The organism is Corallincola holothuriorum (assembly GCF_003336225.1).
GTDB lineage: Bacteria > Pseudomonadota > Gammaproteobacteria > Enterobacterales > Neiellaceae > Corallincola > Corallincola holothuriorum.
Map to the genome: position 1 here is coordinate 1 of NZ_QPID01000015.1, position 51,937 is coordinate 51,937.

Genomic DNA, 51,937 nt, shown 5'->3' on the forward strand with positions numbered 1-51,937 from the left:
ATAGATAACGTTGTTCGTCCATAGCCACGGCGGTGCGGGTGTACAACAAGTTTGATAAACGAGGAACCACCCAGAGAGCGGTGGTTTTATTTGGGCGCGTTATAGGTCCTGTTATCAAAGGCGTTAGATTGCACGTGCATTAAATAAGGTATTGTCTTGAGCGAACACATTGATAAACCAAAAATACAGCGGTCTTCAAGGCGTGGAATCATAGTGTTGGGGATCTGGCTATTCCTAATATTTATATTTGGTTTTGTTATGTGCTCTTGCCCTGAGCTGCAAGCTATTGCACTTGTTGTTGCTTTATTTGCTGTATATGTAACTCGTGGATATATCCTTAAGAGCCTGTCTTTGTTAGCTCTTACAACATCAATATGGCTCACATACACACATTTTATTGCACAACAAAATCAAGAAAGAGCATTTGAAAATTTCAGAGAAAAAGAGTGCTTACAATTTAAACAACAATCTAACAAGTCACTGCAAGGGACACAGCAAGCCAACCCGGTTTCTGCTAAAAGAGCAAAAGAAGCAGAAACTCGGTTCCACTTGCTGTGCCCATGAGTGAGGCGTTATGTGTCTGTCTTTGAGGAAGCCTATGAAATATGCTCGAACAAAGAATAAGCTTCAGAGTAGGCTGCCCGTAGATAGTACCAAGATTAACTTTGGGAAAGGTGGTTTTGGCATAGCTCCCGAATTTTACTACGACCAAGAGTTTGAGTGTATCGATTGCGGAGCAAAAGAAATCTGGACTGCTCCTCAGCAGAAGTGGTGGTATGAAGAAGTTCAGGCGTATTATTGCGCCAAGGCTGTTCGATGTAAAAAGTGTCGAGCAAAAATAAAGCAGAAAAGGGATGAGCAAAAGAGACACATGGAAGAAATGGCAAAACGACCGCCTCATCCACATGCTGCTTTCTTTAGGAAAGACACATAACAAGAAAAACCATTGGGACAAGTTGTACGCGCGGCTTCGCCGCTAACTTGCTCCCTGTTTTAGGCGTTATATTTCTTGGCAATGAAACTAGGTAACACCAAAACTGAGCGAGAGTTTAGAGAGCAGATGTCAGCATCTAAAGAGGCGCTGCTGTTCGATAGATCATGTGCAAGGCTCAGGAGCGCAATTGAAGCCCATTACGCAGATTTCGAGTCAGGCTGCGTTCTTCATTGGACGGAGGAGCAGTGCGAAGACATTTTCGTATTGCTGGTCAATGGACCCAAGCTAATGTCGGTTGAACTCGACAGATTCGAAGAGTCTACACCACCAGTTGTTGAGTCGATTTCTATGGCCGAGTACAGAAAGGGCCTTAAAAAAATAAACCAAATCAGGCTCGCTGTTGCTTTGGAAGTCATCAGTGAGTGATAGACGAAATATAACAAAGCAAGTCACTAACTCGTCGCTTTGCTCCTCGGGGACAACGAACACGACGCGGCGAGCCGCTGCCCGTTGCCCGTGCTTGCGGCGTTGATATGATCCCCCCTGTCAACAGGCACAAAGCTATCCCTACCGATTTTGTTTCACCGGCTTAAAGTCCCGAATGAGTCACCGTTGGCAAGTAAGTGTCGGCGGTTGACCTTGCTGATATTCGCGGGTTTGGTTATCCGCATGACTTGTTTGCGCCATTGGAGCCTTGCCTCAGTCTAGGAGCGCGAATTTGCATCGCCTAACGCCGTCGAGGGTTGCTCTCACCGCTGCCGCGGGTGGGTCTCATTCGGGGTTAACTGGTTTCCTTTTCGCTGAGTTAACGCACTTAATCAGCGACTATGGTTTTCTGTTGTGGGTCAAAGCGCTGAGCGATGTCCCAGATGTAACCGACTAATTCACGGGCCACCGCCGTGACGATTTTGTTGTATTCCTTGCCACGTGCCTTTAAGGCTTTGAAGCGACCACATAGACGCGTCTGTACTTGCCATGAACGAGTTTGCAGCAAAGGTGAGTGGTCTTGTTGTCGCTTATACAGCTCGGATGAGACTTTCGGACTGAAGCGATAGGCCCAAGCGGCTTCAATCAGGATACGCCGGGCGTGGGTGTTACCACACTTGGTAATGCCGCCCTGTTTCTGCCGTAAACCGCTGGAGTGCTCCGAAGGCGTTAAACCGACAAAGTTCATCAGCGAGCGGGGCCGCTCAAAACGGCGCATATCGCCGAGCTCAGCGACCAGCGTAATGGCCGACAAGAAACGGATCCCCCTTAATACCGTTAAGCGCTGCACCAATGGATACCAACACCAGGACTCAGCAATAGACTGCAACTCTAATTCAATGCGCTGTAGACGTTCATACCGCTCAGAGACGGTATTGATGTAATGCTGATAAGTCAGCTTCTTGGCAGGCGCAAGAAAATGAATATCCGCCAGATGACGTTTGTAAGCATCATTCCAATTCTGCCTGCCAGAGCAGGGATGCCCATTGCGTAACAAAAACGACTTTAAGCGCTGACGGGCTTGGCGCAGGTCACAGGATCAAGGACACCCACCCGACATTGACATCTCTAGGTTCGTTTTCTACGCTGTTTGAGTGATAAATAAGCAAGGAAGCTGTTATGACTCGCCCCCGCTCAGAGCTGGTTTCACCCGCTGATACGCCTTACTACCATTGTGTTTGCCGCTGCGTTCGCCGTGCTTTCTTGTGCGGTGAAGATAGATTTACCAATACCGACTACAGTCACCGTAAACAATGGGTGCTTGAGCGTTTAGCCCTGTTAGATGAAGTTTTTACCATTGAGCTTTGCGCTTATGCGGTGATGTCCAATCACTACCACCTGGTGGTACATCTCAACCCCAAGAGGGCTGAAAGTCTGAGTGATACTGAAGTAGCTGAGCGCTGGGCCAAATTGTTTACCTGGCCAATAATGGTCGGGCGTTACCTGGCGGGAAAACTCACCACAGATGTGGAAAAGCAGGTTGCTATGGACATCATTCAACAATGGCGTGAACGCTTATCTGATATCTCTTGGTATATGCGTTGCTTAAACGAACATATCGCCCGTAAAGCCAATGAAGAGGACAGATGTAAAGGCAGGTTCTGGGAAGGCAGGTTCAAATCGCAAGCGATCCTTGATGAAGCTGGACTGTTGGCTTGTATGACCTATGTGGATTTGAATCCACTCAGAGCGGGTATTGTGGATACACCCGAGCAATCCGTTGATGTATCCATCCATCAACGCCTAAAGCAATATCAACAAAGTACTGAGAAGCAGACACCACCAGAATCGACCGATAAGAAAAACAGCGACACACCTAAAACCCCCTTACTGCAAGCTTTCTTTGGCAATCACCACCAAGACAAGTCTGAAGGCATTCCTTTTAGCTTTGCTGATTACCTTGAACTGGTTGATTGGACGGGCAGGGCACAACGAAAAGCCAAGCGCGGCAGTATCCCGAAAGACACACCACCTATTCTTGGGCGCTTAGGCTTAGACGCGGAGACTTTTATCACCGCCATTCAAAAACAAAACCTGTCGCGAGGTACTGTGATTGGCCATCCCGCCAGCAGAAAGCGCTACGCTCAATCCAATGCGAGAAGCCGAGTGTATGGCCCTGCGCTAGCTCCACCGACAGGCTGGGCCGAAACGTAGCATCCCCACCCAATACACTACTTTTTATTCTCTCAAGGGAAGAGGCTGGTGTGCCTTAATTTCAGTGGATCAGCTTTACGGCGCGAAATCATGCCCTAAGACAGTCAAAAATCTTGTTGTTCGTTATCTGACTATTAAATCCATCTTGTTCAATGGCGATTATTTATAGTCATCTAAAGATGGCTGTCTATCTAACCATCTAAAGATGGCAGTCCATCTAACAGTCGATCTAACAGTCATAATCGACGTTTAAGCATCATCATGTGCTGGAAAACACATTGCATGCGTTAAGTAAGTTGAAAGCACTGCTTCGGGTTGAATTGCTCGGGCATTGTGCTTTGCTCACTGTGGCGGGTTCGCTTCGCTGTTGATGTCATCTATTTAGGAGCACAAGAGGTTGTTATGGCGCAAATTTGGCTCCGAGACGTCTTGCCGTCTGATATGGATACGTTATTTGAACAACAGAATGAACCGAAAGCCTGCGAAGTGGCCCAGTTTGTTCCGCGAAGCCGTGAGGCGTTTTTATCTCATTGGCAAAGTAACGTGTTATCGAATACGTGTGCCACAGTGAAAACCGTTATGGTACTAGATGCAACGGATGTGGCGAGGGGAGATAAGGGAAGCGTGGCGGGCAGTGTCGTGTGTTGGTTGCAGCAGGAACAGTGGAAAATAGGCTATTGGTTGGGCTGTGATTTTTGGCAGCGAGGAATAGCGACACAGGCGCTGTCGCTGTTCCTAGATGTCGTGATTGAGAGACCCTTGTATGCCAATGTGACAAAAAGCAATATTGGTTCGTTACGGGTGTTGGCAAAGAATGGTTTTATAGTTGAACGGGAACAGCGCTTTTTCTGTCCCAGGTTAAATCAGCAGATAGAAGAGCTGGTGTTATGTTTGCCTGCTACCGGTTCCGCGTGAATAGTGTCCCCCGCGAGAGAGCGTCGCACTCTGTGTGAGCCAATTCTAGCAATGACCATACCTTATAAAAGAACACAGCCTAATAAGGCGCGGCGACTAAATAGAACAGACAGTCACTTTGCGCTATGCGGATATTGGTGGTGATCATAAACAGCTTTAGTGGCTGTTTAGGCGTTAATTCACCTGCTCGGTTTTCAAAATAATCGTTGGTTAAGTCGATGCCCTGACCGTCGAGCACTTTGATGGCTCTGGTATCATTTCCTTGTAGCCAAGCTAAACATGTGCCGGGCAGTACACGACCAAAGTTGTGATGTTCGATATTGCCCGGAAGCGTAATATCCGCGCCACTGACAGCCTGTTCAGCGACTGCCAAGCTCATTTGTGGGGTGATGATGACACGGCATGGATGATGCAACAGTTCCACATCCCAGTCTTGACGGCTGTACTCCCTCACATTGGCTGCGCAAATAAACTTCTCTAATCCTTCTAATGCCACTTGGCGAGACTCGGGATCGATGGCTCCGCCACATTCAATGGTGACGATGGGCATCTGAGTGGAAGTTTTCTCCATTAACGCACCCAGCCTGACGTCGGTGACGATCATACGTTGGCAAAATAGAGAGGCGATGGCTTGGTGTATGGCGCAATCTTCGACCGACACGGCAAATGCCGGTCCTGAGCCCGAGGTGTTGTGTAGATCGACGACCGCTTCGGGTTGTAACTCTGTAAGTGCCTGCCAGATCTCGCTTGCTAGCTGACCTGGAAAATCGTCGGTGGGCCCGTTAAAACAGCGATTAAGATCGCGGTGCTGAGGCAAATGGCGGTGGCTAAAGTAAGGCCGGGTTAGCGCCGTATTGACGACGGCGATAAACAGGTGACAGGTGACAGGAGGGGATAGGACGCGCTGTAGTAATTGAAACAAAGCTTCGACGCCTGACGGTTCGTTGCCGTGCAGTAAGGTGACGACGGCGCGCGAGCGGGTGATGTCTTCGCCTTCTATGGTGAGCCATGTCGGGTCTCCGCATTGCTGGAGGAACTCGATGACGGAATGCCCTGTTTTGGCTTTATCTAAGCGTTGCCCATAGGGAATGATGTAGCGGGATAACAGCGGAGAGTATGTGTCGTTTGATGGGCGGATAGGCGCGCTCATAATTCGCTGCTCCATTGGGCTACGGGGGTGCCTATTTGTTGCTGTTCGTAATATCGCCATAGCATTTGATGTAGGGCATCGTGGCGGGAAAGGCTTTGTTCCAGCTGGCTTAATATCTTGAGTTGCCAGATGGCACCGTTTTGTTGGTGGGTTAGTCGCATCCTGATGGGATCAAGGTAGAGTGCTATTTCAGCTGTGGTGATCCCTAGAGTGGCTAATCCGCGCTCTGCAACGGGGAGCATTTTTGTCGCTAACGTTGTTAGAGGGATCTCTTGCAACTGCCCATGTGGGCCTGACGGCCATACCAGCTGTGCGTTTAACCCGTGCTGAGCGGACCGGTAAAAATTGTAGCGCGCATGCTCAAAAGGTAAGGCAACCAAGTGGTCTTCGAGCTGATCCTGCAGGCCGACCGCCATGCCGATGCAAAATGCGGCGTTGGCCATCATATCTAAGGGGGTAGGGCCCGCGGGTAGAGCCCTTAGTTCGATCCTTAGGTGGCCTTCGGCAACGGGATCGTAGACCGGACGGTTCCAATTCCAGACCGTGCCTTGGTGTAGCCGCAGGCTACTTAAAGCGGGCGTTTTACCTTGCTGGATGTCAGTCAACGGTGATTCATGGTAGTCAACCGGCATCATCACGGGGAATTGACGTGCGCTGGAGGAAAACAGTTCCAGTGGACTTTTGCGTGCCCAACCACAACCGAAACCCACACGGGCGGGTGGGCGCCAATGATTTGAATGTCTGTCTCGGTAGTCGATCGACTGTTTAAACAGCGTGATCCTGGTTTCGTGCCACAGCCGATGGCCGAGCAGAGTCGGTGAGTTGGCTGCTAAACCAAGCGCGATCGGCGTAACTAACTGTATGGCGTTGTAGTGATCGACAAACTCTTTTGGGTTTACTCTCAGATGAACCTGAAATGATGTGTTTGCACCTTCCAGAGTTAAAAAGTCGGTGTGTAATTTGAGCGGCTCTGCGCCATCGATATGGATATAAAACGGATCTTGTTTTAGTTCATCCAGTCTTTGGGAAAGCGCATGATAACGAGGTTCGTCGGTCATGTTGGCTAAGCCAAAATCGCTTTGCCTTAATGTGGGAAGAATGCCAATGGCGAGAATGCGTGTATCGGTTGGCGCAGCAATATGACGAAGTTCAGCCAGCTTTTCGTTTAGCTGACGGTGAATTGCGGTAAAAGGTGTGCCCGCAGCGGGTACCGGGGACAGATTGTATTCCAGGTTGAAGCGGTTAAGTTCTAGTGTGAGTAATGGATCGTTCGCCAGTTTTTGGAAGTGTTTGTTGAATGGTTGAGGGTGGCCGCAGTGATCGACCAAGTACAACTCAAGCTCTGCTCCCAGAGAGCAGGGGCCAACGCCGAAATCTGGTTTATCTAATAAGCATGCTAGTGCTTCAATGTCCTGTTCAAGGCATTGTGCAAAGCGCTCAAAATCAGCCGCACAGAAATGATGCTTATCAACGGCTTGTCCCATAGAGCCTGCGATAAAAAATCAAGGATAAACTCAGTGTATGTCAGCGGGCGGTGGTTGCCCGAAAGAGTGCGAAATATTTGACCCGCTTCATTTTTCGGCCTGCCGGATCGGCCTGACAAACCGTAATTAGGATGTTGAGTCCGATTTTTTTATCGGAGCAACGGTGTTTGTTTTTGCTGCGGGAGGTGCATTACGCGTCGTGCGGGGGCTTTCTTTCCCTGTGCCCGCGTCTGTATCTGCTTCTATCTCGGCTTCGGTTGGGAGCGGATGGCTACTGTGCAACTGCACTTCATTTCTATGCAGCGCGGCATAGAGCTCGTCTATGTCGGCATCCATCAACTCCCGAGACTGCCAGCTCTTGCTTGTGCCTAACCCCAACCAGGCATTGCGGTATTTGGCTTTGGCTTCATAAAGCAGACGATCGGAGAGCATGATTGCGGGCTCAATCATCGCTTCATCTGGTTCTTGTTCGGCGAGAGGGAACGGTGCAAAGCCCAGAGAGCAGGTGATGCTGATGGGCTGATTGTCAGCGACGATAAAGCTATGTCGGGCGACGACTCGGCGTATCTTTTCCGCCAGTTGTGCTGCGCCATACTCATCTATTTGCTGGGCAACCAAGAGAAACTCTTCTCCGCCCATTCGTACCAGCTGGTCACTGTCACGCAGCAGCTTAGTACAGAGGCGGCTGAACTGCACCAGTACCTCGTCTCCGGCGGAGTGGCCGTGCTTATCATTGACCTCCTTGAAAAAGTCGAGGTCAATCATAAAGAAGTAGATGTCAGCACTTGAGTAGATCGATGAGCGGCGTTGAAACCAGCGGCGGCGCATGATCGGTATCTGGATCGAGAGCCAGTGCTGCAGAAAACGGCGATTACCAAGTTTGGTTAGGGGATCGTGCTCACTCTGATCTTCATAGGCTTTGGCGAGCCGTCGGCTTTGGTAAACCAGCGCACTGATCAGGCAGAGCAAAATGCATAACACAGCGATGGTCGCTTGCAGGCTTTTCTTTTGCCAATCTTGCTGAGCAAGGGCGAGCTCTGCTTGCAGTTTGCCTGATTTAAGTTGCGCTAGTTGTTCCGATTGTACTGACAGTTGGTGTTCTGCTCTGAGTAGTTGCAAATTTGTATTCTGATTTTGTTGCGCCAGTTGGTTGGTGTAGTTATCCGCTGTCTTATGGGCAAAAAAGGCGTCTTTGAATCTGTTTTGTTGCTGATAGATATCGGTCAGGAGCTGGTAGCTTTGACTGGCTTCCTCAAGCAGCTCGAGCTGTTCTGCCAGTGCCGCTGCTGATTGTGCAAAGGTTTGGGCGGAAGTTAAACGCCCTAACAGTAAGCGGCTTCTGGCTTTTAATAGATCGGTTTTTAACTGCAGTGTCGGCGGTGCATTTTTCAGAGTGTCGTTGTTGGCGCGTTTGAGAAAACTCTCCGCTTGTTTCGGTTGGTTGCGTAGCAGCCAGCTTTCGGCAATGGCAAGTAAGGATTCAAGCTGAGCGTTGCGTTGATCCTCGGCCTGATATAGCGACAGTGCCTGACGAAAGTGTTGCTGCGCCTTTTGGTACTGTTCATGGTCGAGCGCCAGTTCACCGCTCTCCATTAACACGTTAGCAATACCGTTACTATTATTCAGCTGTTGATAACCACTCTTGGCCGAATCTAGGTGGCTTTGAGCAAGATCTTTACGTTTCAGCAGGCGTTGCAGTTTTGCCAAATTTAGATGGCTACGTGCGACAGCATCTTTCTCCTGATGACGTTGCCAAATAGCGTGGGTCTTTAACGCTGTGTCCAAAGCTTCATGGTATTTGCCTTGTGTTTGATACACCTCGGAAATATAGCCAAGCGGATAAACGGCAGCCAATTCGTTGTTTGCTTTGGCAAAACTGGCTAGTGCATTATTAAAGCGGTTTAATGCGTTGTTGAACTGCGCGTTGTCTTTGTAAATTAACCCTAAGTTCACCTCGGTGACACCGGTGCGCCAGGGATCATTCAGTTGGTAGCTATAATTGAGCGCCTTGTATAGGTTGTCGAGCGCAAGCACTGGCTCGCCAAGACTACGGTAGACACTGCCCAGGTTTGAGTGGGCACTGACCTGCCTGTCCAGATACTTATGTTGGTCGGCGATCGCCAGTGTTTTGTGAAAATAGACTTCTGCTTGCTCAAAGCGTCCTTGGCGAAAGGCCAATGCCCCTTCGAGGTTAATTGCTTCGACACGTAATCGAGGCAGGTTGTGTTGTTCAGCGACCATTAACGCTTGTTCGGTTAACAGCGCACTTCTTGGATATTGCCCCTGCAGCATATATGCCCACGCAACAGCGACTTTGACGTTGGCGGCGTCTACTGCGGACAGCGGAGTATCGAGTAGCAGGTTACCCTGTTGTATGGTCGCGGTGGGGTCGCGACGGGCTAACTCTTTTAGTTCGGTGAGGCTAATGGGCGTGCCTGTAGACATCCCCGTCACTGGCGAAGAAGACGGTTCATCCGCCAGACTGGGTTGACCCCAAAGCATAAACATCGTCAAAAGCAGTGCTAGCTTTGCCCGAGAATTCACCCTGTGCTCCCATTACGTTGGCTTGCTTCCATGCGGACGCCTCACTGTGAGTTGATCTTGTAATGTTAGCAAGATGTTGCGCTTTGTACAGGAGCTGCTTAAATACTTTCTGCGGCGGCTGAAGGGGTTACGGTGCAACCCCGCCGTTTACCTGTTCTTACCATGGTCGACGGCGTGCCTAGCGCTGTCAGATTGTTTTGCTTGGCGCTTGAGTTGTCGCCAGATAAAACGCTTGGCACTTAGGCTATCTGATTGGCTCAGGGGTAATGGCTCTGGTTCGCTCACAAGCTGGGCAACGAGTTGCTCGGCACATAGCCAGGCAGACGTTAGGCCGCGAGAGCCTAGCCCGGTCAGTGTCCACAGCATAGGTGCCCCAGGTAAAGATTGCGGGCCGTCACTGAGGGTGACTTCTGCTAATGTCGTCTGAACCGGCACCGGACCCACCAGCGGCAGATGATCAGGTGAAGCACAGCGAAAGCCGACCTTTCCCTGTTGGCTCATCGATAAGGTTTGTGTCCACGGTGCAGGCGCTAGACAGCGCTGCAGCTTGTCTAGGTTTTCTGCAGCTTCGATTGGACTTAGTTCGGTATCGAGGTTGCCCCGTTTAAAGCTCGAGCCAATACAGTGTTCACCTGCCACCGCAGGGGTCATGTAGCCTTCATAGCAAAGGACGCGCTTTAGTGGTTGCGATGTCGTGGTGGCGTGCACGTGACTGACCTGACCACGGATCGGTGTTAAGGGTAGCGAGGCTAATGGGCCTAGCTGGCTTTGATGGCCTGCACAGACAATCAATGGCGTATGGTTTAGTGCATAACTGCTGGGTTTTGCCGTATTGTCGGCAGGCAACAGGGTGAGCTGCCAGCCTTGTTCGCTTGCAGATATGTCTTCAACTCTGGCATGAACTGTTTCCAACAGGCCTGTTTGTTCCGCCCAACGGAATAGCGTCTGACAAAGTTCAGCAGGGGAGACCCAGCCTGCATTTGGATAAAACAGTGCGTCATGGGGCAGAGTTACCCCAGCTAATTCGGAGGCCTGGTTGGCGTCTACCGAGTGCATCAGTGCGGGAGGGTATAGCGCGCTGGCGAGCAGCTTTTGTTGGCGTTGTTGACTGCGCTCATTGAAAGCAAGCTGCAAGACGCCGTTGAGCTGTAAATTCAGTTCAGCACCTTGCGCCTTCGCTTGTTCGGCGAGCTGTTGGGTTTGCTGGACGGCAAACAGCGACGCAGGGGTAAAAAATTGGCTGATAGCATCGAGTTCAACATGTAGCAGTGGATAGATAGCCCCTTGACGGTTGCCCGATGCCTGCGAGCCTGGTGTTTCGTCTTGGCTGATCACTTTGCAGTTGATGCCGCGCTTGGTTAGGGAGTAAACCAGTGTCGCTGCCGCGATGCCATTACCTATGATGGTGACCGGTTGGCTGCTATTCGGTGCGGTTGAGGTCGTTATGCTGTCATCGTGAGACTGGTATTTGCCTGCCAGCATCTCCCGTTTACGGCCAAATCCTTTTACTTTCCACATCTCGAAACCGGCGGCGATCAGCGAGCGGCGTATCATGCCCGCGGCAGTAAATGTGGCGACGGTGGCATCGGGTGCCGACAGTCGAGCCATCTGCAGGAATAGTGTGGGTTGCCACATCTCTGGGTTTTTTGACGGGGCAAAACCGTCCAGGTACCAGGCGTTGACGATATGAGGGTGAGAGTTGGCGCTGGCATTGATCTGCGGTAGCCAGTCGTTAACATCACCCAGCCATAAATCCAGAGTGACGCGCCCATGGTCGAAGGTCAGGCGGTGGCAGCCAGCAACGGCTGGCGGATACTGGGTTAAAAGTGGCGCGATATAGTGTTGCAGCTGTGGCCAAACGCTGAGTGCTTTGGCTAAGTCCTCAGGCTGTAATGGATACTTTTCAAATGAGACGAAGTGCAGGCGTTGGCTGTGTGGCTTATCGTTTGCGGCGTCACGGGAGCGTTCGAATTCGCTCCAGGTGAGCAAAAAATTCAGGCCGGTGCCAAACCCCGTTTCGGCGACGACAAACAACGGGTTGTCACTGTTTTGCCAGCGTTCTGGAAGACGATTTTGCGCCATAAACACATAGGCGCTCTCCTCCAGTCCTGAGGCTCTGGAGAAGTAGACATCATCAAACTCAGTGGCCACAGGGGTGGTGGGATCAGACCAATCAAGTTGTGCATGACTGAGGTTGAACTTTTGTGCCATTGAAAAAAAGCTCCATTACGCGACAAGACGCGCTATTCTACTGCATTGTAAGTAGGAAGGTAGTGTTTGGTGCCGCTGAAAGCCGACCAGTTTGATGGTGCTTTGCGGCTATTATCCCCGGTTGGATTAAGAATCAAGGTTGTGGCAATGAAACGAGCGGTAATCACAGGTATCGGTATTGTTTCCAGTATCGGAAATAATGCAGAAGAGGTTTTGGCATCACTAAAGGCTGGACGCTCTGGTATCACTAAGGCCGAATCCTTTGCTGAAATGGGCATGCGTAGTCAGGTTTGGGGTGATGTGAAACTCGATCCCAGTGAACATATTGACCGTAAGGCGATGCGCTTTATGGGCAACGCAGCAGCGTACGCATATATTGCAATGGATCAGGCGATCGCAGATTCAGGCTTGGATGAAGCACAAGTTTCCAATCCTCGCACCGGCCTCGTGGCTGGTTCTGGCGGCGCAAGTTCCGAGAATCAGGTTGCTGCGGCTGATATTTTGCGCGAAAAAGGTGTTCGTCGTGTCGGGCCTTACATGGTACCACGTACCATGGGCAGTACGACTTCCGCTTGTTTGGCGACACCATTCAAGATCAAAGGTGTTAACTACTCGATGAGTTCAGCTTGTGCTACCTCTGCACACTGTATCGGCCACGCTTTAGAGCTTATTCAGTTGGGTAAGCAAGATGTTGTATTCGCTGGTGGTGGTGAAGAAGTTCATTGGTCTCTGGCTGTGCAGTTCGATGGCATGGGCGCGTTATCTACCAAGTACAACGATACGCCAGAATTAGCATCACGTACGTATGATACCAGCCGCGATGGTTTTGTTATCTCCGGTGGCGGCGGCATGGTTGTGGTTGAAGAACTCGAACATGCTTTGGCCCGTGGCGCAAAAATTTATGGTGAAGTTGTAGGTTATGGCGCAACCTCTGACGGCTACGATATGGTGGCTCCGTCAGGCGAGGGTGCTGTACGTTGTATGCGTCAGGCGATGGATACTGTTGATGCCCCAATCGACTATTTGAATACCCATGGCACCAGCACGCCGGTTGGTGATGTGAAAGAGCTGGGCGCGATTAAAGAAGTGTTTGGTGACAATGCGCCAGCCTTGAGTGCCAGTAAGTCTATGACTGGGCATGCTCTGGGTGCGGCGGGCGTTCATGAGGCGGTCTATTCACTATTGATGATGGACAATGGCTTTATCGCGCCATCAATCAATATTGATGAGCTTGATCCAGAAGCCGCAGGTTTACCCGTGGTGACTGAAGCCCGTGATGCTGAGCTTAAGACTGTGATGTCAAACAGCTTTGGTTTTGGCGGTACAAACGCCACCTTGGTATTCAGCAAGTACGAAGCTTAACTGCAGATTAGCTATCGCAGTATTGAAAGGGCCTAAGGGCCCTTTTTTACGTTTAGGCGGTGTATTATTTAGTTGATTTGAATATTAAAAAGCCAATTAGACTAAGCTATTGTCTAATCCCTTGCTCGCTAACTGGACAGCCTTGAAAGTGCAGATTAGAGTGCCAGCTCTCAAAGCCTATTGATGTGAGTGTGAGATGCGAATTCTTGTTGATGAAAATATGCCCTATGCGCGCCAGCTATTCAGCGAATTTGGTCAGGTTGAAGCAATCTCTGGGCGTGACCTGACGCCATCAAAATTAAAAGATGTTGATGGTTTGATGATCCGCTCCGTCACCAAGGTCAATGAAGCATTGCTAACAGAAGCCAATAAACTCTCGTTTGTTGGCTCGGCCACCATAGGTACAGATCATGTCGATAAATCATTGTTGATGAGTCGAGATATCAGTTTTGTCAACGCACCGGGCTGCAATGCGCACTCGGTGGCTGATTACCTGATTAGTGCCTTATTTGTTTTGGCGCAGCAACACCAGTTTAATCTGCGCGATAAAACGGTGGCGATTATTGGGGTTGGAAATATTGGGACTCGCGTGATCGATAAATGTGAGGCGCTTGGGATCAACTATCTGCTTTGTGATCCGTTTAAAGCCCCTGCAGATGCGTTTCGCCAATACGTGTCGTTGGAAGAGGCGGCAAGAGCAGACATTATCACGTTTCATGTGCCATTGACCCGTGATGGCCAATATCCAACCTTCCATATGGTTGATGAAGCTTTCCTATCAGCACTTAACCCTGGCACTGTGTTGGTCAATGCCAGTCGTGGCGAAGTCATTGACAATAAGGCGCTGTACCACGTGTTATCCCAAGGCAAACAACTGCCCACTGTACTCGATGTGTGGGAGAACGAACCCCATGTGATGGCAGAGCTATTGCCGTTAGTGGAGTTGGCCACAGCACATATCGCTGGTTACTCGCTGGAAGGGAAAGCGCGGGGAACAGAGATGATTTATCAAGCGTTTGCGGATCATTGTGGACGCAGAGTCAGTCAGCATCTTGAGGATTTTCTGCCACACCCAGAAATTGCCGGTTTTAATTTGGGGCAGCCACCCACACCAGAGATCGTACAACGTTTGGTTCATGCGGTTTATGATGTGCGCCGAGATGACAAGCTGTTCCGAGAGCATGCATTGGCGGGTAAGGGGTTTGATTGGTTACGGCGTTTTTATCCTGAACGCCGTGAATTATCATCGGCGGTCATCACAGGTAATCCGTCGGTAACTTCACTGCAGCTAGCGCCGCTGTATCAGTTAGGTTTCTCCCGCCCAGACTAGGGGGATATCGCGATTTTTAATGGCTGAGTTGGTAGAAAACGCAGCTTCAGTTATGTAACGCGCTTTGACTAGCAACGCGCGTAAAACGCTTCGCTTAGCTGTTTTTGCTGCCGGTCAACGTGATTGGTCAGCTAAATGCTTGACGCTCCCCACATTAATCGCCTTACTCATTGATAGATAATGGCCAAACACTATCTTATAGTCAGGCCATCTTAAGTTTTTGTTACTTTGGGATAACCTCAAGTTAACAACAAGATGTGCCGAAAGCCTTAGTATGGCCGATTACCAGATCAGGACTGTTGTATGAAATTTATGCCGCGCGTATTGCTGACTTCGCTAATGATTGGCTCAGCGTTTTCTTGTGTTTCGCTGGGATATGCCAACACACCGTCACCCGGTGCAAGCCATGACGTAGTGCAGTTGGGTGTGATTGAAGCGCCCTTGGCGACCGATAAAGACCTATATGCTCGTGTAGAGATCAAAGGTGAGGGTGGACAAAAAGCCCCTGACCAGGCGAATGCCTATGATGTTCGCTCATTCGGCCCGGTGGTACCTGATGACACCATGTGGTCCATCGCGGTCAAAATGCGTCCCGATAGCAGTGTCTCTATCTATCAGACCATGATGGCGATCTATGATGCCAACCCATCAGCTTTCGAAGATGGTGATCTGCACAGGCTAAGAAATGGCAGTGTGCTGATGGTGCCACCAATGGATCAGATCCAGCAGCTTAGCGCGGCAGACGCTCAAGCTCGCTTTAATGACTGGGCTCAACGGGGTCCGCAAGCACAATCTGAGCAGAAACAGAAAGCCAAAGAAGCGGAAAAACTTGCTGCGTTAGAAGCGGAGAAAGCCGCGGCTGCGGCGGAGAAAGAGCGCCTGAGACAAGAGAAACTTGTACTTGAGCAGCAAGTTGAAAAAATGGAAAAGGTCGAAGACCTGCGCAGTGAAACCTTATCAACAGAGTTAGCGCAAGCTGGCGGGGCGGTTGAAACCCTGCGTGCTGAGAACGCGCGTTTACGCCTGCAACTCGAAAGTGCAAACAAAGAGTTGGCACTGCTAAAAGAGCAGGTGGGCAAAGAGGAAGTGTTGCAGCAGAAGTTAGCTGACTTGTTAGAGGCGCAAAGACAAGTGGGTGAGCTGACGCAAATTGAAGATCAAAAGTTGGCTGATCAAAGTTGGGATCAGTGGTTGATGGAGCGTCAGGGGCTACTCGCCTTGCTGACTACCATTCCAACCGTCTTATTCATCGGCTTGCTGGCGTTCTGGTTGCTGCGTAAAAACCGCAGTGATAGCCCAGCAGAAGAGAGCACTGTGGCGACAGAGCTGCCTACAGATACGGTTGAAGCCGATACCATTGGTGCGCCAGAAGCCTTGCCTGAGGAAGAGGTTGCAGGCTTGGATGAACTGGACGCATTTGATCTCGAGGATGATGTTGAACAGTCGGTATTGGTTGACGACGATGATGACGATCTGTTGGCCGATCTTGGTGAAGCGGATGCATCGCAACTGTTCGGCGATGAAGCGGCTCATGAGATCCTCGAAGACGAGCTGGGTGATGCGATTGAACTGTCTGATGACACTGAGATTGCGCCGGAGCCTGCAAGTGAGGAGATTGACGAGGCTGAATTAGGCCTAGATGACATTGATAGCTTGCTTGCTGATTTTGACGAGGATTCGTCGGGAAAAGATGACGCTTCGACTCAGCCTGCTTCTGCTGATTCGGAGCTTGATCTGTCTGATGGCGTTGAAGAGCGTAGTGACGAAGCGGTTGATATGGTTGATACAGCCGTTGAGCAGGATGACTTAGACGCTCTGTTGGCCAGTGTCAGTGAAGAAGACGATAGCGAAGAGGCGGTTGCAGAAGAAGCTGCTGACGCGCCGGTGGATGTCGATGATATTGATGCCTTATTGGCAGAAACTGAGGCACAAGCCGGGGCAGTAGATGAGCCGGTTGAACAAGTTGCCGAGGAGTCTGAAGAGGCCAGTGCTGATGAGCTTGATATAGACGAACTGTTGGCTGCGACGCAGGATGATAGTGCTGCCGCGGAACCCGTCGAGACAGAAGTTAGCGATGAACAAGCCGCTGTCGATACTGATGATATTGATGCTCTACTTGCCTCTGCTAGCGAAGATGAGGTGGCGGAAAGCGCCGAAGAGGTTGAAGAAGTTGAGGAGCAGATTGTCGATGATTTAGATGTCGATGCTGACCTTGATGATATTGATGCATTGTTAGCCGCCACTGGTGAAGGTGAGCCTGAGAGTGATGTTGCAGAGCTTGTTGCCGAAGAGGCTGCAGAGCAAGAGCCTGATCAGGCTGATGATCTAGATGCATTGTTAGCTGCAGCTGATGAGGCTGAACCTGAGGCTGACGTTGTCGAGCCTGCAGCTGAAGAGGTTGCAGAGCAAGAGATCGATCTGGCAGATGATGGCGATGATCTAGATGCATTGTTAGCTGCAGCTGATGTGGCTGAACCTGAGAGTGACGTTGTCGAGCCTGCAGCTGAAGAGACTGCAGAGCAAGAGATCGATCTGGCAGATGATGGCGATGATCTGGATGCTTTGTTAGCCGCAGCAACGGAAGAGGAATCAGGCCAAGATCTCGAAGTAGAAGAGGCGCCTCTCGAAAGCGATACGCTTGCTGAGGTCGATGATTTAGATGCTTTACTGGCTGAAGCGGCCGAGCCCGTCAGTGTCGATGATGCGTTGGAAGCGCTTGCGGATAGTGAAGCTCCTATTGATGACGCCGAGCTGGCGTTGGCTGATGAAGAACTTGCTACCGACACGCTGGCTGAAATTGATGACCTCGATGCGCTATTGACGGAAGCGACCGAGCAAGAGAGTAGCGATGAGGCGATCGTTGCTGATGAAACTGAAGAGGTCGAAGATGCGCTGTCACTAGTTGACGCCGCGGATGAGGCAGACCTTAGCGTTGAAGATGTCGATCTCACGGTTGATGATGAGGAACTGTCAGCAAGTGACGCTGAGTTGGCGGATTTTAACCTTGATGAGTTAGCACTGGAAGATGAACCTCTTCCAGAGGATGAGATAGATCTCAGCCTTGGTGGTGACGATGAAATCCTTGCCGAAGCATTGGACGAGTCTCCGGCCGGTGAAGATCTTGAACGTCTAGATGAGGTCTCTGCTGACGAACTGCTAAATGAGTTGTCACTTGCCGATGAAACCGAGCCAGCCGCTGAAACGACAGCGCCTGCGTTGGAAGAAGCGGATGATCTGGACGCTCTATTGGCAGAAGCGGACAGTATTGATGATAGTGGCCTTTCACTGTCTCTTGATGATGCCGTGGCTGAGTTGCCAGAGGAAGAAGAGTCAGAAGCAGAGCGGGCGCCGTCTCTGGAAGAGGATCTTGGCCTTTCGTTAGCGTTGGATGATGAGCCATCACCGGCTAAAGTTGATGATAGCGAAAACCTATCTCTCGCTAGTGAAACGGAAGAGAGAACGGGTGAGCAGGCTGATGCTGAAGGGTATATCGATATCGACAGCATTATGGATACGCCAGAGCAGGAGAGCGGTAGTCCGACTGAACCTTATCATTCGGGCGGTGTAGCTAAGGCTCTGAAAGGTTTTGCTGACATAGCCCCTGATGCCCGGGAGATGGATGTTGATGACGACAATGGGTATAGCGCCAAGCTTGATTTAGCCCGAGCCTACATTGAGATCGATGATCCTGAAGGGGCAACGGTTATACTCAACGAAGTGATTGAAAAGGGCTCTGAAGATCAGAGAGTGGAAGCGCAGTTGTTACTTTCAAGATTGAATCAGTAGCGACTCGCGGAATTTGCAAAGGCCGGTATAATACCGGCCTTTTCGTTTTATCGAGACGGTGTTTTATGCGATTGGCCCTTGGCATCGAATACGATGGTGCTAAATATTCCGGCTGGCAACGCCAACGCCACGCGTTAGGTGTGCAACAGAAGTTGGAAGAAGCGATAGGTTCGATCGCCAATGAACCTATCGAGCTGGTGTGTGCTGGACGGACGGATGCTGGGGTTCATGCAACCGGTCAGGTTGTTCACTTTGATACCAGTGCTGAGCGCGATATGGGAGCGTGGACGCTCGGGGTGAATTCGAAGCTACCCGATGATATCGCCGTGACTTGGGGCAAACTGGTCAGTGATGATTTTCACGCACGCTTTACCGCGTTTGCCCGTCGTTACCGATACATCATTTTTAATGAACGTCTGCGTCCCGGTATTTTGCGCCGCGGCGTTAGTCATTACCATATGCCACTGGATGCGGCAGCCATGCACATTGCGGCGCAATGCTTGGTTGGTGAGCATGACTTCACCTCATTTCGCGCTGTACACTGCCAGTCGAACTCTCCTATGCGTAGCCTCAGCCATATTACTGTGCAACGCCGTGGCAGCTATATTATTGTTGATGTAAAAGCTAATGCCTTTCTTCATCATATGGTGCGCAATATTGTTGGAAGTTTGATTGTGGTCGGGGAAGGTGAAGCGCCGACTACTTGGATCGCCGATGTTTTAGCGGCAAAAGATCGTTGTCAGGCAGGTGCAACGGCAAAACCTAATGGCCTCTATTTAGTTGATGTCAGCTATCCTGATGAGTGGGATTTGCCAAAAACGCCGATGGGGCCGCTGTTTTTAGCCTAATAGGGTGTTTTTTTGGGTGCGTGATGATGGGGTATGACCAGTTTTCTCTTATGTTTAGGGGGCAGGTTGTGATTAAATTGGACAGTTTTGCCGGAACCCGGTGTTTTGCAATGAATTTTGTTGAGCTAAAACTGTCATAGCAGCAGTAATAGCGGACGATACAGAGGGAAATAATGAGCTGGATTGAGAAGATTCTTCCCAAGAGCAAAAGCGGTTCGACTAAGCGTCGAAATATTCCTGAAGGGATCTGGACTAAATGTCCAGCCTGCGAACAGGTGCTTTATCGCGCGGAGTTAGAGCGCAATCAAGAGGTATGCCCCAAGTGTACCCATCACATGCGCATCCATGCTCGCCCTAGACTGGATAGTTTCCTGGATCCCGGTTCACGGGAAGAACTGGGTAGTGAACTTGAGCCGCGAGATATTCTGAGATTTAAAGACACCAAGCGATATAAAGAGCGTATTGCGTCGGCGCAAAAGGCGTCGGGTGAAAAAGATGCATTAGTAGCGATGAAAGGTGAGCTGAAAGGGTTGCCAATTGTTGCAGCAGCATTCGAGTTCTCTTTCATGGGCGGCTCAATGGCGTCGGTCGTTGGTGCTCGCTTTGTAAAAGCCGTTGAGGTCTGCTTGGCTGAAAATCGTCCACTGATCTGCTTCTCAGCCAGTGGTGGCGCTCGGATGCAGGAAGCGTTGTTTTCGTTAATGCAGATGGCTAAAACCAGTGCTGCTTTGGCAAAAATGAGTGAAAAAGGCCTACCGTTTATCTCAGTCTTAACCGATCCAACGATGGGTGGTGTATCGGCGAGCTTAGCGATGTTAGGTGATTTAAATGTTGCTGAGCCGAAAGCACTGATTGGTTTTGCTGGACCACGGGTTATTGAGCAGACGGTGCGAGAGAAGTTGCCAGAGGGCTTCCAACGCAGTGAGTTTTTGGTCGAGCACGGTGCTGTCGATATGATCGTAGATCGTCGAGAGATGCGTGACACCTTGGCCCGTGTATTGGCAAAACTCAGTGATAAACCGAGCACCGAAGCGGCTGTAAGCGAGTAGTCGGATCCCATTGATGCAAAATGAACGTTTTGAAAGCCAGTCCCTTGAGGACTGGCTTTGTTATTTGGAAAAGCTGCACCCCGCTGAAATTGAGATGGGGCTGGAGCGTGTGTCCAAGCTGGCGGCGCGTTTATCGTTAATTAAGCCAGCACCAACAGTATTGTTGGTCGGTGGCACTAACGGTAAGGGGTCGACGGTTGCTCTGTTGGAAAACCTCTGTTTGGTACAGGGGCTGACGACGGGTATCTATTCTTCACCTCACCTTAGACATTACAACGAACGTGTTCGTATCAATGGTAAGGAGTTAGAGGACAGCCAACACTGCCAAGCGTTTGCTGCTGTAGAGGCTGCTCGGGGTGATATTGCGCTGACCTATTTTGAGTTTGGTACCTTGGCTGCCTTATGGCTAATTGCTCAAGCCGATGTAGATGTCGCCCTGCTGGAAGTGGGTTTAGGTGGTCGACTGGATGCAACCAATATTGTTGATGCTGATGCCAGCGTGATCACCAGTGTCGACCTGGACCATCAGTCCTTTCTTGGTAACACCCGTGAATCTGTTGGTTTTGAGAAGGCCGGTATCTTCCGCGCCAACAAGCCTGCCATTATTGGCGAACCCGATGTGCCATCCACCATGCTTGAACAGAGTCGACTCAAGCAGGCTATCCCAGCTTTTGTGGGCGAGGATTTTCACTATAAGAAGCGACAGGACAGTTGGTACTGGCAAACGGAAGGTCAGCTGTTGGAGCGACTGCCACTGCCGAATATTCCGTTGGCGAATGCTGCCACTGCGTTGATGACTTTGCATCAACTGAAGCTGATGCCCGACATTGAGCTGGTTAAGCAGGTATTGATTAATACCGTGCTTCCTGGTCGCTTTCAGGTTATTTCCCAACAGCCAACTGTGGTGCTTGATGTTGGCCATAATCCCCATGCTGCTAACTACTTAAACAAGCGGTTACAAGCATTGAAAGGTGACGGTAAGGTGATTGCTGTCGTGGCGATGTTGGCGGACAAAGATATTGCCGCGACGCTATCGGTAATGCTGCCGACGGTGGATCAATGGCTCGTTGCCAGTTTGGATGTTCCGCGCGGCGCGACGAGTGATCTATTAGAAGATAAGTTAGCCGAGCTTGGCTCGTCCAGCGACCGTTTTGAGCAAGTGAAAGATGCCTATGATCACGCCTTAGCACATGCTTCGGCGGGTGATGTGGTAATCGTTTTTGGCTCGTTTTACACTGTCGCCGAGATATCAGCCTAAGCAGGGGACGTTTTTTGGCCAATCAACTTACCAATCGATTAGTGGGTACAGTGGCATTACTCGCCGTAGGCATCATTGTATTGCCTGATTTGCTTGATGGCGAAAAACAGCGGCATAGTGATGAGTTTGCTGTGATCCCCTTGAAACCCGAGGTTGACCTAGCGATCCATCAAGATGACTTGGCGGCAGCTGAGGGGTTGGTTGAGCAGGAAGATACGGCCGCGGCGCTCTTAGCTGAGAACCAGCCGCCAGTTGTTGATATTGATGGCGACAATGTGGTGGTCAGCGAGCCCGATATTGACGCAGCAACGCCAGCGCCAGTAGTCGTAAAACCAGTCAAATCAGCGCCGAAACTGGAAGGCTTTAAGGATAATGCCTGGGCTATTCAGTTGGGTGGCTTTAAGAACGCTAAAAACGTCAATGGTCTGATCAACAAGTTGGAAAAGGGCGGTTATACAGTGTATACCCGACCAAAAACACCAAAAGATGGCATGATCACGCGAGTTTATATTGGTCCAAGTCTTGATAAACAAGCGCTTGAAAGCAAACTGGAAAGTTTGAAAAAACTGACTGGCCTGACTGGCCAACTGACCGCATATAACCCTTTGGAACAATAGGCGGGATAGGCAAACCGTGAATGCTTTGTTAGAATTCGCGCCGTCCTGAAATAGGTGCGTAGTACATGATTTGGATTGATTTCCTCATTCTCGGCGTCATAGCGTTATCATCGCTGATCAGCTTGATACGCGGTTTCGTTAAAGAAGCAATGTCGTTGGTCAGTTGGGTGGCGGCGTTTTTTATCTCTAGCACTTTCTATCGTGATCTCTCTGCTCTGCTGGCGGACAGTATCTCTGACGCTCTGATCCGGGACGGGGTATCTGCACTGGTACTCTTTATTTGCACCTTGATCCTTGGCGCACTCATCAACTACATCATCTCCCAATTAGTTCAGAAGACCGGATTGTCAGGCACAGATCGCGTGCTCGGCATATGCTTTGGTGGCCTGCGTGGGGTGCTGGTTGTTTGCGCCATGATTTTCTTAATGACTAAATTTTTCCAGTTCGCTGATAGACCTTGGTGGCAGGCTTCTGAATTGATCCCGCACTTTGAAATCATCATTGACTGGTTCTTTGAACACCTGGACGAGACACAAGAGTTGGTCGACCAGGCTGCTAGCGCAGTTTAAAAACGGGGTATATTCGCTATGTGTGGCATTGTTGGGATCGTGGCTCAGTCGCCAGTTAACCAATCTATTTATGACGCGCTCACTGTGCTTCAGCACCGCGGCCAAGACGCGGCAGGTATCGTTACTATTACCGAAGATGGTAATTTTAGATTGCGTAAGGCCAATGGTCTGGTGCGTGATGTATTTGATGTTAAGCATATGCACCGTTTACGGGGCAATGTTGGCATTGGTCATGTGCGTTACCCAACCGCTGGTAGCTCTAGCTCTGCCGAGGCGCAGCCGTTTTACGTTAATAGCCCTTTTGGTATTGCTCTCGCTCACAACGGTAATTTGACCAATGCCGATGAGCTAAAAGAGATGCTTTTTAATGAAGCTCGCCGTCATATCAATACCACGTCAGATTCCGAAGTACTGCTAAACGTACTTGCCCACGAGCTATGCTACGAGCCTAATCTTCAGCTCACCCCTGAGCATGTGTTTGGCGCTGTTTCCCGTGTTCATAAGCGCTGCCGGGGTGGTTATGCCGCTATCGCTATGATTATTGGTCAAGGTATGGTTGCCTTCAGAGATGCTTTTGGTATCCGACCTATTGTTCTTGGTAAACGAGCCAAGGCTGACGGCGGTTTTGACTATATGGTCGCGTCGGAAAGCGTTGCGTTAGATGCTGTCGGTTACCAGTTTGTTCGCGACTTAGCTCCAGGTGAAGCAGTGTATATTACGGATCAAGGCGAGCTGTTTTCTCAGCAATGTTCTGATGATCCTAAATGCTGCCCATGTATTTTCGAATATGTTTATTTCGCTCGTCCAGACAGCAAAATCGATGGCGTGTCGGTTTATGCCTCCCGTGTTCGTATGGGCCAGCGATTGGGTAAAAAGATAGCCAAGGAGTGGGCGGATCTGGATATCGATGTTGTTATCCCGATCCCTGAAACTTCCTGTGATATCGCTTTGGAAATCGCTAATAACCTTGATCTACCGTACCGTCAGGGTTTTGTGAAAAACCGTTACATTGGCCGTACTTTTATCATGCCTGGGCAAACTGAGCGGGTTAAATCGGTACGCCGTAAGCTCAATGCGATCACTACCGAGTTTAAAGGCAAGAACGTGTTGCTGGTGGATGACTCAATTGTTCGTGGTACGACGTCAAATCAGATTATCGAGATGGCTAGGGAAGCGGGCGCAAAGAAAGTTTATTTTGCTTCGGCGGCTCCGGAAATTCGTTTCCCGAATGTTTACGGCATCGATATGCCATCGGCGAATGAACTGATTGGCCATGGTCGTGAACTGGATGAGATTTGTGACATCATTGGTGCCGATGGTTTGATCTTCCAGGATTTAGCGGATCTGGAGCTGGCGGTTCAGGATGGTAATCCTGATATTGACCAGTTTGAAACATCAGTATTTACCGGTCAGTACGTCACTGGCGATGTGACACAAGAGTATTTGGAGCATATTGACCAAGTGCGCAATGATGATGCCAAGGCTGATGAAGAGTTTTTCCAGAACAGCTCCAACATGGAACTGCATAACGAAGGCCATCCGTGAATGGCTGGTTTAGATACTCTGATTGAGTGTCTTTGACAATAAAAAAGGCAGCGAAAGCTGCCTTTTTTATCTAACAGAAAGGGCCACTTACATATATTCAGGGCCTAAACCCAAGTTCCAAAGGATCACTGACCCGGCCATCAGAGCAACCAGCAAAACCAAGCCGCAGGTAACCACAGAACTGGCGTAGATAAAGCCACGCTCTTCCGGGATATGCATCATGATAGGGACGCCGCTATAAAGCAGATAGACGCTATAGGCGACGCCAGCGAGTCCGACCAGCATTACAAACCATAAGATTGGCAGTAGTGCGGCAAAGCCAACCATAAACAGGGGGGTGGAGGTATAAGCGGCGAGTTCCAACGCATGGGTGAATGAGGTTTTTGTGCCGAAAGTGTGTGCCATCCACTGGGTCAGCCAAGCCAAGCCAAAGACGCCAGCAATTAAGCCAAAATACATGGCTATCGACATTTTGAGGGCACTGGCTTCGGTGAGCATGATGGGATCACCTGCGCCAATACTCCAGCCGATATGAGCAGCAGCATAGTAACTGCAGATCGCCGGTATCAGGGCCGTTAACATTATATGTGACAAACTGTAGGTTAAACCTTCATGTTTGAGGTCGATTGCTTGCCATTCTTCACGAGGGTGGGCATAGATGCCCCAGAGGTGGTTCAATATCATAGTTGTTGCCCTTTTGCTTCTTCCCCAAGAAATAGAACAGGCGCGCGTTATTATAATTGTCGCGTCACCCTATGAACATTTATTGACCAGTATCGCGATTTCTGCAAGTTGCGGAGTCAACTCGTGCTGCGGATCATGATCCAGCTCTCCACACTCTAATAGAACGTGATATGGCACCAATGAGCTTGCTTACGCTGAACTCAGGCGTTTAGATCAGACACAGAAGCTGTAATAGAACAAGAACTGTGTGGATCTAAGCTGAAAGCTGAGCTGGTTGCAGGTAGCATAGGCGATTCATGTATCTATTCTGCAATTGAGCTATCGCTGTCATGGATCTGGAACATCAACAACTGCTGGCCCCCATCTATCAATTTCTTAAGTGTGAAACGCCTGAAGCCTGGATTGAAGAAGCAATCAAGCCTGAGCGCTTGTCCGCTTTGTTGGTGGATCATGCTAACTGTGAACTGAAAGCAGCACAGAGTGCCGCGCTGCTTATTCGCCGTTACGCTATCGACAAGGAGAGTGGTGCGACCCTGTTATCTTGGTTAAAACCTTATGAAGACTTTGTTTATCGGCAGGAGGGAGACGGTATTTTTTCTGCTAAGAAGAATGCATTGATTGGCAGTTTAAAAACCAAAGATCTTAAGCCGGAAACGCAGGATCTGCTGGATAAGATGGTGCGTCTGATTAAAGAGGAACTGCATCATTTTGAGCAGGTGCTGGAGATCATGCAGGCCAGAGATATTCCTTATGAACAGCTGTCCGCGGCCAGATATGCCAAGGGGCTCATTAAACACGTGCGTACCTATGAGCCCGCCGCTGCCGTTGATAAGTTGATTATCGGTGCCTTTATTGAAGCGCGGAGCTGTGAACGCTTTGCCAAGCTGGCACCCTATTTGGATGCGGAGCTGGAGAAGTTCTATATCTCCTTACTGCGGTCGGAGGCGCGACATTATCAGGACTATCTGAAGCTTGCTGCGACGATATCTGCTGACGGGCTAGAGCAACGCATCGCATTTTTTGCTGAGCAAGAAGCATTGCTGATGACCAGCGAGGATGATCAATTTCGTTTTCACAGCGGTGTGCCAACGTCAGTTTTTGCTTAAGCGCTATTTTTATCTTCTGGCGACAGGGGAGCGTGGTGCAGTTCAAAGCTATCGGCATCGAAGGTGAGATAGCTGGATTGGCTATACCAGTCACCGAGGACGATACGTTGTCCGGTTCGGCCATTGGCCAAGGTGACATCATGGACAAAGGGACGATGAGTATGGCCATGGATCATCAGCTCTACGTTGTTATCAGTCATGACCTGTGTCACTTCCGCTGACGTTACATCCATAATTTCGGCGCTTTTCATCGCCGTTGCTGCTTTGCTTTTTGCGCGGTAATCATCGGCGATCTTTTTTCGCAGACGTAGCGGCAACGACAACATAAAGCCTTGCCACCACCAAGTTCGGCTCTTGCGGCGAAATTTTTGGTAGTCATGATCTTGGGTGCAAAGGGTGTCACCATGGAGTAACACCACCGGTTTGCCATACAGTTCGACGACACACTGTTCTGGCAGCAGTGTCACGCCAGACTGTTTTGCAAAGCGCTTTCCTAACAAAAAGTCACGATTCCCATGAATAAAATAGACAGGTACACCACTTTGAGTCAGGGTCAAAAACGCCTGCTTCACCTGATTGATGCACTCATCTTCAAAATCGTCGCCAAACCAGGCGTCAAACAGATCACCTAGGACATAAAGTGCATCTGCCTGACTGGCCGTATCCGTCATAAACTCGACGAAAGCGGCCGTAATATCAGGCCGCTCGACGCTGAGGTGGAGATCTGAAATAAAGAGAGTGCTCACTAGGCGTTAGACCAGTTCAGCAGATTCGATCACTACATCTTCACGGGGCACATCTTGGTGTCCGGCGTAGTTACCTGTACTGACCGCTTTGATTTTGTCGATCACATCCATTCCCTCAACGACTTCTGCAAATACGCAGTAGCCCCAACCTGAAGGCGTTTCAGAGGTATGGTCAAGGAAGGTGTTGTCGGAAACATTGATGAAGAACTGGCACGTTGCTGAGTGAGGATCGTTGGTACGAGCCATTGCCAAGGTGCCTACTTTGTTGCTCAGGCCATTGTTAGCTTCGTTTTTGACCTTTTCGTTGGTTGCCTTTTGTTCCATGCCTGGCTCAAAGCCACCACCTTGGATCATGAAGCCATCAATAACACGATGAAAAATGGTGTTGTTATAGAAGCCTGATTTCACGTATTCGACAAAATTTGCCACGGTTGCTGGTGCCGCTTTTTCGTTCAGTTCTATTTTAATGTCGCCAAAATTAGTGTGCAGGATAACCATTTGAACTCTCTCCAGTGCATTGTTTGGCTGGATTCTAGCGGATGCGACGCAAGGCTGAAAGGTGTGAGGTGCCGTTTAAGTAGAAAGCCGAGATAAAAAGGGCGATGCGTGGCAGCGGACGCGATGGTAGAATCCCCCTCTATTTGGTGATTTAACCGCAAAGGACGATTGTTTCAATGTTGCAGATCTACAATACGCTCACCCGCGAAAAAAAGGCGTTTCAACCGCTTCAGCCCGGCAAAGTAGGGCTCTACCTGTGTGGGGTTACAGCGTACGATGATTGTCACATTGGCCATGCTCGTACCGCGGTGAGCTTCGATGTAGTGGTACGTTATCTGCGTTTTTCCGGCTATCAGGTGGAATTTGTACGTAACATCACCGATGTGGACGACAAGATCATTAAGCGTGCTTTAGAAAATGGCGAGAGCTGTGACCAGTTGACTGCCCGCACTGTGGCGCGGATGCATGAAGATTACGATAAATTAAATATTTTACGCCCTGATATCGAACCTCGCGTGACTACCCATATGGATGAGATCATCGCTTTGGTGGCGCGCCTGATTGAGAAAAAGCACGCCTATGTCGCGGAGACCGGTGATGTGATGTTCGAGGTCTCAAGTTTTGATGAGTATGGTCGGTTAGGTGGCCAAAACCTCGAAATGTTGCAGGCTGGCGCGAGGGTAGAAGTTGAACGGAGCAAGCGTAGCCCACTCGACTTTGTGCTCTGGAAGATGGCAAAGCCGGGTGAGCCTAGCTGGAGCTCTCCGTGGGGAGAGGGCCGACCAGGCTGGCATATCGAATGTTCGGCGATGAACGCCAAACATCTCGGTGAGCATTTCGATATTCACTGCGGCGGCTCAGACCTCATCTTTCCACACCATGAGAATGAGATTGCACAGTCTTGCTGCGCCTTTGATACACCCTATGTCAACCTGTGGATGCACAGTGGCATGGTGCAGGTGGACAGTGAGAAGATGTCAAAGAGCTTGGGCAACTTTTTCCTTATTCGCGACGTGTTAACTGAGTATGACGCAGAAACCATACGTTTCTTCCTATTGTCTGGTCATTATCGTAGCCAGTTGAACTACTCTCGGGATAACTTGCAGCAGGCGAGGGCAGGCCTAGAACGTCTGTATACCGCGATGCGTGATATTGAGCCTGCGTCAGCAGCGGATTTTTCAACGGATGCCACGAGCAAGTTCCGCCAGGCGATGGATGATGACTTTAATGTGCCGGAAGCGATGTCGGTATTGTTTGAGTTGGCGAAAGAGATCAATCGGTGTCGCCAAGCAGAGCCTGAACGGGCGGCACAGTTAGTTGCCCAGTTAACAGCGCTGGGTGGCGTGCTGGGCATACTGCAACAATCGCCAGCGACTTTTTTGCAGGGCGATGAAAGTCAAGATGAAGTCGCTTTAATTGAATCTCTGATTGCGCAGCGTAATGCCGCTCGGGCAGCAAAAGATTGGGGCGCAGCAGACGAAGCGCGGGACAAATTGAATGAGATGAAAATTGTGTTGGAAGATGGCCCTGAAGGCACAACTTGGCGTCGAGGTTAACCGCGGTTCTACCGTAGCAAAGCCAAAGTAGAAATAAAAACGCCCACATGTGTGGGCGTTTTTTTTAGGGTAATAGGCAACTCATGTCAATCGTTGTCGTGGTATAGCTCGCAGGCTTCTAAGGTATTTTCAATCAAGCTGGCTACCGTCATTGGGCCAACTCCACCCGGTACAGGGGTGATGAATGCAGCTTTTTCTGCTGCCGGCGCAAACTCAACATCACCGACTAAGCGTCCGTCATCTACTCGGTTGATACCAACATCAATAACGTAAGCGCCCTCTTTAACCCAGTTACCAGGGATAAATTCAGGCTTACCTACAGCAACCACCAGGATATCGGCACGGCGTACTTCGGCTTCGAGATCTTCAGTAAAGCGATGGCAACATGTGGTGGTGCAGCCAGCCAGCAGCAGCTCTAGGATCATTGGTCGACCAACAATGTTGGAGGCACCAACGATCACCGCGTGTTTACCGTGAAATTTAACACCCGTTGAATCAAGTAGGGTGATCACCCCTTTTGGCGTACATGGGCGTAGCGCTGGAATGCGTTGAGCCAGGCGGCCGATGTTATACGGATGAAAGCCATCCACATCTTTATCTGGGCGGATCCGCTCCAGCACCACCTCTGAATTGATATGTTCAGGTAGCGGCAGCTGCACCAAAATACCGTCGATAGCAACCTGTTCATTAAGCTGATCGATTAACGCAAGCAATTCATCCTGCGTCGTTTTACCTGGCAGATCATGGGAAACCGATATAAATCCCACTTCGTCACAGGAGCGGCGTTTACTACCAACGTAAACGGCCGAGGCAGGGTCGTCGCCGACCATGACAACGGCGAGGCCGGGCGCGCGTTTACCGGCATCAAGACGTACTTTAACCCGTGCGGCGACGGATTCTTTTACCTGCTTAGCAATTGCTTTGCCATCAATAAGCTGAGCTGCCATGTCTACCTTTGCTATTATTGGAACGAAATTATGGTTGCTGAGTATTGTCTCAGAATGTGGTTAAGCTTCCAACTATGCTTTTCGCTTGATTTGCACGATTGACCGCTGGATCCATACTCGCTATTATGCCGCCGCTTTTGCGACAAAGCGGTCTTCGATTTTGTCCGATGCAATCATAAAGCGCCCGTAGCTCAGTTGGATAGAGCATCCGCCTTCTAAGCGGATGGTCGCAGGTTCGAATCCTGCCGGGCGCGCCATCTCTTGATTACTCGACTCTCTCTATTAACCCCGCTATAATGCCGCGTCATTTTTCGCCGTCGCCGAAGTGTGGTTTAGTCAGTCAGCTGGCTTTTTCCGACCGCGAAAACAGAATTCATATTGGTGGCAGTGTTAACGGAATGTCGTTCGCTGTCCTAAATACCGTAAGAAAACAGAGAGTAAGCAGCTCTCGATATTGAGGTAGCAAGATGCAAGTGTCTGTTGAGACTACTAGTGGTCTGGAGCGTCGCCTGACCATTTCTGTTCCTGCTGAGCAGGTAGAAAAAGAAGTGGAGAATCGTCTCCGTCGCCTGTCTAAGACTCAGCGCATTGACGGCTTCCGTCCAGGCAAGGTGCCTGTGTCCGTTATCCGCAAGCGTTATAGTGATGCCGTTCGTTATGAAGTTGCTGGTGAGCTTGCTCAGCGCAACTATTTCGAAGCTATCATGGCTGAGAAGATCGCCCCTGCAGGTCGTCCTGAACTGGCTATCGTTAAAAACGAAGCGGGTGCGGATCTAGAATTCACAGCAACTATTGAAGTCTATCCAGACTTTGAAGTGGCTGGCCTGGAAACGGTTGAAGTTGAGAAGCCTAGCGCAGAAGTGACAGATGAAGATCTGGCTAACATGATCGAAACACTGCGTAAGCAGCATGCTACTTTTGCTGAAGTGACTCGTGCCGCTGCTGAAGGTGATAAGACTTTCATTGATTTCGTTGGCACCGTTGATGGCGAAGAGTTTGATGGCGGCAAAGCTGAAAACTTTGAATTGGTTATCGGCGCTGGCCGCATGATCCCTGGTTTCGAAGATGCTGTTGCTGGTAACAAAGCAGGTGACGAAGTCGTTGCTAACGTGACCTTCCCTGAAGACTATCACGCAGAAAACCTCAAAGGAAAAGCCGCTGAGTTCAAGATCAAGATCAACAAGATCGAAGGTCAGGAACTGCCAGAAGTGAACGAAGAGTTCGCAGCTAAGTTCGGTGTAGGTGATGGTACGGTTGAGTCTTTCAAGACTGAAGTAAGCAAAAACATGCAGCGTGAGCTGGGTCAAGCGCTGAAAAACGCGGTAAAAGAGCAGGTCATTAACGGTTTATTGGCCGCTAATGAAGTTGACCTGCCTAAAGCTTTGGTTGAGCAAGAGATTGATGCTTTGCGTCAGCAAGCGTTACAGCGCTTTGGTGGTGCCGAGCAGCAAAACTTGCCTGAACTACCTGCTGACCTGTTTACTGAGCAGGCCGAACGTCGTGTACGTACCGGCTTAGTATTGGGTGAGTTGATTAAAGGTAATGAGCTGGAAGCTGACGAAGAGCGTGTGATGGAGCAGATCAACACGCTGGCGACTGCTTATGAAGATCCATCAGAGGTCGTTAACTACTACAAAGGTAACGAAGAGTTGATGCAGCAAATGCGCAATTTGGCTCTGGAAGATCAGGCGATTGATTTAGTGCTGAGCAAGGCAAAAGTCACTGAAGTGACCAAAACCTTTGACGAAGTAATGAATCCAGCTCCTAATAACGCCTAAACAGCGTTGACTTGTGCGGCCTCGTGCCGCATATAATGGCTCGACTGAATTATTCACTCGAGCCATTTTTATATCTAGGAAACACATGTCAAATTTCGAACAGCCTTCCGCTTTTGATCCGCTAGCCTCATTGGTACCCATGGTTGTAGAGCAGACAGCCAAGGGAGAGCGCGCTTACGATATCTATTCTCGCTTACTCAAAGAGCGTGTGATCTTTATGGTTGGGCCGGTCGAAGACCATATGGCAAACCTGATTGTTGCACAGATGCTATTCCTTGAGTCAGAGAGCCCAGAAAAAGATATTTTTCTCTATATCAACTCTCCAGGTGGTTCAGTAACGGCCGGCATGGCGATCTACGACACGATGAAGTTTATCAAGCCGGATGTGAGTACCGTCTGTATTGGCCAAGCCGCCAGCATGGGGGCTTTCCTTTTGTCTGGCGGTGCGAAGGGCAAGCGCTACTGTTTGCCAAATAGCCGAGTAATGATCCACCAGCCGTTGGGCGGTTTCCAGGGCCAGGCATCGGATTTTGAAATTCATGCCAAAGAGATCCTGTCTATTAAAGAGAAGATGAACCGGTTAATGGCAGAACATACGGGGCAGCCTTATGAACAGGTTTCTCAAGATACCGATCGAGACAACTTTATGAGCGCTTATGACGCGAAAGAGTATGGCTTGGTAGATGATGTTCTGACACGTAGAACAGAAGTGTGATAACGTTTTACTAAGTTCGGCTTATACTGGTTGTATGCCTATGAAAGTTTTGAGCCTGGTAAGCGGAAGTTAAAAGTGAGGATTTGTGCATGACTGATCATCGAAAGGGCGGGGATAGCGACAATAAACTGCTGTACTGCTCTTTTTGCGGCAAGAGCCAGCATGAAGTGCGCAAACTGATAGCAGGGCCATCGGTTTTTATTTGTGATGAGTGCGTAGAGCTCTGTAACGATATTATTCGTGAAGAAATAAAAGATCTGCCTAATAAGCGTGATGGTTCCAGATTACCAACACCACATGAGATCCGGGATCACCTGGAAGGCTACGTGATTGGTCAGGAACACGCGAAGAAAGTGTTATCGGTTGCGGTTTATAACCACTACAAGCGCCTGAAGAATACCGACGTCAACGATGAAGTTGAGTTAGGTAAAAGTAATATTTTGCTCATCGGTCCAACAGGTAGTGGTAAAACATTACTGGCGGAAACGCTGGCCCGTTTTCTTGACGTGCCTTTCACCATGGCTGATGCCACAACACTGACCGAAGCAGGTTATGTGGGTGAAGATGTCGAGAATATTATCCAGAAATTGCTACAAAAGTGTGACTACGACACAGATAAAGCACAGCGCGGCATCGTGTATATCGATGAGATCGACAAGATCTCGCGTAAATCTGACAATCCAAGCATTACGCGAGATGTCAGTGGTGAAGGTGTACAGCAAGCGCTATTGAAGCTGATCGAAGGTACCGTGGCGTCTGTGCCTCCGCAAGGTGGCCGTAAGCATCCGCAGCAAGAGTTCTTGCAGGTGGATACCTCCAAGATATTGTTTATCTGTGGTGGTGCCTTTGCTGGGCTGGATAAAGTGGTTGAACAGCGGGTTAATGTGGGTACTGGTATCGGTTTTGGTGCCAAGGTTAAAGATTCTGATGAGAAGGCGTCGCTTAGCGATATGTTCCGTCAGGTTGAGCCGGAAGATCTGGTTAAGTATGGCTTGATCCCTGAATTTATTGGCCGTCTCCCTGTTGTAGCAACATTGGAAGAGCTGGACGATGAAGCCTTGATCCAGATCCTGCAAGAGCCAAAGAACGCGTTAACGAAACAGTACAGTGCTTTGTTCCGCCTTGAAGAGGTTGAACTGGAGTTCCGTGATGACGCTCTGCGAGCAATAGCTCGTAAGGCGATGGATCGTAAGACTGGCGCACGTGGTTTGCGCTCGATAGTTGAGCAAATATTGCTCGATACTATGTATGATCTGCCATCAATGGAAAATGTCGCAAAAGTGGTTGTTGATGAAACGGTGGTTACAGGTGAGTCAGATCCAATTCTGATTTACCGTGGAACCGAGCAACAAGTCGCTTCAGCAGACTAAAGTCGTACAGATAATGACCAACTAAGGGGCTTCGGCCCCTTTTTCCGTATTTGCCGATTGAATCGGCTTTCCATGCCCCCATATACTGTTGAAATAAGTCCTTATCCTCTGGTGGAGATCCTGCATGACAGAAGAGCGTTTGGAACGCATAGAGATCCCTGTACTGCCATTACGTGATGTAGTGGTATACCCGCACATGGTGATCCCACTGTTTGTTGGTCGCGAAAAGTCTATCCAATGTCTTGAAGCGGCGATGGAAAATGACAAACAGATATTCCTGGTGGCACAGAAAGATGCATCAGTTGAAGAGCCGGGTACCGAGGATGTGTATGACGTCGGTACGGTAGCCACCATATTGCAGCTGCTAAAACTGCCTGATGGTACGGTGAAGGTTTTAGTCGAAGGAAGCCAGCGTGCTCGTATTGAGCAATTTACCGCGTCGGAAGATTTCTTCGAAGCGGAAGTACAGTACTTAACCACGCAAGTGGAGATGGAAGAGCGCGAGCTCGATGTGCTTGTCCGCTCGGTGATCGCACAGTTTGAAGGTTACATCAAACTGAATAAAAAGATTCCGCCCGAAGTACTGACCTCCTTGCAGGGAATAGAAGAGCCGACTCGTCTGGCTGATACGATGGCGGCACATATGCCGTTGAAGCTTGATGATAAACAGAAAGTGCTTGAGGTGGTCAGCGTTAACGAACGCCTCGAGTTCTTAATGGCGATGATGGAATCCGAAGTTGACCTGTTGCAGGTTGAAAAGCGGATCCGCGGTCGCGTTAAGAAACAGATGGAAAAGAGTCAGCGCGAGTACTATCTGAATGAGCAGATGAAAGCGATTCAGAAAGAGCTGGGTGAGCTGGAAGAAGGTCCTGACGAATTCGAAATGCTGAAGAAGCGTATCGAAGAAGCGAAGATGCCCGATGAAGCCAAGGAGAAGACAGAAGCGGAATTGCAGAAGTTGCGTATGATGTCACCTATGTCAGCTGAAGCGACGGTTGTTCGTGGTTATATCGATTGGATGGTCGGGTTACCGTGGCATAAGCGCAGTAAGGTGAAAAAGAACCTTGCTGGCGCGCAGACCATTCTCGACAAAGACCATTTTGGCCTCGAGAAAGTCAAAGAGCGTATTCTTGAGTACCTTGCCGTACAGAATCGGGTACGCAAGCTGAAAGGCCCTATTTTATGTTTGGTTGGGCCCCCTGGCGTGGGTAAAACTTCTCTCGGGCAGTCTATCGCGAAGGCGACAGGGCGAAAATATACTCGCATGGCATTAGGCGGCGTGCGTGATGAAGCTGAAATACGCGGTCATCGCCGAACTTATATTGGTTCTATGCCGGGTAAGCTGCTGCAGAAGATGAGTAAGGTTGGGGTGAAAAACCCGCTGTTCTTGCTTGATGAGATCGACAAAATGGGCAGTGACATGCGTGGTGATCCGGCATCTGCGCTGCTAGAAGTACTCGATCCTGAGCAAAACAACAGTTTCAATGACCACTATCTTGAAGTGGATTACGATCTGTCGGACGTGATGTTTGTTGCCACCTCCAACTCGATGAATATTCCGGCGCCTCTGTTAGACCGTATGGAAGTGATCCGCTTAGCGGGTTACACCGAAGATGAAAAGCTTAACATCGCCCGTGAACACCTATTGTCAAAACAGGTTGAACGTAATGGCCTCAAGGCCAATGAAGTTGAGATTGAGGATAGTGCCATTAATGGCATTATTCGTTATTACACTCGCGAAGCGGGTGTACGTAATTTGGAGCGAGAGATCTCCAAGCTATGTCGAAAAGCGGTCAAGCAGTTACTACTGAAAGAAAAAGCTGTGCCCATTCGGATCACGAATGAAAATCTGAAAGAGTACTTAGGCGTACAGCGTTACGATTTCGGTAAAGCGGAAGATAACAATCGCATCGGCCTAGTCAATGGTTTGGCTTGGACGGAAGTTGGTGGCGATCTACTGACTGTTGAAGCGATGTCGGTGCCCGGTAAAGGCAAGCTTTCGTTCACCGGTTCCCTTGGTGAGGTGATGCAGGAGTCCATTCAGGCTGCGATGACTGTGGTGCGTTCTCGTGCTGACAAGTGGCGTATTAGTCCTGATTTTCATGAGAAGCGTGATATTCACGTACACGTGCCAGAAGGGGCAACGCCCAAAGATGGTCCGAGTGCGGGCATCGCCATGAGTACAGCTTTAGTTTCTACGCTGACAGGCAACCCGGTGCGTGCAGATGTTGCGATGACTGGTGAGATCACGCTACGTGGTGAAGTACTGCCGATTGGTGGCTTGAAAGAGAAACTGTTGGCCGCACACCGCGGTGGTATTAAGCGGGTGATCATCCCCCATGAAAATGCCAGAGACCTTGAAGAGATCCCTGATAACGTGAAGCAAGACATGGAAATTCATCCGGTACGCTGGATCGAAGACGTGTTGGAGTTAGCGTTACAGGAGCCTGCGGAAGGTTTTGCAATTGCTAAGAATTAGATCTTGGTAACGAAAATAATGCGGGTTCGGTGATCGTGCCCGCGGATCTGGCTCAATCCCTCATAATTCAAGGCTTCGCGCCTTGCGTAGCGGATTTAAGCCTGATATAAAACGTCGCTAGTTGCGGTAAACAAATAATAAATTGCTGCAACCAATGAATAGAATAAGAAAGGGGATGACACCGTGAATAAGTCTCAACTTATTGATCAAATTGCTGATGGAGCAGATATTTCAAAGGCGTCTGCTGGCCGTGCGCTAGATAGCTTCGTCGATGCTATTACTGAAGCTCTTAAAGATGGCGACCAGGTTGCTCTGGTTGGTTTTGGTTCTTTTGTAGTTCGTGAGCGTGCTGCTCGCACTGGTCGTAACCCACAAACGGGTGCAACCATCGATATCGCTGCTGCTAAAGTTCCTGCGTTCAAAGCCGGTAAGGCTTTGAAAGACGCTGTAAACTAATTCACGGCCGCGTTAGCGGCTGGAATTTGGTTTACGCGTCATACACTGCAGATGTAAGTCTGCAGTTATGGAGTGGTAGTTCAGTTGGTTAGAATACCGGCCTGTCACGCCGGGGGTCGCGGGTTCGAGTCCCGTCCACTCCGCCAATTTATCGAAGGCGCATCCGACGACGATGCGCTTTTTTTATTTTAGTTTTGCGTAAGCGCTAACGAGAGACAACAACATGCTGGATAAGATCCGTGAGGGAGTTCACGGCCCCGCCGCCAAAATTGTATTGAGTTTAATCATTTTGTCATTTGCTTTTGCGGGCGTCAGTAGCTACATGGGCGGTAACAATGCACAGCCTGCTGCCGTAGTGAATGGTGAAGAGATCAGCCCTCGGGCATTTGAGGCTGCTTATCAGAACGAACGCGCGCGCATGGAGCAGCAGTTTGGGCAATTGTTCAATCAGTTGGCAAGTGATAGTGCTTATATGCAGCGCTTTCGCGCGAGTGTTTTGGAGCGCCTGATTGACGAAGTAGTCACAGACCAGGCTGCTGATGAATTAGGCCTAACTATCAGTGATGAACAGATTAAATCTGCCATTAAGGAAATGCCTCAGTTCCAAGTGAATGGGCAGTTTTCTAATGATGTGTATTTGAGTACTGTTCGCCGTCAGAATATGTCAACGTCGCAGTTCCGTGAATATCTGCGTCGCGAAATGACCCGGCGTCAATTGTTGCAGGCGCTGATTGCGACCGATTTCGTTACCGAGGCGGAATTGAAACAACGCTATATGCTGGACAATCAGACGCGCGATATTCGCCTGGTGACCATTGATTCAGCAACCTTGCTTGGGCAGGTTGAGCCTTCAGATGAAGAGTTGCAGCAGGCCTATGAAATGCAGGCACAGCGCTTTGTTACGCCTGAGCAGATCGCACTTGAATATATTGAATTGAAGGTGTCGGATCTGGCTGCTACGCAGTCAGTAAGCGATGATGAGATCAATGCTTACTACAGTGAGAACTCTGCTCTGTATATGCTGCCAGAACAGCGCAAGGTTGCGCATATATTGTTGCCAGCGGAAGATAGTGAAAAGGCCGCTACGTTAGTGTCTGAATTGGCAGCAGGTGCTGATTTTGCAGAACTGGCTAAAGCTAACTCTATCGATACTTTTAGTGGTGAAAACGGTGGTGAGCTGGACTGGTTTGAGCGTGGAACCTATGGCGAAGATTTTGATGATGCATCATTTGCTTTAGCTGTTGGTGATGTATCTGCACCAGTAGAAACAACTAATGGCATTCACCTGATCAAGTTGCTAGATGTTAAACCGTCGGTTCAGCAACCACTTGCGGAAGTGACCGATAGCATTGCGCTACAACTTAAGAAGCAGAAAGCTGAAAGCGATTTCATTGAGTTGCAAACGGCAATGACCAACGTAGCGTTTGAAGTTCCTGACACGCTGGAGGATGCTGCTAATGCGGCAGGCCTAGAAGTGCAAAAAACGGCTTTGTTCAGCAGAGAAAGTGCGCCAGCACCATTTAATAATGGTGAGTTGCTAAATGCAGCGTTTAGCGAAACTGTCTTGCTGGAAGGCCTGAATAGCGATGCGATTGAAGTTGGCGGTGAGCAAGTGATCATTGTGCGCTTGTTGGAGCATAAACCCTCTGCACAGCTAACCTTTGACGAAGTTAAGCCGCAATTGTTGACTGATGTGAAGCGACGTCTTGCTGGTGAGAAGGCTGACGCAATTGCAGCTGAACTCACAGAGAAGTTGTTAGCTGGAGAAGATGTCACGGCATTGCTTACTGAGAATAGCTTGGCATTTGAAGAGAAGTTGGCGTTGACACGCTATGGTAGTGATGTGGCTCCAGCGGTTCGCGATGCAGCATTTGCTTTAGCGCCGTCGACTGATGGCACTGCAAGCGCAGAACAAGCTTCGATCCCTGGCGGGAAGTATGCCGTGGTTGAGTTGTTAAAGGTAAACAATGCAACCTCGCCTGAGCCAGGGCAATTGACCGCGTTGGAAGCGCAGGTTTCCCCGCAACTTATTGAGCAGGCTTATCAGCCATTGATCGCGATGCTTCGTGACCGGGCAGAGATAACCTATCCAGTGGTAGCGACAGAAACATTGCCCCAGTAAAGCGTCATATGAATAAAAAAGAGAGGCAATAGCCTCTCTTTTTTTTGCCTTAACAGCGATAACTATAAAGCTAGAAGTTGTCTAGAATAAGCTTCCTTTGGCTGGTTCAGTATCTGCTCAACCTGACCGTACTCGATCGTTCGCCCTGACTGCAACACCATTAGCTTATCGCACATATGTTCGATGATCTCACGATCATGGGTGATCATTATGTAGGAGAGATCCCGCTCTCGTTGCAATTTGAGCAGCAGATTAATGAGCTTGGCTCTGACCGATACATCGACCGACGACAGTGATTCATCGGCGATAATCACTTTGGGGTTGGTGATCAGGGCTCGTGCTAAAGCTACACGGTGTTTTAGTCCACTTGACAGCTGATCCGGATAAAAATCGATATGTTCGTGCAGAAGCCCTACATCTTGTAAGGTGTCGAGCACGCGCTGCTTTCTGTCCGCTTCTGGCATTGAAATCGCTAGCTTTAAGGTGCTATCCAGTTGTCTACCTATGGACAGGTTTGGGTTGAGCGATGCACTTGGGTCTTGAAACATCATACGGATTGAGCGGTGGTACTCATCGCTGCTGACCGCATCAACGCGCTCTCCCTCCATCACTAAGGTGCCTGTGGTGACAGTTTCAGCCCCAGCAAGAACCCTGGCCAATGTCGTTTTACCTGATCCTGCCGCACCAATAATAGCGAGTGTTTCACCTGCCCCTAGTTCAAAACAGATGCGGTCGATTGCTGGCTCGGGCTCAGGGTGCCATGGCATAGCCATTTTGGGTTTGTAGATCTTGGTGAGGTACCGTGCGGTGAGGATCATGACTTGTCCTTTTTGCGCAGAGCATCGAGATTTAAAGGATAGTGGCAACGGTAGCTTCTACCTTTAAATCGTTTCAACAGAGGTAGCTCTACACATTGTCGCTGAGCATAAGGGCAGCGTGGACCTAGGCGACAGCCAATTGGCATATGTTGTAGCGTTGGTACGCCACCTCTTAACTCTGGTAAAGGGGCTTTCTTAGTTACTTGCCCGGAAAAGCTTGGGGTACTGGCCACCATCGCCTCGGTATAAGGGTGCACAGGAAACTGGATCATTCGCTCAGTAAGGCCTGATTCAACAACGTGGCCTGAATACATCATGGTGATCCGGGTGCTTAATTGCGCAGCCGTGTACATATCATGACTGAGTAGCAAAATACTCATGTTGTGTAGCTGATTGAATTTTCTGAGTAGCCGAAATAGTTGCCCCTGTGCTCTGGGCTCCATGGTGGCTGTAGGCTCATCGGCAATCAATAGACGTGGCCTCAGGGCAATCGCCATGGCAATGACCACCTTTTGGCAGAGTCCTTCAGAGATCTCATGAGGGTAGGCTTTCAACAGGCGCTCATGGTCCTTTACACCGACTTGATGGAGCAGTGTGATTGCTTGCTGACGTAGCTTTTTCCTTGCTCTAAAGAAGTTTAACGGGCCTTTTGTTATCGTTCGCGGCAAGGCTTCTAGCAGTTGCTCTTCGATGCGTACGATGGGATCAAGACTGTTCGCAGGGTCTTGAAAGATCATCGCGATCTCGTTGCCCATTAGCTCCCTGCGTTGTTGGAAATCCATCGCTTGCAGATCTTCGCCTTCATAAAACATGCGGTCGGCAATAACGGTCCAATCATCTGACAGCAGGCCGATAATCGCTTTGGCTAATAGGCTTTTACCAGAGCCTGATTCGCCTGCCAGCGCGTGTATTTCGCCATCGGCGAGAGAAAGACTGACCTTATCGACAGCTGTCACCAATCCGTCTTGGGTATTAAGCGCTATGGTGAGGTTTTTGATATCCAGTAGACTCATGATTTAGCCTTACTGATTGAATTACGAAAACCTTCGCCGACAACGTTCACTGACAGCACACATATGAGAATGGCGAAACCGGGAAAGGCGACTGTCCAGGGGGCGCGGTAAATCAGTTCTAGTCCGCCGGACAGCATGGTTCCCCATTCTGGCGAGGGCGCTTGAGCGCCCAATTTTAGAAAACCTAATGCGGCAATATCTAAAATGGCTGTCGACAGGGAGATAGTGAACTGCACCATAATCGGTTCAATTAGGTTAGGTAGTAGGGTGAAGAGAAATAGCCTTGCGCCTTTTTCACCATCGAGAGTTGCCGCAGTGACATAGACCTTGCTCATCTCTTGCCGAATAGCGTTATTGACTGTTCGAATAAACTGCGGGATTTGCGCAAGTCCAATAGCAATTAGTACCTGTTCTAACCCTGAGCCTAAAATTGCTATAACGACGATGGCCAAGAGTAGCGAAGGGATAGAAAGGATAGTGTCTAGAATATGATGCAGCACGCTCGACTTTAAGCCGCGAGTCATGCCGGCAAAAACACCGATGATAATGCCGGCAAGTGCGCAAACCATCACGACCAAAAGGCTACTGCCAAATGAGTATCGGGCACCATAAATCAGGCGGCTGAGTACGTCGCGGCCTAGATCGTCGGTGCCAAAGAAAAACTCTACTTGCCCCTCTTTGTACCAAGAAGGGGGAACCAACAACTGGCCTAAATGTTGTTCATCGGCACTGTATGGTGCAATAAGTGGCGCAAACAGCGATAGCACGGCCATCAATAACAACCAGTAAAACGCGGCCATATAGATGGGGTGTTTACGGAATTCTGCCAATGCCCTCGACAGCGGTGAAGGCATACCTGCATCATCGTAGATATCGTGACTAAGCATTGTAGTCCTTACGCGCGATGGGATCGGCTGCGGTATGAAGAAGATCGTTAATCACTGTGGCCAGAATAATGAAGGTTGATACAGCTAATAAGCCGCCCTGTATTGCCGGATAATCTCGTTGATAAAGGCTGGCTACTAACCACTTACCAATTCCTGGCCAAGAGAATATATTTTCAGTGACCATGGCGCCGGTCATTAATGTGCTGATCTGCAGCCCAAGTTGCCGTGACACTGGCAATAGGCTGTTGGGGAGAGCGTGTTTGCGCAATACACGCCAGCGGCTAATGCCACGCGCTTGAGCTGCTTTGATAAAATTTTGCTTAAGCAAGCTGAGCATGGTCGCGCGGGTTGTTCTGATCACCTGTGTGGTTGGCACGGTAGCGAGCACCAGTGTTGGTATAATGATATGTGCTAAGGCATTTTTAAATGCTTCATTCTTATAGGATTGGTCGGAAATCAAGATATCTATGAGGATGAAGTTGGTCACCGGTTCAATATCATACAGTAAGCTAAGCCGCCCAGAGATAGGGAGTAATCCTAGTCCCAGAGCCAGTATCATGATCATCAATAGCCCCCACCAGAATACCGGGATGGAGATACCAAGCAGGCTCAGTGTCATGACGGTATGGTCTGTGATGCTCTCTTTTTTTAATGCAGCAAGAGAGCCAATCGGCACGCCGATAACCATGGCGAGTACGAGCGAGTAGAACACCAGCTCCAATGTCGCAGGGAATGTTTCTTTAACTTCATCCCAAACGTTTTCCCCCGATGTCAGTGACCGTCCCCAATTGCCGTCGAAAATATTCCCAAGATAATGGAAATATTGAAGGATGTAAGGACGATCAAAGTAGAGTTCACTGCTGAGCTTTTGATATTGATCGGGGGTGAGATTATCTAACCCAGTGGTGAGATAGACCGGATCGCCGGGTACGATATAGATCAGGCTGAATGATAGTAGTGATAACCCGATGAAGGTGAAGATGAATAAATTCATCTTTCTTAATGTATAAGTCAGCATCGTTAGTTACGCTCGGCGTCCGCAAATCGGATGCCTCCATAAGGATTGAGGTCCATACCTGTTATTCCTTTGCGATACGCTTGGAATCTTAATGCATGAGCAATAGGGAAGATAGGTAGCTGCTCTGAGATAATCTTTTGAGCATCACTGTAATACGCTTTGCGTTGGATGCGGGAAGGGGTTTCCAGCGCTGAGTTTAGCAAGCGATCAAATTCGAAATCGCACCACTGGGCACGGTTGGTGCCATAACTGAGTGCCTGACAGGTCAACAGAGGCCTAAAAAAGTTGTCAGGATCAGCGGTGTCAGCCATCCAACCTAAGAGCGTGGCGTCATGACGGCCAGCTTGCAGGTGTCTTCTAAAGGTTTGCCAATCATAAGAGACGATCTCAGCGGTGATACCAACTTTTTTCAGATCTGCTTTTATTAATTGCGCCATTTTTAGCGGGCTCGGGTTATAGACCCTAGGTACTGGGGGCGCCCAAAGCTCGAAACTGAAGCCCTGTTCGAGCCCCGCTTCTTGTAATAATTCGCGCGCTGTTTCAGGGTCATAATCAAGTACAGGTAAGGCATCGTTATAGGCCCAGGAAACGGGTGGCAGCACCGAATTAGCTAAAGTGGCGGTGCCAAAATAAACTGCTGCTAACAGGCGCTCGCGATCGATGGCATGAGCAATGGCGCGACGCACCCGAGCATCATCAAATGGCGGATGTTGGGTATTGAATGCGAGGTACCCTACATTGAGTCCTGTTTGTAAGTTGAGCTTAATCTGTTCACTTTTACGCAGTAGTGTCATCTCACTGGCTGAGGGGAGAGCGATAACGTCGCATTCGCCAGTGATTAACTTGGCGAGGCGTGCAGAGGGGGCAGGTGTGATATCAAAAACCAACCTTTCCAGCTTGGCTGGCGGCCCCCAGTACGCCGGATGACGGCGATACTTGATATAGGAATCTTTGCGGTAAGTGGCAAAGCTAAACGGTCCTGTGCCGATGGGACGACTATCTATATAGGACTGTTGTCGCCGTTTCTCCAGCCATTCACCATATTCGGCTGACAAGATGACGGCAAAGTCGGTCGCCAACGTGGTTAGAAAGCTGGCATCCGGGCGGAGCAGATCAAACTGCACGGTGAACGGATCTGGCGTCGTCACCGACATAACCAAGTTGTCTAAGCCGACACTTTGAAAATAGGGGTACTGGCCACCACCAACATGATGATATGGATGCTCTTTATCTAAAATGCGCGAAAATGAAAAAGCGACATCTTCAGAATTCAGGGTTCTAGTGGGGCGAAAGAAATCGGTATGGTGGAAATTAACACCTTGACGCAACTTGAAGCGATAGCTCTTTTGATCGCGGCTAATACTCCATTTAAATGCCAGTCCCGGGGTAATATTCCCCTGATTGTCGACATCGACTAAACGATCATAGAGTTGATGGGTTGAAGCATCAATGGTCGTACTCGAGGTGCCTATTTGTGGGTTAAATGTCTCAGGACTACCTTCTGAACAATAGATTATGCCCTGGTGTGGGCGAGTGTTTTGTCCATAGTCGCGGAGTAACCATGTTAGCGTAATGATGGCTAATGCGATAAACCCTAGCATGACAAGGCGCAAGCGCACCCTGAAACTATGACGACGTACTTTTGGTAAACGGCCGTTTTCCATGTTCAGTTATCTAAACTCGTCCAGTAATGAATATTTCTTCAATATGCCGCGCAGTTGGTGGTAGGTAAGATCCAAGGCATCTGCTGCTTTTCGCTGATTGAATTGAGATTTTTGCATCGCGTAACGCAATAACTCTATCTCGTAATCTCGCAGTGTGTCTTTGAGCTTAATCGGAAATTCTATCTCTTGCATGGCGGAAGAGGGTAGATTTTTATCACCTAGCTCTTCTTTACTTGTTTTTTCACTTGGTGGAGTTGTTGTATTGTCGAGCGTTCTGCGATCATTGGTTCTGACTATGCTGCGGGGGCGGTAGGGCGAATCAAATGGATCCAGGGTTATCTGGTGAACCGGTAGGTGAGCATTGTTATGGCGATAAACACTTCGCTCTACTGCATTTTTTAACTCACGTACATTTCCTGGCCAATCATAAGATTGTAAAACTTCCTGTGCCGAACGGGTAAAGCCGCTAAACAGCTCCATCTCTAATTGCCGAGCCATATTGATAGCAAAGTGCTCTGCGAGCAGCATAATATCTTCGGGACGTTCTCTTAACGGTGGCAGGGTGATCACATCAAATGCCAAGCGATCCAATAGATCGGCTCTAAATTCACCTTGCTCCGCTAGAGTGGGGAGATCTTCGTTCGTGGCGGCGATCAATCGTGTATCAATGGTGACTGACTTTGAGCCACCGACACGTTCAAATTCGCCATACTCAATTACTCGAAGAAGCTTTTCCTGCACCACGCCGGATGTATTGGCTAACTCGTCTAGAAAGAGGGTGCCACCATCGGCGCGTTCAAAGCGCCCAGCGTGACGTTTACTCGCACCTGTAAATGCGCCACTCTCATGACCAAACAATTCACTCTCTAGCAGGCTTTCATTCAATGTTGCGCAATTAAGCGTGAGATAATTTTGATCCCAACGTTGAGACAGGTAGTGTAAACGCTCTGCAATCAGTTCTTTACCTGTGCCACGCTCACCGATAATGAGTACGGGTTTGTTCAGCGCAGCGACTTGACGAACATGCTCGATAACCTGCATAAAGCTGTTAGATTGCCCGATCAGGTTGTCTTTCTTTCTGCTTCGAGTCGATGACATGTGGTTATTTTCACCAAGAATTGGTTTTTTCCAATAATATGCCTCTTTGAGATTTACGCAAGCAAATAGCCTAACCTTTTGTTTTTTATTGTTAACTATCTATTTTTTGAGGTTGGCTTGTAAATTGCTTTTGTAATGGCATATAGATAATTCATTGTAAGTAATAGAGGTGTGTCATGGGTGTATTTTCTCGCTTCTCAGATATTGTTAACTCGAATATCAACTCATTGTTGGATCGAGCAGAAGATCCGGAAAAAATGGTTAGGCTGATTATTCAAGAGATGGAAGATACCTTGGTCGAGGTGCGTTCTAACTCTGCACGGGTTATCGCAGAAAAGAAAGATCTCGTGCGCCGCATCGAACGCCTTAAAGGTGAAGCCGATGATTGGCAAGCTCGTGCCGAATTGGCCCTAAGTAAAGACCGGGAAGATCTGGCAAAAGGCGCGTTGCTCGAAAAGCAAAAAGTGACAGATGCTGTATCGGCAGTGGAAGCTGATTTGGCGCAGCATGAAGAACAGCTGACGAGATTGAAGGATGAAATTGGCCAATTACAGGACAAACTGAAAGATGCGAAAGCACGTCAACAAAGCATTTTATTGCGCCGTGAGACAATCTCTTCACGTTTGGAAGTAAAAAAGCAGTTGGATAGCGGTAAAGTCCAAGACGCCATGGTGCGTTTTGAGCAGTACGAACGTAAGATTGATAATCTCGAAGCGGAAGTTGAATCTTATGATTTAGGTACTCAGGCGGAAAGATCATTGGCGCAGCAGTTTGAAGATTTGGAAGCTGAAGATACGGTGACCAGTGAGCTTGAGGCCTTGAAGAAGAAGTTAAAGGCCGACAAAAAATCAGCAAGTAAAGCTTAATCAGTTGAATCATCGCGAAGGAGAATAGGCGTGGATTACGAAGCATTAGCAGGCATTATCGCGGCACCGTTTATTGTTTTTATGGTGTTTGTGGCGCCAATCTGGTTGTTTCTCCATTATCGAAGTAAACGCCAGGTTAGTCAGGGATTGAGTGCAGATGAGATGGCGCTGTTGACCGAGTTGGCGAATCGTTCAGAAAAAATGGCCGACCGCTTGGATACCCTTGAACGAATTCTTAGTGAAGAGATGACGGCAAGAGGGCACGAATAATGGATGAACAAGTTAAGAAAAAGCAGCTTTATCGCAGTACCTCTCGGCAGAAACTCGCGGGTGTCTGTGCAGGGCTTGCGGACTACTTTGGCTTTGAAGTGTGGCTTGTGCGTGTCGTGGTTGCTTCAGCCATTATTCTAACCGGTGTTTTCGGTTTGCCATTACTAGCTTATGTCGTGTTATGGCTGGTGCTAGATAAAGCGCCAGAAGGTAACCAGTTTAGTCAACCTCCACATACCGTAAAGTCTCACGTGTGGCAGGCGGGAGAACCTCCTCGACAGGCGTTTAAAGAAGTGGTGACACGCTTTGAAAAGCTGGAGCTACGTTTACGGCGACTTGAGCAAGTCGTGACATCAAGTGAGTTCTCTTTAAAGCGCGAGATTAATAAGTTATAGATGAAGAAGGATTCAGGAGTTGGTCGTTGGTTAGATAAAGTGAGTGGCGGTGCGCAGCAAGCATTTGCCCGCTCACTGGATCGTCATTTGGTGCTCGCTGTTACCGGCTTATCAGGCGCAGGTAAGTCCGCATTTATTACCAGTCTACTATTTCAGCTTATTAATTTTAGAGATGCCCGCTTACCTTTCTTTAAGCCTTGTGCCGAGCAGCGCCTATTGGCGGTCAGGCGTATACCCCAGCAGAGGCTGGACTGGGTCCGTTACCCTTATGAAAATTCGTTAACCGCACTCTCTTCTGAGCCACCCTGTTGGCCAGAGCCAACCAAAGGGGTGAGCACGGTTAGCTTGGAATTGGCATATCGCCCCACTAAACAACCGTTAGCGACATTGACTAATCGTGCTCTGATGCAATTGGATATTGTTGACTACCCGGGTGAGTGGCTACTCGATCTACCATTACTGGAGCTAGATTATCGTCAATGGTGTGAGCTATTTGCCACTATGTTGCCTAATCGCCCTGAAGTACCAGCGCTGACCGACTGGAAGTTGTCGATTGATACTATCGACTTGGATGCGCCGGCGGATGAGTTTCATATTGCAGAGGTTGCTCAACAATACGCTGAGTTGCTGCAAGCTTGGCGTTGTCAGGGAGCATATCTGTTGCAGCCCGGGCGTTTTGTGTTGCCTGGAGAATATGAAAATACCCCGTTATTGCATTTTTTCCCTTTGATGACCGTCTCCCAAGATACCGCTAAGTTTAGTCGAGGCAGTGTGGGGGAGATGTTGGAGAAGCGTTTCGAACAGTACAAGTCCAAAGTGGTAAAGCGCTTTTACAAAGATTACTTTTCACGTTTCGATCGTCAGATAGTGCTCGTTGATCCATTAACCGCCTTAGGAGCTGGACACAATCAATTGTTGGAGATGCAACAGGCGCTATTGCAGGTCCTAGGCAGTTTTCGATACGGTCGTAGCTCAATAATCCGGCGGCTATTCTCGCCCAAGATTGAAAAAGTGATGTTGGCAGCTACCAAGGCTGATCATGTGACGCCGGAACAGCATGAACCATTAAAAGGCCTCATTCGACAATTACTGCTGACAGAAGAGAACCCGTGGGCTTTCTCTGATATTGCTTTCGATTGCATTACATTGGCGTCTATTCGTGCCAGTAATTCTGGAAAGAGCCAGCTGACAGGTGGTCCTAAGCCTATGCTGAAGGGCGTGAGGTTGAGTGATAGAGAGGAGATCATTACCTTTCCAGGGGAAGTACCGGCGAGCGTACCGTCGTCACAATTTTTTAATGACCATCAATTCAGCTTTGTACCTTTCGCGCCTCCCGTGATAGGTAAGAGTGATAATCAGGTGCCACACATAGCCATGGATCGCGTATTGCAATTCTTGCTAGGGGATAAACTGCAATGAGTAAGGCTAGGAAAAAATCTAATTATCAACAGCAGCAGCTTTTTGAATCGGAGCAGCAGGGTGCCCCTTTGACGTTGGAAAAAGCTGTTGTGCTAGATGATCTAGATAACTGGCAGGAAGATGAGTCGTTTGGCGAAGACGCTTTGCAAGAAGAGCAACAAGCACAGAGTACCTTCGGTGCGCGAAAGCACCCTCTACTTTGGTTAACCTTAGCGCTTGTATCTGTAATTTCAGTGATTGAGGCAATACAGTTTTTTGATCAAAAATGGCATCAAACCCCTGCCATCGCGCTGTTATATGGTGGCGTATTCCTACTCGTTGGCAGCTGGGCGGTTGGGGCAGTTTTTAACGCGTGGCGCCGCAGTGCCCAGTTAAGTCGAGTCAATAAGCGCAGAGCGGTTGCAGAGGCGATTAAAGAGGGTGAAGTGAGCGATGATATTATGCTGTTTTGTCAGCGGATGTTGCCTGCAAAATTGGATGAATCAGTTAATGAGGCTGTTGAGCGATGGAAAGCTAATGTCGAGGCTCACCACTCAGATCAGGAAGCGCTAGCACTTTTTGAACGGGATGTTGTCGCTGTCCTTGATGACCGCGCTAAACGAGTCGTTGCCAGATGGTCTAGTGAGGCGGCTATTTTGATTGCCATTAGCCCACTGGCAGCCATTGATATGCTATTAATTGCTTGGCGTAACGTTAGGATGATTGACGAGATTGCTGATGTTTATGGTATTGAACTTGGGGTGTTCAGTCGCTGGATGCTGGTAAAGGCCGTCATACTGAACGTTATTTATGCTGGGGTGAGTGAAACTCTGAGTGATGTTGGTTTACAAGCATTGGGCGCCGATATGACAGGAAAGCTTTCAGGACGTGTTGCTCAAGGCATGGGGGCGGGCTTGTTAACCGCGCGTCTTGGCGTTAAAACTGTGCAGTTGTGTCGCCCCGTTATTTTTACTGAAGTCCCTCCACTTCGCGTTCGCTCTGTTGCAGGAGAGATCTTTGCTGCGATTAAAAAACGCGCCATTGGTTAGTCAGCGCTGAACCAGAATTCGGTGGTTTCTCTCTTCTGTAGTGGCTTATTTACTGTCTATTCCCTTAGTATTCTATTGATAAAACTGTGGTTTTTTGTTTGTTAAGCTAATTTTACATCTACAGGTAGCTTAGTTTTTCAAGCTGTATTATTATTTTTACACCCTGAATAATGACAATAACAGAATAGCTTTGGGTGGAAGATATGCGTTTAGAAGTTGTGTGCGAAGACCGCCTGGGAATCGCTCAGGAAGTCCTGGTCATATTGGTTGAGCATGGTATCAACCTGAAAAGTATCGAAACGGACCAAAAAAGAAACATCTTTCTCAATTTTCCTGGTTTAGCTTTTGAAGAGTTGCAGAAGTTAATGCCTGCACTTCGTTTGATCCATGGTGTTGAAGATGTCCGCACAGTCCCTTATACGCCCTCTGAGCGTGGTCATTATGAATCAGAAACATTGTTGAGAACGCTTCCTGATCCAGTTTTTTCCATCGATTTAAAGTGCCGTATTGTTGTCGTCAACGAAGCGGCAGCCATCGCTTTGCGTCTTAAAACCGAGAAGATCGTCGGTGGCGGTCTCAACCAATGGGTACATGGCTTTTCTTTTCAGCGCTGGATGGAAGCTGATGAGGTGATTGCTCAAGCCGCGAAGATTACGATGGCTGGTAAAACTTATCTTGCAGATGTGTTACCTATTCGAGTTCCTGATTTAGAAGGTCAGTCCATTTTGGCTGGCGCAGTGGTTGTATTGAAGTCAGTGGATCGTCTAGGTGAGCAAGTAACAGCGTTTCAACGCCAGAGCGATGATGGTTTCTCCCGCATCTTTGCCGAAAGTAGTCATATGAAGCGTGTATTAAGCCAAGCGAGAAAAATGGCTCAGTTAGATGCACCACTGCTTATTCATGGCGAAACGGGTACGGGCAAAGAGTTGTTAGCCCGTGCTTGTCACGAATTCAGTTTTCGTGGTGATAGACCGTTTATTGCTCTGAACTGTGCCTCATTGCCTGATAACGTGGCAGAGCATGAGCTTTTTGGATTCTCCGCTAATGCTTTTGAAGGCGCGGGAGAGGGTAAGCGCGGAGTTTTTGAACAGGCTGATGGTGGCACTGTTTTTCTCGATGAAATTGGCGATATGTCTGAGGGGTTGCAGGTTAAGTTTCTTCGTTTTCTCCAAGATGGCACCTTCCGCCGTGTTGGTGCAGAGGAAGAGGTTAAAGTGAGCGTGCGGGTGATCTGCGCAACACAGAAAGACCTGCCCGCGATGGTTCAGCAAGCGGAATTTAGAGAAGACCTCTATTACCGATTGAACGTCTTAAATCTGCGAGTACCAGCTTTAAGAGAGCGTAAGGCTGATATTGTCCCGTTGGCTGAGTTGTTTGTTGCCCGATATAGTCGGCAATTGGGGCGTCCTACACCTAATTTAACCAAACAGTGTCAGGATGTTGTTCAGCAGTACCCATGGCCAGGTAACGTGCGCCAGCTTGAGAACTCTGTTTATCAAGCCGTTTCGTTACTTGAGGGCCATGAGATTGATGCTGAAGATCTGCAGCTTCCCTCTTATAGCAGTGGCTTCGGTTACTATGATGATAATTTTGAGGGCTCTCTCGAAGAAGCCACCAAGCGATTTGAAAGCAATTTACTGCGGCGCTTGTATCCCGCTTATCCGAGTACTCGGCAGTTAGCGAGAAAGCTTGGTGTGTCTCACACGGCGATCGCTAATAAACTCCGTGAGTACGGGATTAACAAGAAGAGCATCAGTAACACATAGAGAAGAGAATAATGGGTCGCGGTGCGACCCATTTTCTTATTAAGCGCGAGAGAACAGCTTTTTATGAGTAAACCGACAGTTTTTCTTGATCGTGATGGCGTTATTAATGTCGACCATGGCTATGTGCACACTGTTAGCGAATTTGAATTCATCCCTGGCGTACTGGAAGCTGCGGCGAAATTGACGGCAGCGGGCTATCGATTGGTCGTGGTGACTAATCAATCGGGGATAGCGCGGGGATATTACACGGAAGGTCAGTTCCAGAGATTGACTGAGTGGATGGTTGAACAGTTCAAGCAAGCTGGCGCTTGTATAGAGCACGTCTATCACTGCCCACATCACCCCGAAGGTCAAGTGGCTAGTTTCGCTGTTAATTGCGATTGCCGTAAACCTGCACCGGGGATGTTTTATCAAGCTAAGAAAGATCTAAATATTGAGCTCTCAGAAGCAATGATGGTCGGAGACAAGGGCGATGATATGAGAGCAGCGCAAAATGCGGGGTTAAAGCTCTGCTTTTTAGTGAAAAGCGGAAAGCCTGTTTCAACTGAGTCAGTTGAACTAGCTGACTATGTATTAGAGAGCCTCGCTGAACTTCCTGCTTTATTGAATAAATTGTTTATATCTAAATAAGCTAATAATATCAGTCGATTAGACTTTTATCCCTTTGTTCTGGTACTTGCTTGTGAGCAAACTTTGTTCGGTTGAACTAAAATGTGTGTTCTTGGGGTTGCGTTCAGGATTAATCTCCCTATAATGCCGCCTCACTCGCTCAGGGCGAGGCAGCGGGAAGAAACGAACGGTTTAAGTTTTTATCTTTCTTCTGGTCACTTGGTAAAAAAGATGTTTTTACTGGGTTGACAGCGGGGCTGAGAAGCGTAGAATGCGCAGCCCTTGCCGCGGACAACGAATGAGTTGACCGGGCAGCCAAGCTAAGGTTTGGCGAGATGCAACAGCATCGTTCTTTAACAATTTGGTCAGACAATCTGTGTGGGCGCT

General features: G+C 49.1%; 44 protein-coding genes and 2 tRNA genes. 31 read left to right on the top strand and 15 right to left on the bottom strand.

Features of this window, described 5'->3' with window-relative positions; all coding sequences use genetic code 11:
* Window positions 1-156: 156 nt before the first annotated feature.
* From DU002_RS18335 to DU002_RS18345, 3 genes are all read left to right on the top strand, one after another.
* On the top strand, window positions 157-564 hold the full coding sequence (locus DU002_RS18335) for a hypothetical protein (protein ID WP_147271900.1): 408 nt from the start codon (window positions 157-159) through the stop codon (window positions 562-564).
* Window positions 565-598: 34 nt separating this feature from the next.
* Window positions 599-934, top strand: a complete 336-nt coding sequence (locus DU002_RS18340; protein ID WP_158538144.1) for a zinc-ribbon domain containing protein — start codon at window positions 599-601, stop codon at window positions 932-934.
* 75 nt (window positions 935-1,009) lie between these two features.
* Window positions 1,010-1,360, top strand: coding sequence for a hypothetical protein (locus DU002_RS18345; protein ID WP_147271901.1), 351 nt, complete (start codon window positions 1,010-1,012; stop codon window positions 1,358-1,360).
* Between the two features lie 388 nt (window positions 1,361-1,748).
* Here the strand turns inward: DU002_RS18345 and DU002_RS18350 are convergent, their stop codons facing one another.
* A complete protein-coding gene (locus DU002_RS18350; RefSeq protein WP_158538146.1) occupies window positions 1,749-2,417 on the bottom strand; it encodes a transposase in 669 nt (222 codons plus the stop codon).
* Between the two features lie 122 nt (window positions 2,418-2,539).
* Between DU002_RS18350 and DU002_RS18355 the strand changes: the two genes are divergently transcribed.
* Both DU002_RS18355 and DU002_RS18360 read left to right on the top strand, forming a co-directional pair.
* Entirely contained in the window at window positions 2,540-3,574 is a 1,035-nt protein-coding gene (locus DU002_RS18355) for a transposase (protein ID WP_114339914.1), read from the top strand.
* Between the two features lie 402 nt (window positions 3,575-3,976).
* The gene (locus DU002_RS18360; protein WP_114339915.1) at window positions 3,977-4,489 is read left to right on the top strand and encodes a GNAT family N-acetyltransferase; all 513 of its coding nucleotides are present in this window, start codon (window positions 3,977-3,979) and stop codon (window positions 4,487-4,489) included.
* A gap of 79 nt (window positions 4,490-4,568) precedes the next feature.
* On the opposite strand, the gene DU002_RS18365 is transcribed toward DU002_RS18360, so the two are convergent.
* The 4 genes from DU002_RS18365 to mnmC form a co-directional block, all read right to left on the bottom strand.
* Window positions 4,569-5,639, bottom strand: coding sequence for a M14 family metallopeptidase (locus DU002_RS18365; protein ID WP_158538148.1), 1,071 nt, complete (start codon window positions 5,637-5,639; stop codon window positions 4,569-4,571).
* Window positions 5,636-7,123: a glutamate--cysteine ligase family protein gene (locus tag DU002_RS18370; RefSeq protein ID WP_114339917.1), complete on the bottom strand. Its 1,488-nt coding sequence runs from the start codon at window positions 7,121-7,123 to the stop codon at window positions 5,636-5,638. Before DU002_RS18370 ends, DU002_RS18365 begins: the two co-directional genes overlap by 4 nt.
* Before the next feature lie 126 nt (window positions 7,124-7,249).
* Complete coding sequence (locus tag DU002_RS18375) at window positions 7,250-9,667, bottom strand: diguanylate cyclase (RefSeq protein WP_114339918.1); 2,418 nt, start codon at window positions 9,665-9,667, stop codon at window positions 7,250-7,252.
* 147 nt (window positions 9,668-9,814) lie between these two features.
* A complete protein-coding gene (mnmC, locus tag DU002_RS18380) occupies window positions 9,815-11,878 on the bottom strand; it encodes a bifunctional tRNA (5-methylaminomethyl-2-thiouridine)(34)-methyltransferase MnmD/FAD-dependent 5-carboxymethylaminomethyl-2-thiouridine(34) oxidoreductase MnmC (protein WP_114339919.1) in 2,064 nt (687 codons plus the stop codon).
* A 147-nt stretch (window positions 11,879-12,025) separates the two neighbouring features.
* On the opposite strand from mnmC, the gene fabB reads away from it, so the two are divergent.
* The 9 genes from fabB to purF all read left to right on the top strand — a co-directional run bounded on the left by fabB (window position 12,026) and on the right by purF (window position 24,242).
* The gene (gene fabB / locus DU002_RS18385; protein WP_114339951.1) at window positions 12,026-13,240 is read left to right on the top strand and encodes a beta-ketoacyl-ACP synthase I; all 1,215 of its coding nucleotides are present in this window, start codon (window positions 12,026-12,028) and stop codon (window positions 13,238-13,240) included.
* A gap of 196 nt (window positions 13,241-13,436) precedes the next feature.
* Window positions 13,437-14,570, top strand: a complete 1,134-nt coding sequence (locus DU002_RS18390) for a 4-phosphoerythronate dehydrogenase (protein ID WP_114339920.1) — start codon at window positions 13,437-13,439, stop codon at window positions 14,568-14,570.
* A 303-nt stretch (window positions 14,571-14,873) separates the two neighbouring features.
* On the top strand, window positions 14,874-18,356 hold the full coding sequence (locus DU002_RS18395) for a FimV/HubP family polar landmark protein (protein ID WP_114339921.1): 3,483 nt from the start codon (window positions 14,874-14,876) through the stop codon (window positions 18,354-18,356).
* 65 nt (window positions 18,357-18,421) lie between these two features.
* The gene (gene truA, locus DU002_RS18400) at window positions 18,422-19,204 is read left to right on the top strand and encodes a tRNA pseudouridine(38-40) synthase TruA (RefSeq protein WP_114339922.1); all 783 of its coding nucleotides are present in this window, start codon (window positions 18,422-18,424) and stop codon (window positions 19,202-19,204) included.
* Between the two features lie 173 nt (window positions 19,205-19,377).
* Complete coding sequence (accD, locus tag DU002_RS18405; RefSeq protein ID WP_114339923.1) at window positions 19,378-20,253, top strand: acetyl-CoA carboxylase, carboxyltransferase subunit beta; 876 nt, start codon at window positions 19,378-19,380, stop codon at window positions 20,251-20,253.
* A gap of 13 nt (window positions 20,254-20,266) precedes the next feature.
* Entirely contained in the window at window positions 20,267-21,511 is a 1,245-nt protein-coding gene (folC, locus tag DU002_RS18410; protein WP_114339924.1) for a bifunctional tetrahydrofolate synthase/dihydrofolate synthase, read from the top strand.
* 14 nt (window positions 21,512-21,525) lie between these two features.
* Window positions 21,526-22,128 carry an SPOR domain-containing protein gene (locus DU002_RS18415; protein WP_158538150.1) on the top strand — a complete coding sequence of 201 codons (603 nt, stop codon included), beginning with the start codon at window positions 21,526-21,528 and terminating at the stop codon, window positions 22,126-22,128.
* A gap of 65 nt (window positions 22,129-22,193) precedes the next feature.
* Entirely contained in the window at window positions 22,194-22,697 is a 504-nt protein-coding gene (locus tag DU002_RS18420) for a CvpA family protein (protein WP_114339926.1), read from the top strand.
* An 18-nt stretch (window positions 22,698-22,715) separates the two neighbouring features.
* Entirely contained in the window at window positions 22,716-24,242 is a 1,527-nt protein-coding gene (gene purF, locus DU002_RS18425; RefSeq protein WP_114339927.1) for an amidophosphoribosyltransferase, read from the top strand.
* Window positions 24,243-24,329: 87 nt separating this feature from the next.
* Here purF and DU002_RS18430 read toward each other — a convergent pair whose 3' ends face one another.
* Complete coding sequence (locus DU002_RS18430; RefSeq protein ID WP_114339928.1) at window positions 24,330-24,926, bottom strand: Yip1 family protein; 597 nt, start codon at window positions 24,924-24,926, stop codon at window positions 24,330-24,332.
* Between the two features lie 329 nt (window positions 24,927-25,255).
* On the opposite strand from DU002_RS18430, the gene miaE reads away from it, so the two are divergent.
* On the top strand, window positions 25,256-26,032 hold the full coding sequence (gene miaE / locus DU002_RS18435; RefSeq protein ID WP_114339929.1) for a tRNA isopentenyl-2-thiomethyl-A-37 hydroxylase MiaE: 777 nt from the start codon (window positions 25,256-25,258) through the stop codon (window positions 26,030-26,032).
* Here miaE and lpxH read toward each other — a convergent pair.
* Together lpxH and DU002_RS18445 are read right to left on the bottom strand one after the other, a co-directional pair.
* Window positions 26,029-26,778 carry a UDP-2,3-diacylglucosamine diphosphatase gene (gene lpxH / locus DU002_RS18440; protein ID WP_114339930.1) on the bottom strand — a complete coding sequence of 250 codons (750 nt, stop codon included), beginning with the start codon at window positions 26,776-26,778 and terminating at the stop codon, window positions 26,029-26,031. The two genes, miaE and lpxH, sit on opposite strands and share 4 nt — an antisense overlap.
* 6 nt (window positions 26,779-26,784) lie before the next feature.
* Entirely contained in the window at window positions 26,785-27,276 is a 492-nt protein-coding gene (locus DU002_RS18445) for a peptidylprolyl isomerase (protein ID WP_114339931.1), read from the bottom strand.
* 176 nt (window positions 27,277-27,452) lie between these two features.
* On the opposite strand from DU002_RS18445, the gene cysS reads away from it, so the two are divergent.
* Window positions 27,453-28,832 (top strand): cysteine--tRNA ligase, encoded by a 1,380-nt coding sequence (gene cysS, locus DU002_RS18450; protein WP_114339932.1) that lies wholly within the window; start codon window positions 27,453-27,455, stop codon window positions 28,830-28,832.
* Between the two features lie 86 nt (window positions 28,833-28,918).
* Here the strand turns inward: cysS and folD are convergent, their stop codons facing one another.
* A complete protein-coding gene (folD, locus tag DU002_RS18455; RefSeq protein ID WP_114339933.1) occupies window positions 28,919-29,779 on the bottom strand; it encodes a bifunctional methylenetetrahydrofolate dehydrogenase/methenyltetrahydrofolate cyclohydrolase FolD in 861 nt (286 codons plus the stop codon).
* 180 nt (window positions 29,780-29,959) lie between these two features.
* On the opposite strand from folD, the gene DU002_RS18460 reads away from it, so the two are divergent.
* The 8 genes from DU002_RS18460 (at window position 29,960) to DU002_RS18495 (ending at window position 38,699) form a co-directional block, all read left to right on the top strand.
* Window positions 29,960-30,036, top strand: a tRNA-Arg gene (locus DU002_RS18460).
* 210 nt (window positions 30,037-30,246) lie between these two features.
* The gene (gene tig / locus DU002_RS18465) at window positions 30,247-31,557 is read left to right on the top strand and encodes a trigger factor (RefSeq protein ID WP_114339934.1); all 1,311 of its coding nucleotides are present in this window, start codon (window positions 30,247-30,249) and stop codon (window positions 31,555-31,557) included.
* A gap of 85 nt (window positions 31,558-31,642) precedes the next feature.
* The gene (gene clpP / locus DU002_RS18470; RefSeq protein WP_114339935.1) at window positions 31,643-32,272 is read left to right on the top strand and encodes an ATP-dependent Clp endopeptidase proteolytic subunit ClpP; all 630 of its coding nucleotides are present in this window, start codon (window positions 31,643-31,645) and stop codon (window positions 32,270-32,272) included.
* Window positions 32,273-32,361: 89 nt separating this feature from the next.
* Window positions 32,362-33,642, top strand: coding sequence for an ATP-dependent protease ATP-binding subunit ClpX (gene clpX, locus DU002_RS18475; RefSeq protein ID WP_114339936.1), 1,281 nt, complete (start codon window positions 32,362-32,364; stop codon window positions 33,640-33,642).
* 124 nt (window positions 33,643-33,766) lie between these two features.
* Window positions 33,767-36,121 (top strand): endopeptidase La, encoded by a 2,355-nt coding sequence (gene lon, locus DU002_RS18480; protein WP_114339937.1) that lies wholly within the window; start codon window positions 33,767-33,769, stop codon window positions 36,119-36,121.
* Between the two features lie 183 nt (window positions 36,122-36,304).
* Window positions 36,305-36,577 (top strand): HU family DNA-binding protein, encoded by a 273-nt coding sequence (locus DU002_RS18485; protein ID WP_114339938.1) that lies wholly within the window; start codon window positions 36,305-36,307, stop codon window positions 36,575-36,577.
* A 69-nt stretch (window positions 36,578-36,646) separates the two neighbouring features.
* Window positions 36,647-36,723, top strand: a tRNA-Asp gene (locus DU002_RS18490).
* A 77-nt stretch (window positions 36,724-36,800) separates the two neighbouring features.
* Window positions 36,801-38,699: a SurA N-terminal domain-containing protein gene (locus tag DU002_RS18495; protein ID WP_114339939.1), complete on the top strand. Its 1,899-nt coding sequence runs from the start codon at window positions 36,801-36,803 to the stop codon at window positions 38,697-38,699.
* A 62-nt stretch (window positions 38,700-38,761) separates the two neighbouring features.
* Here the strand turns inward: DU002_RS18495 and DU002_RS18500 are convergent, their stop codons facing one another.
* The 6 genes from DU002_RS18500 to pspF are packed head-to-tail and all read right to left on the bottom strand — an operon-like array spanning window position 38,762 to window position 45,197.
* Window positions 38,762-39,517, bottom strand: coding sequence for an ATP-binding cassette domain-containing protein (locus tag DU002_RS18500; RefSeq protein ID WP_114339940.1), 756 nt, complete (start codon window positions 39,515-39,517; stop codon window positions 38,762-38,764).
* On the bottom strand, window positions 39,514-40,530 hold the full coding sequence (locus tag DU002_RS18505; protein ID WP_114339941.1) for an oligopeptide/dipeptide ABC transporter ATP-binding protein: 1,017 nt from the start codon (window positions 40,528-40,530) through the stop codon (window positions 39,514-39,516). Before DU002_RS18505 ends, DU002_RS18500 begins: the two co-directional genes overlap by 4 nt.
* The gene (locus DU002_RS18510; RefSeq protein WP_114339942.1) at window positions 40,527-41,417 is read right to left on the bottom strand and encodes an ABC transporter permease subunit; all 891 of its coding nucleotides are present in this window, start codon (window positions 41,415-41,417) and stop codon (window positions 40,527-40,529) included. Before DU002_RS18510 ends, DU002_RS18505 begins: the two co-directional genes overlap by 4 nt.
* Window positions 41,410-42,435: an ABC transporter permease gene (locus DU002_RS18515; protein WP_114339943.1), complete on the bottom strand. Its 1,026-nt coding sequence runs from the start codon at window positions 42,433-42,435 to the stop codon at window positions 41,410-41,412. Before DU002_RS18515 ends, DU002_RS18510 begins: the two co-directional genes overlap by 8 nt.
* A 2-nt stretch (window positions 42,436-42,437) precedes the next feature.
* Complete coding sequence (gene sapA / locus DU002_RS18520; RefSeq protein WP_199405282.1) at window positions 42,438-44,099, bottom strand: ABC transporter substrate-binding protein SapA; 1,662 nt, start codon at window positions 44,097-44,099, stop codon at window positions 42,438-42,440.
* Between the two features lie 6 nt (window positions 44,100-44,105).
* Window positions 44,106-45,197, bottom strand: coding sequence for a phage shock protein operon transcriptional activator (gene pspF, locus DU002_RS18525; RefSeq protein ID WP_114339944.1), 1,092 nt, complete (start codon window positions 45,195-45,197; stop codon window positions 44,106-44,108).
* Between the two features lie 176 nt (window positions 45,198-45,373).
* Here pspF and pspA point away from each other — a divergent pair, with 176 nt between their 5' ends.
* The 7 genes from pspA to gmhB all read left to right on the top strand — a co-directional run bounded on the left by pspA (window position 45,374) and on the right by gmhB (window position 51,571).
* Complete coding sequence (gene pspA / locus DU002_RS18530) at window positions 45,374-46,063, top strand: phage shock protein PspA (RefSeq protein WP_114339945.1); 690 nt, start codon at window positions 45,374-45,376, stop codon at window positions 46,061-46,063.
* A gap of 30 nt (window positions 46,064-46,093) precedes the next feature.
* Window positions 46,094-46,333, top strand: coding sequence for an envelope stress response membrane protein PspB (pspB, locus tag DU002_RS18535; protein ID WP_114339946.1), 240 nt, complete (start codon window positions 46,094-46,096; stop codon window positions 46,331-46,333).
* Window positions 46,333-46,728: an envelope stress response membrane protein PspC gene (gene pspC, locus DU002_RS18540; RefSeq protein ID WP_114339947.1), complete on the top strand. Its 396-nt coding sequence runs from the start codon at window positions 46,333-46,335 to the stop codon at window positions 46,726-46,728. The genes pspB and pspC overlap by 1 nt, the downstream gene beginning before the upstream one ends.
* Window positions 46,729-48,147, top strand: a complete 1,419-nt coding sequence (locus tag DU002_RS18545) for a YcjX family GTP-binding protein (RefSeq protein WP_114339948.1) — start codon at window positions 46,729-46,731, stop codon at window positions 48,145-48,147.
* Window positions 48,144-49,175 (top strand): TIGR01620 family protein, encoded by a 1,032-nt coding sequence (locus tag DU002_RS18550; RefSeq protein WP_114339949.1) that lies wholly within the window; start codon window positions 48,144-48,146, stop codon window positions 49,173-49,175. The genes DU002_RS18545 and DU002_RS18550 overlap by 4 nt, the downstream gene beginning before the upstream one ends.
* Before the next feature lie 203 nt (window positions 49,176-49,378).
* Window positions 49,379-50,941, top strand: coding sequence for a transcriptional regulator TyrR (gene tyrR / locus DU002_RS18555; RefSeq protein ID WP_114339953.1), 1,563 nt, complete (start codon window positions 49,379-49,381; stop codon window positions 50,939-50,941).
* Between the two features lie 63 nt (window positions 50,942-51,004).
* Window positions 51,005-51,571 carry a D-glycero-beta-D-manno-heptose 1,7-bisphosphate 7-phosphatase gene (gene gmhB / locus DU002_RS18560; RefSeq protein WP_114339950.1) on the top strand — a complete coding sequence of 189 codons (567 nt, stop codon included), beginning with the start codon at window positions 51,005-51,007 and terminating at the stop codon, window positions 51,569-51,571.
* The last annotated feature ends 366 nt before the right edge of the window (window positions 51,572-51,937 follow it).

Excerpts from the sequence above, each read along its gene's own strand:
- DU002_RS18340 (WP_158538144.1), top strand. The coding sequence starts at position 599 with ATGAAATATGCTCGAACAAAGAATAAGCTTCAGAGTAGGCTGCCCGTA.
- DU002_RS18355 (WP_114339914.1), top strand. The coding sequence starts at position 2,540 with ATGACTCGCCCCCGCTCAGAGCTGGTTTCACCCGCTGATACGCCTTAC.
- DU002_RS18360 (WP_114339915.1), top strand. The coding sequence starts at position 3,977 with ATGGCGCAAATTTGGCTCCGAGACGTCTTGCCGTCTGATATGGATACG.
- DU002_RS18365 (WP_158538148.1), bottom strand. The coding sequence starts at position 5,639 with ATGAGCGCGCCTATCCGCCCATCAAACGACACATACTCTCCGCTGTTA.
- DU002_RS18370 (WP_114339917.1), bottom strand. The coding sequence starts at position 7,123 with ATGGGACAAGCCGTTGATAAGCATCATTTCTGTGCGGCTGATTTTGAG.
- mnmC (WP_114339919.1), bottom strand. The coding sequence starts at position 11,878 with ATGGCACAAAAGTTCAACCTCAGTCATGCACAACTTGATTGGTCTGAT.
- fabB (WP_114339951.1), top strand. The coding sequence starts at position 12,026 with ATGAAACGAGCGGTAATCACAGGTATCGGTATTGTTTCCAGTATCGGA.
- DU002_RS18390 (WP_114339920.1), top strand. The coding sequence starts at position 13,437 with ATGCGAATTCTTGTTGATGAAAATATGCCCTATGCGCGCCAGCTATTC.
- DU002_RS18395 (WP_114339921.1), top strand. The coding sequence starts at position 14,874 with ATGAAATTTATGCCGCGCGTATTGCTGACTTCGCTAATGATTGGCTCA.
- truA (WP_114339922.1), top strand. The coding sequence starts at position 18,422 with ATGCGATTGGCCCTTGGCATCGAATACGATGGTGCTAAATATTCCGGC.
- accD (WP_114339923.1), top strand. The coding sequence starts at position 19,378 with ATGAGCTGGATTGAGAAGATTCTTCCCAAGAGCAAAAGCGGTTCGACT.
- folC (WP_114339924.1), top strand. The coding sequence starts at position 20,267 with ATGCAAAATGAACGTTTTGAAAGCCAGTCCCTTGAGGACTGGCTTTGT.
- DU002_RS18420 (WP_114339926.1), top strand. The coding sequence starts at position 22,194 with ATGATTTGGATTGATTTCCTCATTCTCGGCGTCATAGCGTTATCATCG.
- purF (WP_114339927.1), top strand. The coding sequence starts at position 22,716 with ATGTGTGGCATTGTTGGGATCGTGGCTCAGTCGCCAGTTAACCAATCT.
- DU002_RS18430 (WP_114339928.1), bottom strand. The coding sequence starts at position 24,926 with ATGATATTGAACCACCTCTGGGGCATCTATGCCCACCCTCGTGAAGAA.
- miaE (WP_114339929.1), top strand. The coding sequence starts at position 25,256 with ATGGATCTGGAACATCAACAACTGCTGGCCCCCATCTATCAATTTCTT.
- DU002_RS18445 (WP_114339931.1), bottom strand. The coding sequence starts at position 27,276 with ATGGTTATCCTGCACACTAATTTTGGCGACATTAAAATAGAACTGAAC.
- cysS (WP_114339932.1), top strand. The coding sequence starts at position 27,453 with ATGTTGCAGATCTACAATACGCTCACCCGCGAAAAAAAGGCGTTTCAA.
- folD (WP_114339933.1), bottom strand. The coding sequence starts at position 29,779 with ATGGCAGCTCAGCTTATTGATGGCAAAGCAATTGCTAAGCAGGTAAAA.
- tig (WP_114339934.1), top strand. The coding sequence starts at position 30,247 with ATGCAAGTGTCTGTTGAGACTACTAGTGGTCTGGAGCGTCGCCTGACC.
- clpP (WP_114339935.1), top strand. The coding sequence starts at position 31,643 with ATGTCAAATTTCGAACAGCCTTCCGCTTTTGATCCGCTAGCCTCATTG.
- clpX (WP_114339936.1), top strand. The coding sequence starts at position 32,362 with ATGACTGATCATCGAAAGGGCGGGGATAGCGACAATAAACTGCTGTAC.
- lon (WP_114339937.1), top strand. The coding sequence starts at position 33,767 with ATGACAGAAGAGCGTTTGGAACGCATAGAGATCCCTGTACTGCCATTA.
- DU002_RS18495 (WP_114339939.1), top strand. The coding sequence starts at position 36,801 with ATGCTGGATAAGATCCGTGAGGGAGTTCACGGCCCCGCCGCCAAAATT.
- DU002_RS18500 (WP_114339940.1), bottom strand. The coding sequence starts at position 39,517 with ATGATCCTCACCGCACGGTACCTCACCAAGATCTACAAACCCAAAATG.
- DU002_RS18505 (WP_114339941.1), bottom strand. The coding sequence starts at position 40,530 with ATGAGTCTACTGGATATCAAAAACCTCACCATAGCGCTTAATACCCAA.
- DU002_RS18510 (WP_114339942.1), bottom strand. The coding sequence starts at position 41,417 with ATGCTTAGTCACGATATCTACGATGATGCAGGTATGCCTTCACCGCTG.
- DU002_RS18515 (WP_114339943.1), bottom strand. The coding sequence starts at position 42,435 with ATGCTGACTTATACATTAAGAAAGATGAATTTATTCATCTTCACCTTC.
- sapA (WP_199405282.1), bottom strand. The coding sequence starts at position 44,099 with ATGGAAAACGGCCGTTTACCAAAAGTACGTCGTCATAGTTTCAGGGTG.
- pspF (WP_114339944.1), bottom strand. The coding sequence starts at position 45,197 with ATGTCATCGACTCGAAGCAGAAAGAAAGACAACCTGATCGGGCAATCT.
- pspA (WP_114339945.1), top strand. The coding sequence starts at position 45,374 with ATGGGTGTATTTTCTCGCTTCTCAGATATTGTTAACTCGAATATCAAC.
- pspC (WP_114339947.1), top strand. The coding sequence starts at position 46,333 with ATGGATGAACAAGTTAAGAAAAAGCAGCTTTATCGCAGTACCTCTCGG.
- DU002_RS18545 (WP_114339948.1), top strand. The coding sequence starts at position 46,729 with ATGAAGAAGGATTCAGGAGTTGGTCGTTGGTTAGATAAAGTGAGTGGC.
- DU002_RS18550 (WP_114339949.1), top strand. The coding sequence starts at position 48,144 with ATGAGTAAGGCTAGGAAAAAATCTAATTATCAACAGCAGCAGCTTTTT.
- tyrR (WP_114339953.1), top strand. The coding sequence starts at position 49,379 with ATGCGTTTAGAAGTTGTGTGCGAAGACCGCCTGGGAATCGCTCAGGAA.
- gmhB (WP_114339950.1), top strand. The coding sequence starts at position 51,005 with ATGAGTAAACCGACAGTTTTTCTTGATCGTGATGGCGTTATTAATGTC.